Annotated in this window: 47 protein-coding genes (1 of these 47 running past the window's edge); 21 read left to right on the forward strand and 26 right to left on the reverse strand. The window is 40.7% G+C overall.

Annotated features, from left to right (window positions below):
* Window positions 1-447 carry the 3' portion of an excinuclease ABC subunit UvrA gene (gene uvrA / locus AAEY55_RS03015; RefSeq protein ID WP_011329352.1) on the forward strand. The gene continues 2,376 nt to the left of window position 1, outside the view, so only the last 447 of its 2,823 coding nucleotides appear in the window; its start codon lies off the left edge, out of view; its stop codon occupies window positions 445-447.
* 146 nt (window positions 448-593) lie between these two features.
* Here uvrA and trpS read toward each other — a convergent pair whose 3' ends face one another.
* Genes trpS through rpe form a run of 3 tightly spaced genes read right to left on the reverse strand, consistent with a single transcriptional unit; the run spans window position 594 to window position 2,979 of the window.
* Entirely contained in the window at window positions 594-1,598 is a 1,005-nt protein-coding gene (trpS, locus tag AAEY55_RS03020; protein ID WP_011329353.1) for a tryptophan--tRNA ligase, read from the reverse strand.
* Window positions 1,599-1,630: 32 nt separating this feature from the next.
* Window positions 1,631-2,296 carry a phosphoglycolate phosphatase gene (locus AAEY55_RS03025; RefSeq protein WP_089368798.1) on the reverse strand — a complete coding sequence of 222 codons (666 nt, stop codon included), beginning with the start codon at window positions 2,294-2,296 and terminating at the stop codon, window positions 1,631-1,633.
* Window positions 2,296-2,979, reverse strand: coding sequence for a ribulose-phosphate 3-epimerase (gene rpe / locus AAEY55_RS03030; protein ID WP_179808010.1), 684 nt, complete (start codon window positions 2,977-2,979; stop codon window positions 2,296-2,298). The genes AAEY55_RS03025 and rpe overlap by 1 nt, the downstream gene beginning before the upstream one ends.
* Before the next feature lie 215 nt (window positions 2,980-3,194).
* On the opposite strand from rpe, the gene AAEY55_RS03035 reads away from it, so the two are divergent.
* Entirely contained in the window at window positions 3,195-3,491 is a 297-nt protein-coding gene (locus AAEY55_RS03035) for a hypothetical protein (RefSeq protein WP_089368800.1), read from the forward strand.
* A gap of 2 nt (window positions 3,492-3,493) precedes the next feature.
* Window positions 3,494-3,679 carry a DUF2970 domain-containing protein gene (locus AAEY55_RS03040; protein WP_058374262.1) on the forward strand — a complete coding sequence of 62 codons (186 nt, stop codon included), beginning with the start codon at window positions 3,494-3,496 and terminating at the stop codon, window positions 3,677-3,679.
* Here the strand turns inward: AAEY55_RS03040 and AAEY55_RS03045 are convergent.
* The 9 genes from AAEY55_RS03045 to AAEY55_RS03085 all read right to left on the reverse strand — a co-directional run bounded on the left by AAEY55_RS03045 (window position 3,636) and on the right by AAEY55_RS03085 (window position 12,770).
* The gene (locus tag AAEY55_RS03045; RefSeq protein ID WP_011329357.1) at window positions 3,636-4,493 is read right to left on the reverse strand and encodes a Dam family site-specific DNA-(adenine-N6)-methyltransferase; all 858 of its coding nucleotides are present in this window, start codon (window positions 4,491-4,493) and stop codon (window positions 3,636-3,638) included. The two genes, AAEY55_RS03040 and AAEY55_RS03045, sit on opposite strands and share 44 nt — an antisense overlap.
* Window positions 4,494-4,546: 53 nt before the next feature.
* Window positions 4,547-5,866 carry an AAA family ATPase gene (locus AAEY55_RS03050; protein ID WP_350550007.1) on the reverse strand — a complete coding sequence of 440 codons (1,320 nt, stop codon included), beginning with the start codon at window positions 5,864-5,866 and terminating at the stop codon, window positions 4,547-4,549.
* Window positions 5,866-6,936 (reverse strand): 3-dehydroquinate synthase, encoded by a 1,071-nt coding sequence (gene aroB / locus AAEY55_RS03055; RefSeq protein ID WP_089368802.1) that lies wholly within the window; start codon window positions 6,934-6,936, stop codon window positions 5,866-5,868. The genes AAEY55_RS03050 and aroB overlap by 1 nt, the downstream gene beginning before the upstream one ends.
* Before the next feature lie 28 nt (window positions 6,937-6,964).
* Window positions 6,965-7,483: a shikimate kinase AroK gene (gene aroK / locus AAEY55_RS03060; RefSeq protein WP_008466255.1), complete on the reverse strand. Its 519-nt coding sequence runs from the start codon at window positions 7,481-7,483 to the stop codon at window positions 6,965-6,967.
* 442 nt (window positions 7,484-7,925) lie between these two features.
* The gene (locus AAEY55_RS03065) at window positions 7,926-10,016 is read right to left on the reverse strand and encodes a type IV pilus secretin PilQ (protein ID WP_089368803.1); all 2,091 of its coding nucleotides are present in this window, start codon (window positions 10,014-10,016) and stop codon (window positions 7,926-7,928) included.
* Window positions 10,003-10,539, reverse strand: coding sequence for a pilus assembly protein PilP (locus tag AAEY55_RS03070; RefSeq protein ID WP_179808009.1), 537 nt, complete (start codon window positions 10,537-10,539; stop codon window positions 10,003-10,005). The genes AAEY55_RS03065 and AAEY55_RS03070 overlap by 14 nt, the downstream gene beginning before the upstream one ends.
* The gene (locus tag AAEY55_RS03075) at window positions 10,539-11,141 is read right to left on the reverse strand and encodes a type 4a pilus biogenesis protein PilO (RefSeq protein WP_179808011.1); all 603 of its coding nucleotides are present in this window, start codon (window positions 11,139-11,141) and stop codon (window positions 10,539-10,541) included. Before AAEY55_RS03075 ends, AAEY55_RS03070 begins: the two co-directional genes overlap by 1 nt.
* Entirely contained in the window at window positions 11,131-11,703 is a 573-nt protein-coding gene (locus AAEY55_RS03080; protein ID WP_179808008.1) for a PilN domain-containing protein, read from the reverse strand. Before AAEY55_RS03080 ends, AAEY55_RS03075 begins: the two co-directional genes overlap by 11 nt.
* Complete coding sequence (locus AAEY55_RS03085) at window positions 11,691-12,770, reverse strand: pilus assembly protein PilM (RefSeq protein WP_011329364.1); 1,080 nt, start codon at window positions 12,768-12,770, stop codon at window positions 11,691-11,693. The genes AAEY55_RS03080 and AAEY55_RS03085 overlap by 13 nt, the downstream gene beginning before the upstream one ends.
* Window positions 12,771-12,901: 131 nt before the next feature.
* On the opposite strand from AAEY55_RS03085, the gene AAEY55_RS03090 reads away from it, so the two are divergent.
* A complete protein-coding gene (locus AAEY55_RS03090; RefSeq protein WP_350550011.1) occupies window positions 12,902-15,412 on the forward strand; it encodes a PBP1A family penicillin-binding protein in 2,511 nt (836 codons plus the stop codon).
* Window positions 15,413-15,502: 90 nt separating this feature from the next.
* On the opposite strand, the gene metL is transcribed toward AAEY55_RS03090, so the two are convergent.
* Together metL and metB are read right to left on the reverse strand one after the other, a co-directional pair.
* Window positions 15,503-17,848, reverse strand: a complete 2,346-nt coding sequence (gene metL / locus AAEY55_RS03095; protein ID WP_350550014.1) for a bifunctional aspartate kinase/homoserine dehydrogenase II — start codon at window positions 17,846-17,848, stop codon at window positions 15,503-15,505.
* A gap of 5 nt (window positions 17,849-17,853) precedes the next feature.
* Window positions 17,854-19,092, reverse strand: a complete 1,239-nt coding sequence (metB, locus tag AAEY55_RS03100; protein WP_011329367.1) for a cystathionine gamma-synthase — start codon at window positions 19,090-19,092, stop codon at window positions 17,854-17,856.
* Window positions 19,093-19,291: 199 nt separating this feature from the next.
* Between metB and metJ the strand changes: the two genes are divergently transcribed.
* Entirely contained in the window at window positions 19,292-19,612 is a 321-nt protein-coding gene (gene metJ / locus AAEY55_RS03105) for a met regulon transcriptional regulator MetJ (protein ID WP_006793094.1), read from the forward strand.
* 98 nt (window positions 19,613-19,710) lie between these two features.
* On the opposite strand, the gene AAEY55_RS03110 is transcribed toward metJ, so the two are convergent.
* Together AAEY55_RS03110 and rpmE are read right to left on the reverse strand one after the other, a co-directional pair.
* Window positions 19,711-20,952, reverse strand: a complete 1,242-nt coding sequence (locus AAEY55_RS03110) for a malic enzyme-like NAD(P)-binding protein (RefSeq protein WP_011329368.1) — start codon at window positions 20,950-20,952, stop codon at window positions 19,711-19,713.
* A gap of 544 nt (window positions 20,953-21,496) precedes the next feature.
* Window positions 21,497-21,712, reverse strand: a complete 216-nt coding sequence (gene rpmE, locus AAEY55_RS03115) for a 50S ribosomal protein L31 (RefSeq protein WP_011329369.1) — start codon at window positions 21,710-21,712, stop codon at window positions 21,497-21,499.
* 256 nt (window positions 21,713-21,968) lie between these two features.
* On the opposite strand from rpmE, the gene priA reads away from it, so the two are divergent.
* The 5 genes from priA (at window position 21,969) to AAEY55_RS03140 (ending at window position 27,083) form a co-directional block, all read left to right on the forward strand.
* Entirely contained in the window at window positions 21,969-24,155 is a 2,187-nt protein-coding gene (gene priA, locus AAEY55_RS03120; RefSeq protein WP_350550017.1) for a primosomal protein N', read from the forward strand.
* Between the two features lie 20 nt (window positions 24,156-24,175).
* Window positions 24,176-24,703, forward strand: a complete 528-nt coding sequence (locus AAEY55_RS03125) for an SPOR domain-containing protein (RefSeq protein WP_011329372.1) — start codon at window positions 24,176-24,178, stop codon at window positions 24,701-24,703.
* A 79-nt stretch (window positions 24,704-24,782) separates the two neighbouring features.
* Complete coding sequence (hslV, locus tag AAEY55_RS03130; RefSeq protein WP_011329373.1) at window positions 24,783-25,301, forward strand: ATP-dependent protease subunit HslV; 519 nt, start codon at window positions 24,783-24,785, stop codon at window positions 25,299-25,301.
* A gap of 11 nt (window positions 25,302-25,312) precedes the next feature.
* Window positions 25,313-26,641 carry an HslU--HslV peptidase ATPase subunit gene (gene hslU / locus AAEY55_RS03135; protein WP_011329374.1) on the forward strand — a complete coding sequence of 443 codons (1,329 nt, stop codon included), beginning with the start codon at window positions 25,313-25,315 and terminating at the stop codon, window positions 26,639-26,641.
* Between the two features lie 67 nt (window positions 26,642-26,708).
* Window positions 26,709-27,083 (forward strand): gamma-butyrobetaine hydroxylase-like domain-containing protein, encoded by a 375-nt coding sequence (locus AAEY55_RS03140; RefSeq protein ID WP_011329375.1) that lies wholly within the window; start codon window positions 26,709-26,711, stop codon window positions 27,081-27,083.
* Window positions 27,084-27,110: 27 nt separating this feature from the next.
* On the opposite strand, the gene AAEY55_RS03145 is transcribed toward AAEY55_RS03140, so the two are convergent.
* Complete coding sequence (locus AAEY55_RS03145; RefSeq protein WP_182677559.1) at window positions 27,111-28,991, reverse strand: methyl-accepting chemotaxis protein; 1,881 nt, start codon at window positions 28,989-28,991, stop codon at window positions 27,111-27,113.
* Window positions 28,992-29,325: 334 nt separating this feature from the next.
* On the opposite strand from AAEY55_RS03145, the gene rraA reads away from it, so the two are divergent.
* Window positions 29,326-29,823 carry a ribonuclease E activity regulator RraA gene (gene rraA / locus AAEY55_RS03150; RefSeq protein ID WP_011329377.1) on the forward strand — a complete coding sequence of 166 codons (498 nt, stop codon included), beginning with the start codon at window positions 29,326-29,328 and terminating at the stop codon, window positions 29,821-29,823.
* A gap of 1 nt (window position 29,824) precedes the next feature.
* A complete protein-coding gene (locus AAEY55_RS03155) occupies window positions 29,825-30,874 on the forward strand; it encodes a formimidoylglutamase (protein WP_179808229.1) in 1,050 nt (349 codons plus the stop codon).
* On the opposite strand, the gene AAEY55_RS03160 is transcribed toward AAEY55_RS03155, so the two are convergent.
* Entirely contained in the window at window positions 30,871-32,640 is a 1,770-nt protein-coding gene (locus AAEY55_RS03160) for a GGDEF domain-containing phosphodiesterase (RefSeq protein WP_080516820.1), read from the reverse strand. The genes AAEY55_RS03155 and AAEY55_RS03160 overlap by 4 nt on opposite strands.
* Before the next feature lie 41 nt (window positions 32,641-32,681).
* A complete protein-coding gene (gene hutI / locus AAEY55_RS03165; RefSeq protein WP_089368813.1) occupies window positions 32,682-33,929 on the reverse strand; it encodes an imidazolonepropionase in 1,248 nt (415 codons plus the stop codon).
* Between the two features lie 120 nt (window positions 33,930-34,049).
* Between hutI and hutC the strand changes: the two genes are divergently transcribed.
* The 3 genes from hutC to hutH are packed head-to-tail and all read left to right on the forward strand — an operon-like array spanning window position 34,050 to window position 37,992.
* A complete protein-coding gene (hutC, locus tag AAEY55_RS03170) occupies window positions 34,050-34,763 on the forward strand; it encodes a histidine utilization repressor (RefSeq protein WP_011329381.1) in 714 nt (237 codons plus the stop codon).
* A gap of 20 nt (window positions 34,764-34,783) precedes the next feature.
* Window positions 34,784-36,457 (forward strand): urocanate hydratase, encoded by a 1,674-nt coding sequence (hutU, locus tag AAEY55_RS03175; RefSeq protein WP_089368815.1) that lies wholly within the window; start codon window positions 34,784-34,786, stop codon window positions 36,455-36,457.
* A gap of 2 nt (window positions 36,458-36,459) precedes the next feature.
* Window positions 36,460-37,992 (forward strand): histidine ammonia-lyase, encoded by a 1,533-nt coding sequence (gene hutH / locus AAEY55_RS03180; RefSeq protein ID WP_086997263.1) that lies wholly within the window; start codon window positions 36,460-36,462, stop codon window positions 37,990-37,992.
* Here the strand turns inward: hutH and AAEY55_RS03185 are convergent.
* Window positions 37,989-38,759 carry an NAD-dependent epimerase/dehydratase family protein gene (locus AAEY55_RS03185; RefSeq protein ID WP_089368816.1) on the reverse strand — a complete coding sequence of 257 codons (771 nt, stop codon included), beginning with the start codon at window positions 38,757-38,759 and terminating at the stop codon, window positions 37,989-37,991. The two genes, hutH and AAEY55_RS03185, sit on opposite strands and share 4 nt — an antisense overlap.
* A 110-nt stretch (window positions 38,760-38,869) precedes the next feature.
* Between AAEY55_RS03185 and AAEY55_RS03190 the strand changes: the two genes are divergently transcribed.
* From AAEY55_RS03190 to mutT, 3 genes are all read left to right on the forward strand, one after another.
* On the forward strand, window positions 38,870-40,897 hold the full coding sequence (locus AAEY55_RS03190; RefSeq protein ID WP_089368817.1) for a methyl-accepting chemotaxis protein: 2,028 nt from the start codon (window positions 38,870-38,872) through the stop codon (window positions 40,895-40,897).
* A gap of 419 nt (window positions 40,898-41,316) precedes the next feature.
* Window positions 41,317-44,025, forward strand: coding sequence for a preprotein translocase subunit SecA (gene secA, locus AAEY55_RS03195; protein WP_089368818.1), 2,709 nt, complete (start codon window positions 41,317-41,319; stop codon window positions 44,023-44,025).
* Between the two features lie 72 nt (window positions 44,026-44,097).
* Window positions 44,098-44,496: an 8-oxo-dGTP diphosphatase MutT gene (gene mutT, locus AAEY55_RS03200; protein WP_011329387.1), complete on the forward strand. Its 399-nt coding sequence runs from the start codon at window positions 44,098-44,100 to the stop codon at window positions 44,494-44,496.
* 151 nt (window positions 44,497-44,647) lie between these two features.
* Here the strand turns inward: mutT and AAEY55_RS03205 are convergent, their stop codons facing one another.
* The 3 genes from AAEY55_RS03205 to pmbA all read right to left on the reverse strand — a co-directional run bounded on the left by AAEY55_RS03205 (window position 44,648) and on the right by pmbA (window position 48,897).
* Window positions 44,648-46,720, reverse strand: coding sequence for a M13 family metallopeptidase (locus AAEY55_RS03205; RefSeq protein WP_089368820.1), 2,073 nt, complete (start codon window positions 46,718-46,720; stop codon window positions 44,648-44,650).
* Window positions 46,721-46,987: 267 nt separating this feature from the next.
* Window positions 46,988-47,467 carry a DUF721 domain-containing protein gene (locus AAEY55_RS03210; RefSeq protein WP_011329389.1) on the reverse strand — a complete coding sequence of 160 codons (480 nt, stop codon included), beginning with the start codon at window positions 47,465-47,467 and terminating at the stop codon, window positions 46,988-46,990.
* A gap of 80 nt (window positions 47,468-47,547) precedes the next feature.
* Entirely contained in the window at window positions 47,548-48,897 is a 1,350-nt protein-coding gene (gene pmbA / locus AAEY55_RS03215; protein WP_350550025.1) for a metalloprotease PmbA, read from the reverse strand.
* 145 nt (window positions 48,898-49,042) lie between these two features.
* Between pmbA and yjgA the strand changes: the two genes are divergently transcribed.
* Both yjgA and hemN read left to right on the forward strand, forming a co-directional pair.
* The gene (gene yjgA / locus AAEY55_RS03220; RefSeq protein ID WP_011329391.1) at window positions 49,043-49,576 is read left to right on the forward strand and encodes a ribosome biogenesis factor YjgA; all 534 of its coding nucleotides are present in this window, start codon (window positions 49,043-49,045) and stop codon (window positions 49,574-49,576) included.
* A gap of 118 nt (window positions 49,577-49,694) precedes the next feature.
* Complete coding sequence (hemN, locus tag AAEY55_RS03225; RefSeq protein WP_011329392.1) at window positions 49,695-51,068, forward strand: oxygen-independent coproporphyrinogen III oxidase; 1,374 nt, start codon at window positions 49,695-49,697, stop codon at window positions 51,066-51,068.
* Between the two features lie 87 nt (window positions 51,069-51,155).
* Here the strand turns inward: hemN and AAEY55_RS03230 are convergent, their stop codons facing one another.
* The 3 genes from AAEY55_RS03230 to AAEY55_RS03240 form a co-directional block, all read right to left on the reverse strand.
* Window positions 51,156-51,671 carry a DUF2489 domain-containing protein gene (locus AAEY55_RS03230; RefSeq protein ID WP_011329393.1) on the reverse strand — a complete coding sequence of 172 codons (516 nt, stop codon included), beginning with the start codon at window positions 51,669-51,671 and terminating at the stop codon, window positions 51,156-51,158.
* Window positions 51,672-51,684: 13 nt separating this feature from the next.
* Window positions 51,685-52,269: a Der GTPase-activating protein YihI gene (gene yihI, locus AAEY55_RS03235; protein WP_011329394.1), complete on the reverse strand. Its 585-nt coding sequence runs from the start codon at window positions 52,267-52,269 to the stop codon at window positions 51,685-51,687.
* Window positions 52,270-53,023: 754 nt separating this feature from the next.
* Entirely contained in the window at window positions 53,024-53,656 is a 633-nt protein-coding gene (locus AAEY55_RS03240; RefSeq protein WP_011329395.1) for a cytochrome c, read from the reverse strand.
* Between the two features lie 267 nt (window positions 53,657-53,923).
* On the opposite strand from AAEY55_RS03240, the gene yihA reads away from it, so the two are divergent.
* Window positions 53,924-54,592 (forward strand): ribosome biogenesis GTP-binding protein YihA/YsxC, encoded by a 669-nt coding sequence (yihA, locus tag AAEY55_RS03245; RefSeq protein WP_058374289.1) that lies wholly within the window; start codon window positions 53,924-53,926, stop codon window positions 54,590-54,592.
* Window positions 54,593-55,161: the final 569 nt, after the last annotated feature.

The raw sequence follows: 55,161 nt of genomic DNA on the forward strand, positions 1-55,161 counted from the left end.
GAAGATGCCCACGACTACTTTGATAAAATACCGGCCATTGCACGCAAACTTAAAACCCTGATGGACGTAGGTTTATCGTACATTCGTTTAGGCCAAGCAGCTACAACGCTTTCGGGCGGTGAAGCACAGCGAGTTAAATTAGCCCGCGAGCTGTCAAAACGCGATACCGGTAAAACGCTATACATACTTGATGAACCAACAACAGGCTTACACTTTGCCGATATTGAACAGCTGCTTGTTGTACTTCATCGCTTGCGCGATCACGGTAATACTATTGTTGTTATTGAGCATAACCTCGATGTTATTAAAACCGCAGATTGGGTTATCGATTTAGGCCCTGAAGGCGGAGCTGGCGGTGGTGAAATACTCATTGCAGGTACACCTGAGCAAGTAGCCGAGTGTGAGCGCTCGCATACTGGCCGTTATTTAAAAGAACTGCTTAAATAACGAGTGCAGCTTAGCTGGGTAGCTATTCATTTTTTTGTGTATTTGGTGGTTAACTTCTTTTATTAACCGCCAAATATACTAATAAAACAAAAATGCCGCTTTATAAATAAAGCGGCATTTTTATTGATCATTTTAACTAGCAAGGTTTAGCCGCGAGGAATAAAACCGAGTGCATCGTACACAGCTTTTAACGTACCTTCGGCTTGGCTGCTGGCTTTTTCTGCGCCACGCTTCATGATGTTATTAAGGAGTGTTTGATCTTCTCTGATCTCTTTAAAACGCGCTTGAATTGGCTCAATCATTGCCACCACCGCATCTGCTGTGTCTTTTTTCAGATGGCCGTACATTTTGTCTTCGTACTCTGGCACTAAATCTTCAATTGAACGTTTAGTTGCCACACTTAACAAGGTAAGTAAGTTTGACACTCCAGGCTTTTCAGCTCGGTCAAAGTAAATACGCGCTTGTTCGTCTGAATCGGTAACTGCTTTTTTCAGTTTTTTCTCAATCTTTTTTGGCTCATCTAACATCATAATAAAACCATTTAGATTTTCATCAGACTTAGACATTTTTTTCAGCGGATCTTGCAAGCTCATTACTCGCGCACCAAACTCTGGAATATACGCTTGAGGTATTTTAAATACCTCGCCATACAGGTTGTTAAAACGTGTTGCGATATCGCGGGTTAGTTCAAGGTGTTGCTTTTGATCTTCCCCTACCGGCACTTGCTCTGCTTGGTATAATAAAATATCGGCCGCTTGTAATACTGGGTAAGCAAATAAGCCCACGTTAATATTGTGCGCGTGCGTTGCCGACTTATCTTTAAACTGGGTCATACGATTAAGTTCGCCCATTTGTGCATAACAGTTTAATACCCAAGCAAGTTGTGCATGCTCTGGTACTTGCGATTGCACAAATAACGCGGCTTTTTCTGGGTTAATACCACAAGCAGTATAAAGCGCTACACCATCTAAAACTCGCGAGCGAAGTAATTCAGGGTCTTGACGCACAGTTACTGCGTGAAGATCTGCAAGCATAAAGTAGCTATCATAGTCTTCCTGTAACTTTAGCCACTGGTTAATAGCGCCAACATAGTTGCCTATTGTCATACCACCGGTTGGCTGCACGCCACTTAAAACTACTGGTTTACTCATGATTTTCCTTTATTTTGCTTAATTAACAGCACTTAGCGCTGTGTAAGAACAGGTATTATATCTAAGAAGTTATCGCATAGGTACTGTGGATTATAGTCCTTAAGGTTTTCACCTTGATTATAACCATAGCTCAGTGCAATAACGTCAATTTTAGCTGCATTGGCAGCTAGTATATCGCTTTTAGAGTCGCCAATCATAATCGCTTTACTGGGCTCAACATTTAGTTTATTACAGGCAAATAACAACGGCTCTGCTGATGGCTTTTTAGCCATGTCATCACCACAAATTATTAGCTCAAAATGACTCGTTAAGGCTAACTTATCCAGTAATTTTTCGGTAAATAAACGATCTTTATTAGTGATCAATGCCTTGGGCATACCACGTAGGGCAGCAAGCCCAGTTTCAACATGTTGGTAAAGTACGCTATATTCACCTACTTGCTGTTCATAATGTTGGTAAAATAATGTAAATGCTTTATCGCTAAGTACTTTATCTAAATGCTCACTTATTTGCATTTCGCCACTCAGTGCGCGTTTTACTAATACTTCTATACCATTACCAACCCAGCTTTCTACTAAGCGCTGGCTAACAATCGGAAATGCTAAGTCGCTCAAAGTAAGATTAAGTGCTATGTATAAATCGTATACACTATCTACTAAGGTGCCATCTAAATCAAACAGGGCTAGGTCGTACTTCATTATTTAACACTTCCTAATTGCTCACGCATTTGATCGATAACTTCTTGGTAATTTGGCTGGTTAAAAATGGCTGATCCCGCTACAAACATATCAGCTCCTGCCTCTGCAGCAGCGGCAATGTTATCGACTTTTATTCCGCCATCAACTTCTAAGCGTATATTGCGACCCGATTCTACAATACGTTGTTTTGCTTGGCGTAGTTTTTCTAAAGTATGCGGAATAAAGCTTTGCCCACCAAACCCTGGATTAACCGACATAATTAAAATAACATCAATTTTATCCATCACATGATCAAGAAAGCTCAAGCTAGTACCTGGATTAAACACTAAACCAGCTTGGCAGCCATGATCTTTTATTAATTGTAATGTGCGGTCAATATGCTCACTGGCTTCTGGATGAAAGGTAATAATTGAAGCACCGGCCTCGGCAAACTGAGGAATAAGGCTATCAACCGGTTTAACCATTAAATGCACATCAATAGGCGCTTTAATGCCGTAATTTCTGAGCGCTTTACACACCATAGGGCCAATAGTTAAGTTAGGCACATAGTGATTATCCATCACGTCAAAGTGAACCACATCGGCACCCGCAGCAAGTACACTATCAACATCTTCACCTAGTTTAGCGAAATCGGCAGATAAAATAGAAGGGGCTATTAAGTATTTTTTTTCTGGGTTCAACATAGTTAATCCGGCAATGAATAATATATTGCGTTAATGTAACTTAATTAATGATGTTACCCAAGTAATCGCGACAAATATAATGGCTTAATAAAAATAAAGATTATTGATAAGCCTTTATTTTCATTCGACTTTAGAAGCTAATGATAAAATTTAAGTTTGTTATTTAAGCAATTTTTGTTATGCTTAAAAAAGGATCAAATTATTAGGTTTAAATCATGCGTGCTTTTAAAACGGGGATATTAATGGCGTCAGCACTTTTGTTTGTTGGAGCGTTAAATTTTATCTCAAGTTCTGAGCAAGATTTAACAGCAATTAACAATTGCCAGCAAAAACAAACAACCACTACAGATACAGCTGTAAGTGCTTGCCTTAAAGTAACAGATGAGTCGTCTTGGTCTTCATGGATAACAGGCGACAGCCGCAGTGCACAGTTTCATTATTTAGATTTATTAGAGTTGCTTACAAGCTCTGGTGATTCTAAAAAGCTTCCCTCTTTAAAACCATCATTTTAAATATGCGACAGTTTTTTAGCGCCTTACAAAGTGTACTTGCTGCATTTTTTGGGGTGCAATCTAACCATAAACGCCACGCAGACTTTAAACACCACTCGCCAGTTAGCATTATCATAATAGCTATTTTGCTTTTTATTGTTTTTATTATTTCGATTTACGCGATTGTTGTTTCGGTGCTAAGTACATAGCCATTAGCTCGCTCACTTTATTACGCGATCCGCCTTTTGGGCTAATAGTACGCTTTACCTGAATTTGATCTAATGTGGCTTGGCTATAAATTTTACGCGTCCATACCGTATCATGGTTAGAGATAAGCACTGGAGTATCGTTTTCAAACGCCGCTTGCTCGGCTAAATTTGCTAGATTTGCTTGATCATCTAAATTAAAACCGCCCTTCGCATACGAGGTAAACGAGGCTGTTTTACTTAAAGGCACATACGGTGGATCACAATAAATAACTGCATTTTTAGGTACTAGTTTAAAAATATCATCGTAATCAAGGCAGGTAAACGTAGCCTGTTGCGCTTTTTTAGCAAAAAAGTACATTTCTTTTTCGGGAAAATAAGGCTTTTTGTATTTACCAAAAGGTACATTAAAAATACCCTTTAAGTTATACCTACAAAGCCCGTTATAACCGTGTCTATTCATATATAAAAACAGCATTGCGCGTTCGTATATATCGCTACTTTGATTAAATTGCACGCGGTATTCGTAGTAAGCATCGGGATGATTATTTAAATCCACAAACAGCTTTTTAGCATCACTTATAAACTCATCGGGCGAGTTTTTAAGTTCTTTGTATAAATTAATTAAATCGGCATTAATATCATTAAGAATGTAGTGTTTAAAATCGCTATTTAAAAACACTGAGCCGGCACCAACAAAAGGTTCAACCAAAGTATCAGCCTGCTGGCTAGCTTGCTTTAGTCGCGCGTTAATATCTTCAACTAGACTGTATTTTCCGCCAGCCCATTTAAGGAAGGCTCTACTCTTTTGCTGCATTGGCTCTTTACTTCAATCTGGTGTTGCGCGATTTTACACTAAAGTTGCTTAGTTTACTGATCAACTAATACAATTTCTTGTTTTATTTTGCTTATTTTTTTATAGAAAGGCTTATTTATTTTAGCCTCTGCAGGCAAAGCGCTCATAGCTAACTTTGCAGCATCCATATTAGTAAAACTACCTACAGTTACCACCCACCAAGTTTTATTATTTCTTTTAGTTTGATAGGTATGCGCTACTTTTTGTAGTTTATGCTGGCTAATAAATTCAGCACTGACTTGTTGCTGAGTAATCGCTAATAATTGAATAACTGTATTTGTGTCGGGCTGTTGTAAGTACCATGCATTACCTGTGAGTATTTTGCTCTCAACCTGAGCTGAAATATTACTGTGTGGCTGCGTTGCTAATATCTTTGGCTCTACCGATGGTGTATTTTTAGAGCTGGGAGTTGTTTGCTTCGCAGTCAGACTTTGCATAATTGCAGGCACATTATTATGCGGTGTTTGTAGCTCAACTGTGCTTGCAGGTAAGTTAGGTGACGCTGCAATAGCGCTATTGTCGCTAGCTATCGCTAATGGCTGCTGTATTTGCTTAACCGAAATTGCCGTTGTGAGCACTTCAGGCTCAGCTTGCTGATAATATTGTTGCCACCATTGGGTCATGTCTGATTTATATAACAAGCCAATTATTAAAAACAGAATAATTAACATCAAAATTAATAAATGCAAACGCCAAGATACTTTATCTTTTACAACAACATCCGCTATGTGTTCTGTTGCTTGCCAGCTCAGTAATAAATTGGGATTACCCTGTGCCGCGGCTATAAAAGCTTGGTAAACTGGGTCTTCATCATAAGGCAGGTCGCTAAAATACCAACGCATTAACTGCTTACTTTCACTTTGGTTTAATGGCTCTAAGTGAATGTTTATTGCCGCTGCAAAGGCCAGTTTTGACTGCGCAGCAAGCATAATATAAAGCGTACTGGGGGAGTTTTTAGCCAGTAGTTCTAACTCTACCTGTAATTCTTCTGATAAGTGCCTGGCGTTATCTAGCACCCATAAACAAGGGCCACAAGCTTGCTGTTGTAATAATTGATAAAAGTTTTCGGATAGGCTCAAGCTATGATCAATTAAAGGTGCATTAAAGCTTTGCTCTAATAGCTCGCTCATTAATTGAATGTCTGTCATTTGCGCTGTTACTTGCACAAATGCTTTATTAAAATCGTTATATTTATCAGTAATAAAAGTTTCGAGTAGGTAGCTTTTACCTAGGCCAGAGGTGCCTAGTAAAACAATCAGGTTTTGTCCGTACTCAAATTGCAGTGCGATTCTATCCACCAATGCCGCACGGCTTGGTAAAATTTGTGGCTGCATTATTGCTCGATTAACGCTCGAACTTGGTCATCTGAAACATCATCCACTAATGCACATTGTCCAAATTGGGTGGGCAGAATAAAGCGGATAGTACCCTTTTTATTCTTTTTGTCTTTACGCATATGCTGCAAAAAATGCTCGCTGGTCATTACCGGCGGGATCTGCGTGGGTAAGCTATATTGCGCAATTAAACCAGAGATACGAGTAACGTCCTCAGCGGTTAAATCTTGGCGTGTATATGCTAGTTTTGCAGCAAGTACCATACCTGTTGCTACTGCTTCGCCATGTAGCCAAACACCGTACCCCATTTGCGCTTCAATTGCGTGCGCAAAGGTATGACCTAAGTTTAATAGTGCTCTTAGGCCTTGCTCTTTTTCGTCTTGAGCTACAATTAGCGCTTTAATTTCACAGCACCTATAAATTATATGCTGTAAACAGGCTTCATCTAATTGCTGTAAACGCTCAACATTTTGCTCTAAGTAAGCAAATAGCTCAGTATCGTAAATCAAACCGTATTTAATCACTTCAGCCATACCGGCTGCAAACTCGCGCGCAGGTAAAGTATGTAATGATTGTGTGTCGATAAAAACAGCTTGTGGCTGATAAAATGCCCCAATCATATTTTTACCTAGTGGATGATTTACCGCTGTTTTTCCACCTACCGACGAATCAACTTGTGATAATAGTGTCGTTGGCATTTGAATAAAGGGAATGCCACGCTGATAACATGCAGCAACAAAACCAGTTAAATCACCAACAACGCCGCCACCTAATGCAATTAAGCAGGTGTCACGACCACAGTTATTTTCGAGTAAGAATGCCGATATTTTTTCAAACCAGGTAAGCGATTTATATTGCTCGCCATCAGGAATAATAAAGTGCAGTGGATTCAATGTTGCTAACTGCGCTAATAAGCCCTGTAAATACAAAGGCGCAATAGTGTCGTTAGTAATGATGATAGGCCGACAATCACCAATGTGATGAACTAGGCGGCCATTATCTTGAAGTGTAGATTGACCAATATAAATAGGGTAACTTCGCTCGTCTAAATTAACAGATAATTCAAGCATGCTTAGCTATTTCCTTTAATATTAGTAATTAAAAATCCAATTTCTCGATGATTTGGTTAGCAACAACTTTAGCGCTTTGCTCATCAGTGCGTACAACAAAATCAGCCACTTCTTTATATAACGGTTCGCGTTCTTCTGCTAAACGTTCTAATACATCACGAGGTGCTTCTTCTGTTTGCAGTAATGGGCGACGCTTGTCGCGTTGTGTGCGTGCAACTTGTTTTTCAATCGGTGTCTCTAGGTATACTACAATACCGCGAGCCGAAAGCTTGTTTCTAACTTCTTTACTCATTACTGAACCACCACCGGTTGCAAGTACAATACCCTGCATTTCGGTTAGATCGCCAATAACAGATTCTTCACGAAGTCTAAAGCCTTCTTCACCTTCAAGATCAAACACCCAGGCAATATCTGCACCGGTACGGCGTTCGATTTCTTGATCAGAATCAACAAATTCAAGGTGTAATTGGTCAGCGATGTGACGACCAATCGTACTTTTGCCAGCCCCCATGGGGCCAACTAGAAATATATTACGTTTCTCAGCCATATCTTTTAGTACAAACGAACTCTAAAATTTGAAATAAAACCCCGCCTAACGACCTGGCCCCAAAATTAAGGAGAGGATTATCTCAGTAATCGGTTGGGTATTTCAAGTCAATTAGCATAAAAAGCCATATAACGAGCAATTAATCTAAATAATCATCCATTAGTTAACAAAACATTAGCTTATTTTAGGGAGTATTTATTTTTCATGGTTAAAATTTGTGCAACCCAAAGTTATATTTATCAAATTACTGATAACTTTACTACGTAATGTTATGTAAAACTCACACAGTAAAGCGCAAAATAACACTAGAGTGCACCCGAAGGGCAGCGCATGTTGGTTTTATGCTGCTATCGCATATTTTGGGAAGTAACCACACTGCATATTCTCTACTTAGTAAACTAAGTAGAGTGCTGCAAAATCAATATTCAAATATAATCACGCCCTAATCAACTTGTATCTTAGGAGTGACGAAAATCAGTAGTTCACGCTTTTCGTTAAACTCACTGGTACTTTTAAACAGTCTTCCAATGTATGGAATGTCGCCCAATAAAGGAACTTTTTTGGTCGAATTAATAATTTGCTGTTGAAAAATACCACCCAAAACAACTGTTTGGCCATTTTCTACCAGTACCTGCGTTTCAATTTGTTGCGTATCAATTGCAACCGCAGGGCCTGTTCCGGTCTGTACTGTATCACCTCGGGTATCTTGAGTGATAATTAAATTCAAAATAACTTTGTTATCAGGTGTTATATGCGGTGTTACTTCTAAGCTAAGTACTGCTTTTTTAAAGCTTACTGTTGTCGCACCACTAGAGGCTGATTCAACATAAGGTATTTCGGTACCTTGTTCAATCCTCGCCTTTTGCTGGTTAGCCGCAGTAATTCGCGGACTAGCAATAATTTCACCTTTATTTTCTTCTTCAAGCGCAGTTAGCTCTAAATCAATTAACGTACCATTAGCTAGTTTAGCAATATGCATACCTATGCTAGCTGAAGGATTGGCAACCGGCAGGTTTACATTTAATCTATCAGACAAGCTTGGAATATTACCATTAGAGATGTTTTCAGCCCCCTCTAGGGTGCCTGAAATACCATCGGTTCCCTGCTGATCACTAAAGCCCCAACGTACCCCTAAATCTTCTGTAACGTTGTCGCGTACGGTTACCATGCGCGCTTCAATTACAACCTGCTTTACGGGTATATCTAGCGTTTCGACCATGCGGCGTACGCTTTCGATACTTTTTGCCGTATCTTTCATTAATAATGTATTGGTACGCTGATCAACCGACACACTCCCTCTTGGGGTTATAATGCTGTTAGTGTCCGTTTTTAGTAAATCTGCAAAATCTTCGGCCTTTGCATAATTTAAGCGAATGTACTCGCTGTACAAAGGCTCTAAATCTTCTACTTGTTGCTTTGCTTTTAAGTCTTTTGCTTCACGTGCTGCAAGCTCTTCTGATGGGGCTACCATTAAAATAGAGCCATCCATACGCTTATCAAGACCTTTTATTCTGAGTACCACATCAAGCGCTTGATCCCATGGCACGCCATCTAAACGTAGCGTTATATTGCCCGTTACAGAATCACTGGTTACTAAGTTAAAGTCGTTGTATCCGGCTATAATTTGCAAGACTGCACGTACCGAAATGTCTTGAAAGTTCAGGGTCATTGGTCGACCTTGATATTCTTTACCACCATCAAGGTAAGCATTTTGGGTTTCGTCTTTCTCAACATTTAAGGTAAAAATATTATCTATTTGCTGATAAGTAAACGTAAATGCTGCGTTTGGCTCAATAACAATTCGGCTCAGGTTATCTTCTTTAAAGGTTTCTATATTGCTTACGATAGTACCAAAATCAAGTACATCTAATTCGTATAATAAATCATCTAAAATATCAGTGTGATGAAACTCTGCAATAATTTTACCGCCACTTTCATGTACTTCTATTGCGGCTTGAGTATCTTGCAAAAATACCAATACTTTAGCTTCGCCCTTTTCACCACGGCGAAAATCAATAGATTGAATACGATTAATGTAACTACCGCCAATGCTATCTGCAGCATCATCAGTCGTTAGCGCTTGCTCGGTTAATGGATTATCAGAGATACGCAGCGAGACCAGATTATTATTAACCTGGGTTTCATAAATTTTCAAACGCTCAAGATGTACCGTTACTTTTAAACCGTTACTTGTCATTACGCTGGTTACATTATTTATTCCAGCCAAATTAACAGCAACATCGGCTAACCCTTGATCTAACTGTGCATTGGTAAACAGCATTTCTATACGCGCTGGGCTATTGAACACTTGAATACTTGGTTGCTGGGTTAATTCTTCATCAAATACCAGCTGTAGTTCGGTTTCGCCTTTTAATAATGGATTATAGCGCACGTCATAAAGTAGCGGCTCAGCTACCGCAGTTTTAGCTATTAATAGTGCAAAAATCACTAATAAAGCTGACAATACACGATGAAGCGAACCTACATCCTTATACATATTTGTATGACCTTTTTTGTTATTAATTTGCGCCATCAATTGTCGCCTCTAACATTTCTAATTTAGTCTGACGCTCTTTCCAACAGCCAGATCCATCAGGGATTAATTCTATTAACTCAATATAGTCACTACTCACTTTTTTTACTTTTCCGTCGTAAGTGCCCAAGTAACTCCCTACGGTTACTCTATGCAGCGTTGCATCAGCAGCAGTAATAAGTGCCCATGTTTGGCTATTAGAACCTAGCGTGCCTTTCATCGCTAGGTTATCTAGCGGATATTTTTCTAATGGCTCACGAACTCTATCTGGATCTGGGTGCAAACAATTTTTAATTTGCGTTAACTTATTTTGTATAATTTCAGGTTGTGGAGCTACAAATGGGCTGCGCAATTGACCTGCATTGTATTCAAAATACTCAAACTGAATGAGCTCTGGTATTTTCTCCACTCTGGGGGTTGTACTTGCTTTTACCTGATCAATAAATTCTTTTTGTTCAGAAGTGTCACTATTACAGCCACTCAATAACGTTGTAAAAATAGCCACTAAAGGGAGTTTATTCATTATTTAGCCCCCTCTTCGTAGCGATAAGTTTTTGCAATCACACTAAATGTTAACTGCTTTTCTCCAGATGATAAAATAGAAAAGTCATGTAAACTAACAATTCGCGGTAATTGAGCCACTTTACCTACAAACTGACCAAATTCATGGTAGGTCCCTACCACTTCTATTTTTATTGGCAGTTCGGTATAAAATTCTTTTTCAACTTCAGGCAACCAACCAATTTTTAAAAAGGTTAAGCCACTGGTAGTACCCACATAAGATAAGTCATCTAATAAGCCTGGGGTTTCATTAGAGGTTGGTAGGCGTTTTAATAGCTGAGAAAACTTATCTTCCATTTCAATCATTTGCAGTCGATAAATATCTAGTTTACTGGCTACCGCATATTTGGTGCGATAAGTAGTGCGCAGCTCCACCTCTGTGGCTACCGCGTTGTGATAACTGTCTATTTCATCTGAAACTAATAAGCTATAGCTAAAAAACAACACTAAACCCGCAATAAAAGCACCGCAAATAACCCTAACAACAACCGGCCATTCACCTATATTATCAAGTTCTATTTCATTCCAATCTATATCTTTAAATGCTTTAAAATCAAGGTTCATCATGTACCTCGCCAATTTTATCGAATGGTTTTACATAAAACTCCATATTAAAATCACTCAACAAACGCGACGATTTATCGCCAGCAACAATACCTTGCATTACTGGGCGCTCTAATAAATAAGAACTTTGCACTTCGCGTAGCAAGGTTGAAAGGCGATTATTTGATTCGCTTTTTCCAAGTACATGAATTTGATTACCGCGTCGCTCTAGCTTAGTTAAATAAACCCCTGCAGGAACTATTTTTGCGACTTCATCCATAATTTGCGTGCCTAAATTACGACTCCTTTGCAGGTTTTCAATTAAGCGCATACGCTGCTGCAGGTTTTCTTTTTTCTTATCTAGCTCTCTAATGTCTCTTATTTCTTTATCTAGCATACTTATTTCTGCACTAAGGTAATTGTTTTTTAGATTTTGACCCTCTTTTAAAGCGCCATAAAATGAGCTCAATAAATACATACTCAAAAAACACAAAACAACAACTGCAATTAATGAAGTAATAAACTTCTTTTTTGAGTCTTCACGCTGTTGTTCACGCCAAGGCAGTAAATTTATATGTGGCATGATGAAAAGCTCCTCAAAGCGAGTCCTGTTGCAATAGCAAATTGCGTGCGATGACGCTGTAATACATTACGGTCAACTCTAGGAGATATTTCCATATTTACAAATGGCTCGGCTACAATTGTGTGTATACCTAACTCTTCGACTAATAAGCGCTCAAAACCGCTAATCATAGCTGTACCACCGGTTAATACAATATAATCTAGCTGATCTTTGCCCGTGGTGGTTAAAAACATTTGCACCGCGCGGCGCACTTGTTGTAGCAAGGCTGTTTGAAAAGGTGCAAGTACTTCAAAGGTATAATTTGGCGGTAAGTCGCCGGTTGCTTTACCAATTTCAGCTTCATCAAAGCCTTTATTATAATAAGTAACAATACTATTAGTGTATTGATCGCCACCAAACACTTGGTCGCGGGTATAAATTGTATCACCCGCTTGCACTACACTTACGAGTGTTAATACCGCGCCAATATCGACAATTGCAACGCACTTATTAAATGCATCACTTGGTAACTGTTGATAGTACACATCCATTGCTCGGCTTAATGCGTAGCTTTCTACGTCAACCACTTTAGCAACTAAGTTAGCCGCTTCTAACGCGCCAACACGTGCTTCAACGCTTTCAGTACGCGCAGCCGAAAGCAATACATTCATTTTACTAGGATCGGCGGCATTGGTTGATAGCTTTTCAAAATCAAGATTAACTTCATCTAATGGATAAGGAATTAAGCTGTCTGCTTCAATTTCAATTTGCGATTCTAATTCAGCGTCACTTAAGGTGACATCCATGAAAATCACCTTGGTGATCACGGTCTGGCCTGAAACAGCCACCGCAGCTTCTTTTAGTGATTTAGGTAATTTTCGTTTTAATTTAGTTATTACATTACCAATTGCTTCAATATCTTGAATAGTACGCTCACTCATGGCGCCTTTTGGCATAGGTTCAATTGCAAGTGCTTCTAATCGAAGCCCAGTGTCTGTTTCACTTAACAGTACAGCTTTGATAGAGTGCGATCCTATATCAATGCCTACCATCATCGGCGATGGCTTTTTAAATAGTTGACTTAGCATGTTTGCAACTTTGCCTTTGTTTTAATAATAAACAAGTTATAATTCTTATCTGAAAAAATACTATTCATTTTTTAATCAATATATACTAGCAGCCTCAACTTGTAATTGGGAGTCCATTTAGGGAAATATCAGTGATTTTATTAAAAAGAACTTTACAATTTTTTATCATTTGCACATTATTTGGACTGATCACTTTGTTCAGCCTTTATTATTACGTTAAACCTGATATCCCAAGTGTGCAAGTTTTAAAAGACGTGCAATTACAAACTCCTATGCAAGTATTCACTAAAGATGGTCTGTTGATCAATCAATTTGGTGAAAAACGACGAATTCCGGTCACAATAGACCAAATACCACAACCCCTCATTAATGCATTTTTAGCCACCGAAGACAGCCGCTTTTATGATCACCTTGGTATTGACCCAATAGGTATAGTGCGCTCTGCGCTTGTACTTATATCTACCGGAGAGAAAAAACAAGGCGCTAGTACTATTACTATGCAGCTAGCACGTAATTTTTTCTTAACCCGCGAAAAAGCCTACATTCGTAAAGTAAAAGAAATTTTTATCGCGATGCATATTGAAAACTTATTAAGCAAAAACGAAATTCTTGAGCTGTATTTAAATAAAATTGAATTAGGTAATAGGGCGTTTGGTATTGGTGCAGCAGCGCAAGTTTATTACGGTAAAGAACTAAAAGACTTAACCCTTGCGCAAATGGCAATGATTGCCGGCCTACCAAAAGCACCTTCAGCGCTTAATCCTATTCGCAATCCAGTGCGTGCTAAAGCGCGTCGTAATGTCGTACTTGGTAGAATGTTGTCTGAACGTTATATAACCCAAAGCGAATATGAAGAGACTATTAATCAACCTATAACGGCTGTTTTTCATGGCGCTGAAATAGATTTATACGCACCTTATATATCTGAAATGGTGCGTGCAGAAATGGTTGCTAAATACGGTATTGATAAAGCGTACAACTCTGGCTTTAAAATATTTACCTCGGTAGAGTCCCACGTTCAACAAGCTGCGCAAACGGCTTTAGTAAATAACTTACATAGTTACGATATGCGCCACGGTTTTAGAGGTCCAGAGCGTTTATTATGGGATGCGCAAACACAACCAGCATTAAGCCAAGCGCAAATTCTTAACCAGCTAAAAGACGTAAAACAGCTCGGCGACTTACAAGCAGCAGTGGTATTGGCGGTTAACGAAAAAACAGCCGACGTTTTACTAAAAAATGGTGAGCTGGCAACACTTACATGGGATAACTTAAAGTGGGCACGTAAATATATTACGCGTTACCGCCAAAGTTTTGCTCCTAAAGCTGCAACTGAAATATTAGTACCAGGTGCACAAATATGGCTACGTAAAAACGACGATAATAATTATTTATTGAGTCAAATTCCTGAAGCCTCTAGTGCCATTGTGTCTTTAGACCCTCAAGATGGCCGTATTAAAGCAATTGTTGGTGGTTATAGTTTTGAGCAAAGCCAGTACAACCGTGCAGTGCAAGCTAAACGCCAAGTCGGCTCAAACATTAAACCCTTTATTTACTCTGCAGCTCTGGAAAAAGGCTACACTTTAGCATCCATTTTAAACGACGCTCCAATTAATCAATGGGATAAAAGCCAAGGTATTGCATGGCGCCCAAAAAACAGCCCTGCAGTTTATAATGGCCCAATTCGTATTCGCCGCGCATTGGCGCAATCTAAAAACGTTATTTCGGTTCGTCTTCTACGTGGTGTAGGCTTGCAACGTACTGCCGATCATTTACTCAAATTTGGTTTTGATAATAAAGACATTAACCGCAGTGAATCTTTAGCGCTTGGTAGTGCTTCCATTTCTCCATTAGAACTTGCTCGTGGTATGAGCGCGTTTGCTAATGGCGGGCATTTAATAGAACCGTATTTTATATCTGAAATTCAAGATGCCTTTGGTACAGTGTTATTTAAAGCAAACCCAGCCCTAGCCTGCGATGAGAACACGCAGCCCCTCGCTATCGAAAATAACAGCAGCCTAACGATAGAAAATACTGAGCAAGGTGAAAAAGCGCAGCAAACAGTGCAATGTGCCCCACGTATTATTTCTAAACAAAATGCTTTTTTAATTGCAGACGCTATGAACAGCGCAATTTGGGGCGGCGGAAGCTGGAGCAATAAAACAGGCTGGACGGGGACTGCATGGCGAGCACAGCGTTTAGGGCGTCGTGATTTATCGGGTAAAACAGGTACCACAAACGATTCTGTTGACACTTGGTTTAGTGGTTTTAACCGCAATGTACTCACCTCAGTATGGGTTGGCTTTGACAACCCTGGCAATACTCTAGGTCGTTCTGCTTATAACAACAACCTTGATAGTGGTCAAATAACAGGGGCTGAATCGGGCGCTAAAACAGCTCAACCGGCATGGAATGAATTTATGAGGGCAGCTCTTGATGGGCAACCAGAAGCGCCAATTGAACCACCTGAAGGATTAGTTTCTATTCGTATTGATTTAGCGACTGGCTTATTAAGCCACAAAAATGATTACACTAGCCGCTTTGAATACTTTGAAAAAGGCACTACACCAACTAGTTATGTGCTTTCGCAGCCAAGCGATATTTTTGAAGAAAACACCAAAACAGAAGAAGAGCTATTTTAACCATAAGCACATCTCTCATTAGCTAAATGGTTAATTACGCTAAAAGAACGGCAACCTTCTTAGGTTGCCGTTTTTTGTTTTATTTAATTATTACTTTAAGTTTTTTATCAGCCAATATAAGTCAGAATGAACGCCTGCTGCAGTCACTTCCTTACCAGCACCTGGGCCTTGTATAATCAAGGCATTATTGCTGTACCACTGGCTGTTAATAACAAAAATATTATCACCCGGGGTTAAGTTTGCTAATGCGTCATTGGGCGTAACATACGCTAACCCTACTTTGGCCGTTACGCTATCGTGCCCAATACTCAGTAAACCTGTATAACGAAGTACCGCGTTTTGTAATTTTGCATTGCGTGCATGCTCTTCAATAAAAGTGTCGAGCTTATGTTTATTAGCTAAAAAGTCATCCCAGCTACCTAGTGCTAGCTCATCGGGCATTAACGGCGCTAAGGCAATGTCGTTAAGGTCTAATTCAACCCCTAACTCTCGCGCTAAAATAAGTAGCTTACGCTGCATATCTCGCCCCGATAAATCTTCGCGCGGATCGGGTTCAGTAAAACCCATTTGTTGCGCTTCAAGTAATAACTCAGAAAATGCAGTTGCGCCATTATACATACTACATAACCACGATAACGTACCCGAATAAACACCTTCTATACGTGTTATTTTATCGCCACTGTTTTGTAAATCTGCAAGGGCAAAATTAATTGGTAAACCGGCACCCACACTAGCGTTATAGCGCCAATATAAATTGCGCTGCGCAATATTGTGCTGCAACGCTTTATACCAAGGAGTTGGCGCGGTACCAGCATACTTATTAGCACTAATTAAATGACAATCAAGCGCAACAAAATCTGGGTATAACTGACTAAATTGCTCGCTGGCGGTTATATCTATAACCACTTTATGCTCGTAATCAAGCTGGCCAATAGCGGTTAATAAATCTTGGCTGCTATAGTCAACAGCCTCTAACTGCCATTGGTTCTTCCAGTGCTGTACATTTATGCCGCTGGGATTAAATAGCAGTTTTTGCGAACGTGCTAATCCCACTAACTTAATATTAAAGTCGGTTGATAAGCGTGCTAGCTGCGCCGATAGTTGGCTAACAAATACATCCCCTACATTACCAAGCCCTGCCACTATTAAGGCAATTTCTTGGCCTTTAGTGATCAGTTTATCGTGCAGCACATTAAGCACATCACTATCAATAAGCTGATCCGTCAGTAGCAATACATAACCACTATCTTGATGCACAAAGCGAGGTTCAATATTATGCAAATTGAGCAACTCGCGTGCCTGAGTACTCAATGAGTTTATATCTTGCTCAGGAGCAACTAGCGCGCAACCATGTAGGTTAGACTCGCTAATATTGGCTCTTCCTGCAAAGTAACTAACTACTTGATGGGTCGCTACTGCCGGTACTATTAGGTAAGTTTCACCCGCGCTACTAAAATGATGCAAACTATGTTGAATAAGCTGGCTAACCTGAGTTACCTCACCCTCAACTAGCCCTTCAACACTAAGTAAATCTATATTTTCTAATGTAGTAATAAAGCGTTTTTGTTTTACACAGCCCTCTTTCACTACATTTGTTGAGCTTGCTTGCACGTCAAAACTACTGCGCACCGCAAGCTTTATATCGGTATTTTTAAGTGGCGATAATGTTTTAGCGTGTAAAACGGGGTTACCTAATCTTGCCAATAAGTTAGCTTGCGCTCTACATACCTTAGCGTATTTAATGGCCTTGTTAACTTTACGTGGGTCGGTACTAAATATCCCTTGTGTATCGGTCCAAATATATACTTGTTTAGCATTGCAATAACTTGCCAATAAGGTTGCACTGTAATCACTACCATTGCGACCAAGAGTGACCGTATCGCCTTGGGTATTAGCCGCAATAAACCCTGTTACCACGTTAATTTTGTGCTGGCTAATAAGCTCACTACACTGCTGTGTATTTTGGCTATGCAATAATTGTCCATCACTTAGCGTAAACAAGCCTCTTGCGTCTTGCATGCATGCAGCAACATTAAGTTGCTGTAAATACGCAGCGAGCAAACGAGCTGACCACAACTCACCATGGGCGAGTAGCGCCGCTTCTTGCAACTGCTCAGTACTCGCTAATTTAGCAACTAAACTTAGCTCTTTATTTAGAGTGGTTAAAGCGCTGCGCTTTAAATCGCCCTGCAGTAGCTGCGTTATTAAATCACTTTGATGATTGTTTAATTGCAATACAATATCAGCGAGCGCTTGAGTATCGTGCTGCTGATAACTTTGCCACAGTTTTACTAATGTATCTGTGGTTTTTCCTGCAGCCGATACCACTACACAATCACCGGGCTGAGCTTGCCCTATAATTATTTTTGCAACGCTTTTATAGCGCTCGGCTGAGCTTAAACTCGAACCACCAAACTTATGAATATTATTAGTCATATTAATTACCACAACGCCGGGTGAGCAGCGCTCAATTTAACATTACTACTTGCGCTAGCACCTGCTTTACCTGCGTTATTGTGCTGACCTGGTTGCACTAAATTAAATACCCGATCAAAGTCTGCTAATAAATCTGCTACATCTTCAATACCTACCGACACACGAATAAGCGTATCGCCAACGCCAGCGGCTAAACGAGCCTCGGCTTCCATTCCTGCATGCGTCATTGTTGCTGGGTGGCATATTAAGCTCTCTACGCCACCTAAAGATTCAGCTAAGCTAAATGTTTTAAGGTTTGTTAAAAATGCAGCTGCGTCATTTACATCACCTTTAATGTCAAAACTAACCATGCCACCAAAACCAAGTTGCTGTGCTTTAGCCAATTCATGTTGTGGATGCGACTCTAGCCCCGGGTAATATACTTGGCTAACAAATTTTGAGCTTTCAAGGTACTTAGCAATAGCTAAGGCATTTTCTTGATGCTGCCGTAAGCGTACATTTAAAGTACGCAAGCCACGCAAAGTTAAGTAACTATCAAACGGTGCCCCCGTTATACCAATATTATTTGCCCACCAAGCCAGTTCTTCACCTAGTTCGTCAGTTGCAGCAATAACCGCACCGCCAACCACGTCTGAGTGGCCATTTATGTACTTAGTGGTTGAGTGCACCACAATATCAACGCCAAATTTAATCGGGTTTTGTAATGCAGGCGATAAAAAAGTGTTATCTGCGGCTACCAAAGCACCGCATTGTTTCGCAATATCGGTTACTGCTTTAATATCAGTTAAACGTAAAATAGGGTTACTAGGGGTTTCTATCCAAATTAACTTAGGTTTGATTACTAAAATTTGCTGCAAACTTTCTGGTTTAGTTAAATCTAACACTTCGAGTTTTAATAGGCCGCGCTTTTGTAATGAGGTAAATAAGCGATAGCTGCCGCCATAACAATCATGGGGGATCACTAACGTATCGTCACTATTAAGCAGCTGAGTGGCTAAATGTACGGCAGCCATTCCTGTTGCAGTAATAATGCCGCGAGCACCACCTTCGAGTTCGCTGAGTGCTTGGGCTAAAGTATCACGATTTGGATTACCACTGCGGCCATAGTCATATTGACGTTTTGTATCAAAGTCGGCAAACGAATAAGTGGTTGATAAATACAGCGGAGGCACAACCGCGCCATGGTGCTTATCAGCATCGACACCACTGCGAACTGCAATTGTCGCTTTATTTTTTTCACTCATATTTATTACCTGCTTTATTTAGATGTTTAGACGTCTAAAACAGTAATTCATTCAACTTAAGAAGTCAAAACATTTAAACACCTAGCCATCTGTGCAACAAGTATTTGACTAATTTGTTTAAATCGATAGAATTTCACGCATATTCGCGCTATTTTTTAGTAGGGTGAGCAATTAATAATCTGAGGCAACGATACATCTTATGGCAAAATGGAATGGCGAGTATATTCACCCATACGCAGAACACGGGAAAAAATCAGAGCAAGTTAAAAAGATCACCGTTTCGATCCCGCTAAATGTATTAAAAGTACTAACCGATGAACGCACCCGTAGGCAAATTAATAACTTACGCCATGCAACTAATAGCGAGCTATTATGTGAAGCATTTTTGCATGCGTTTACTGGGCAACCGTTACCTAACGATGATGATTTACGTAAAGATAACGCCGAAAAAGTGCCTGAAGAAGTGAAAAAAATAATGCAAGAAATGGGCTTAGAAGTTCCTGTTTTAAACGAAGACTAAACAGCGGCTTTTAAACAAAAAAACCTCAGCCATGCTGAGGTTTTTTTATGGCTATAAATTACACTGAAGTAACTTAATACCGAGCAACATAATGCTGCTTATTCCATATAGTTTGCTGGCAGCTCTATTTGCGCTACGCCTGAAGCAATGGCTGCTAATGCAACTGCTTTAGCAATACGCGGCAATAAACGCGGATCCATAGGCTTAGGAATAATATACTCTGCACCAAACGCTAGCTTATCTACACCGGCAGCTTTTAGTACTTCTGGTGGAACCGGCTCTTTGGCAATACTACGAATAGCTTCAACTGCTGCAATTTTCATTTCATCGTTAATTTCACTAGCACGCACATCAAGTGCACCACGGAAAATAAACGGAAAACACAACACGTTATTAACTTGGTTAGGGTAATCTGAGCGCCCTGTTGCCATAATTAAATCGCTTCGTGCGCCGTGTGCCAGTGCCGGATCAATCTCAGGGTCTGGGTTCGAACAAGCAAATACGACTGGCTTTGCCGCCATTAATTTTAAATCATCGGCCGATAATAAGTTAGGGCCCGATACACCAACAAATACGTCAGCATCTTCAATTACATCTTGTAATGTACGCTTATCGGTATTGTTAGCAAATAACTGTTTGTACTCGTTTAAATCATCACGGCGAGTGTGAATAACACCTTTACGATCAAGCATATAAATATGTTCACGCAGTGCACCACACTTAATTAATAACTCCATACAAGCAATCGCTGCAGCGCCGGCACCTAAACATACAATAACTGCATCTTCAATATCTTTGCCTTGCACTTCCAGTGCATTTATCATGCCTGCAGCCGTTACAATAGCCGTGCCGTGCTGATCATCATGAAAAACAGGAATACTACAGCGTTCAATAAGCGCCTTTTCAATTTCAAAACACTCTGGTGCTTTAATATCTTCAAGGTTAATACCGCCAAAAGTATCAGCAATATTAGCCACAGTATTTATAAAGTCTTCGGTAGTGCGGTGTTTTACTTCAATATCAATTGAGTCAATGCCTGCAAAACGCTTAAACAACAACGCCTTGCCTTCCATTACCGGTTTTGACGCTAAAGGCCCTAAATTTCCTAAACCTAAAATAGCAGTACCATTGGTGATCACTGCAACCAAATTACCTTTACCTGTGTACTTATAGGCATTTACAGGGTCAGCAGCAATTTCACGCACCGGCTCAGCTACACCGGGGCTATAAGCTAAAGCGAGATCATGAGCCGTTTCTGCAGGCTTGGTTAGCTCAATGCTGATTTTACCTGGAACGGGGTGAGAGTGATAATGTAGTGCTTGTTCACGAAAGTCCGACATAACGCGATTATATCCTGCAATTTAAGTTAAAGTGAGAGGGAGTAAAGCGACACTTAACATGCCTTAAAGTACGATACCCTTATTATTTTTAAATTCCAAGCAATATCAGGTCTATCCTGTTATATGCTAGATCTGTTAATTTTAAGCGAATTTTCAGCAACTTCGATAAAAACATCGCTACTTTTCATAAATATAAATTGTGCTAAAAGGCACTTTTCAAGCTTATTTTAGTTAAAAGTATTATTCACAAAACAGCGTTTTTAAAATGTGAATAAAATCAGCTAAAAGCGATTATTTATTCTGCTTTAACAACACATAGCTTCATGTTGGCCACTTTTAGAAACCGAGTTTAAAATTAAGCTATTAAAAATATAGAGAATATTAGGTCATTTGTCTGCAAAGGTTTATGCATACCGAGAATAAGAACAGGAAATAGTTATGCAAAAGCAATAAACTTAAAACTAGCGAGGTTAGGGGGAAGTTAGAGTATTTTTAGGCATAAAAAAAGCATCCTAAGATGCTTTTTTTAACTAAATAGCAATAATTACTTTTTGCTACCAAGTGCACCGAAACGCTTGTTGAAACGATCAACACGTCCGCCAGTGTCTAAAATCTTTTGCTTACCAGTGTAAAACGGGTGACACGCAGAACAAACGTCTAGGTGAATATTTTTACACAGAGTAGAGCTAGTTTCGAATTCGTTTCCACATGAACAAGTTGCAGAAATTACTTCGTACTTAGGGTGAATACCTTCTTTCATAGAAACCTCTAGTTAAGGCCGCATCGCTCTCCAAACCCGGAGTCTGGCACCATACGTCGTTAAAACAAATTTATTGGTGGCGGATTTTATCCAACAACCATCAAGCACACAAGCATTAATTAGTATTTTTGCTAAAAAAATAACCATTTTGAGTAAACAAGGTTATTTGGTAGTAGGTTTTTAGCTGTATTTTTAGTACATTAGGGCCAAGTATTAGCACGCCCTCCCCCATTATTTTTTTAACAGTTGAGTTACTATGTATTTTGTTGAAGTTGCTATAAAAGTTCCACTACCGCGCACCTTTGATTATAAAGTAGATAGCCAGCTTGGTGAAGCTTCTGCGCCATTAAAACCCGGAATGCGGGTGTTAGTACCCTTTGGTAATCAACGTAAAGTAGCCGTGGTTTTAGCGCTTAAAACAACAACCGAAGTGCCTGAAAACAAAATAAAGGCAATTTTTGAAATTATCGACGATACGCCAATTTTATCTGAAGAGCACATAGAGTTACTGCGCTTTACTGCCCGTTATTATTGCTACCCGCTGGGTGAAACCATTCATATTGCATTGCCAAGCGCACTACGCCAAGGCGAATCGCCTGATAAAACCAGCATTAATATGGTAGCCCTAACGGAAAAAGGCGCGCTGCTGCCGTCATTAAAAGCTAAGACTCAACTTAATTTACTAAAGCAGCTATCGCAATCAGGCAAGTCGTCATTAACCGAGTTAAAAGCTTTGGGCTTTAGTAAAAAAACCATTGATAGCTTAATAGATAAAGCACTCATAACGCAGTCAATTGAGCATGATAACCACTGGCAAAGTGTAGCCCCAACAGTGGGTAGCAAACCAACACTTAACAAAGAGCAAGCGGTTGCCTGCACCACAATTAATCAAAGCAGCGGTTTTAGCAGCTTTTTATTAGAAGGTGTAACCGGTAGCGGCAAAACAGAAGTGTACTTACAATGTTTAGAAGAAGTACTAAAGCGCGGCGAACAAGCACTAGTATTAGTGCCCGAAATAGGCTTAACCCCGCAAACCGTTAACCGCTTTCGCCGCCGCTTTCCCGACACCCCCATTATGCTTTGGCATTCAGCTTTAACCGATAATGAACGCTTACAAACCTGGCGTTTTTGCGAAAAAGCCAGCTGCGCCATAGTAATAGGCACACGTTCGAGTATTTTTCTGCCATTTTTAAAGCTCGGCATGATAGTGGTTGATGAAGAACATGACTCGTCTTTTAAACAGCAAGACACGCTGCGCTACCATGCCCGTGATTTAGCTGCGTATCGTGCATATCAGCATAAAATTCCGCTTATATTAGGCAGTGCAACACCGGCACTCGAAACCCTGCACAAAGCAATTAATAATAAATACCAACTACTGAGCCTTACTGAGCGCGCGCAAACCGCTACCGATAACCAATTTAAATTACTCGATATGAAAGGTCAGCCCGACCAAGCAGGCATTGCCCATGCCAGCCTTGCTACCATGCGCCAACATTTAAAACGTGGCAAACAAGTGATGGTGTTTTTAAATCGTCGTGGATTTTCGCCCACGTTAATTTGCCATGAATGTGGCTGGTTAAGCGAATGCAAGCGTTGCAGCACCAGTGCCACTTTTCATAAAGCTATTGGGCAAATGATTTGCCATCACTGTGGCGATCAATATCATGTTCCACACCAATGCCCCGACTGCGGTAGCACGCAAATTTTTCCTAATGGTAAAGGCACTGAGCAAATAGAAGAGTTTTTATCGAGTGAATTTCCACAAACCCCTGTTACACGTATCGACCGCGACTCTACTCGTCGTAAAGGCAGCCTTGAAAAAGCACTGGATGAAATAAACCTAGGCGGCGCGCGCATTTTAGTGGGCACGCAAATGTTGGCTAAAGGGCATCACTTTGCCGATGTAAGTTTAGTGGTTATTTTAGACGTAGACAGCGGCTTATACTCCTGTGATTTTAGAGCAACTGAGCATTTAGCCCAACTTGTTACGCAAGTGGCCGGGCGTGCTGGGCGCTCAGGTGAGGCAGGCCAAGTGTTATTGCAAACACACTTTCCTGAGCACCCACTATTACAAGATTTGGTTAATAATGGTTATCAGGATTTTGCTCGCTTTGCACTGCGTGAACGTGAAGATGCAGACCTACCACCAATCACAAATATGGCCATTGTTCGCGCCCAAGGACACAATATAAAACAAGTCGTCGATTTTTTGACAGATTTGGTTCCAGTAAGCGGGGTAACTGGTATACAATTGCTTGGTCCAATACCTGCTCCTCTTGAAAAAGTAGCAGGTATGTATCGTTTTCAATTACACATTCAAGCGCAAGATCGCCGCGTATTGCACCAATATCTTGCGCAAATGGTTGATTATCTAAGCACTAGCAAACTTGCACAAAAAGTACGCTGGAGCCTAGACGTAGACCCTATAGACATGATTTAGGTTAAGGCCAAAATAAAGCTATGGCACAGCACGATTACATTAACAAAAAACCAGCAAACCGCAAAAAAGCGAAATCAGCGCCCGCTAAAAAACCCTTTCCAATACTGTTAGTTTTAATTGTTACTTTATTGGTGGCAGGTTTTGCTTATGGCTTATGGTTTATTAAAAATAACGCCGATCCTGAGCTAGTCGAAAAACAAGCTAACCCTGTACCTACAACTCCTGTAGAAGTTGTTGTACCACGTACGCCTGCGTTTATTAAAGAAATTAGAAACCACGAAATTCAGGTTGAAGTAAAAGAACTTGAACAAAAAGGCCCTTACGTTATGCAATGCGGTTCGTTTAGAACCTACCCGCAGGCTGAATCGCTAAAAGCTAAAATAGCCTTTGCAGGGCTTATTTCTGAAATAAAAGAGACCACAGGCAGCAGTGGCATTTGGTATAAAGTACGCTTAGGCCCCTATAAAACCAAGCGCCAAGCTGAGAGCGATAAAAATAAACTTAAACGTGTAAAAATAGTCGGCTGCGGAATTTGGGGCTGGACTTGAAAATAAACCATTCACCCATATAACCTCTTCATAATCGTTTTTTACGAGTTGCCCCTGCAGCTCGATGATGAGGAATAATATGACTACTATCGTAAGTGTACGCCGCGGCAACAATGTTGTAATTGGCGGCGACGGCCAAGTTTCGCTTGGTAACACAGTAATGAAGGGCAATGCCCGTAAAGTTCGACGCCTCTATAATGGCAAAGTAATTGCTGGCTTTGCCGGCGGTACTGCTGATGCCTTCACCCTTTTCGAACGCTTTGAAAGCAAACTAGAAATGCACCAAGGTAACCTCACTAAAGCCGCGGTTGAAATGGCCAAAGACTGGCGCAGCGATCGCGCTTTGCGCAAGCTCGAAGCACTGCTTGCTGTAGCCGACGAAACAGCCTCTTTAATCATTACCGGTAATGGTGATGTAGTACAGCCAGAAAATGACTTAATTGCCATTGGCAGTGGCGGTAACTTTGCCCAATCGGCAGCAACTGCCTTACTGGAAAACACCGATTTAAGTGCTCGCGAAATAGTAGAAAAAAGCCTAACCATTGCAGGCAATATCTGCGTATTCACTAACGACTTTCAAACTATCGAAGAATTGTAACAGGAACCGCTATGTCTGCTATGACCCCAAGAGAAATTGTTCACGAGCTAGATCAGCACATTATTGGTCAAGCAAAAGCTAAAAAAGCCGTTGCTATTGCACTGCGTAACCGCTGGCGCCGGATGCAGCTAAGTGATGATTTACGTAATGAAGTAACACCTAAAAATATTTTAATGATTGGCCCAACGGGTGTTGGTAAAACCGAAATTGCGCGCCGTTTAGCTAAGCTTGCTAACGCGCCATTTATTAAAGTAGAAGCAACTAAATTCACCGAAATTGGCTATGTTGGTAAGGAAGTTGAAACCATCATCCGCGATTTAGTCGATGTTGCGATTAAAATGACGCGTGAGCAACAAACTAAAAAGTTTAAGCATCGCGCTGAAGAAGCAGCCGAAGAGCGTATTTTAGATGCGCTTTTACCACCAGCTAAAGATCAATATGGCGAAAGCCAACGCGATGACAGCTCTTCAACTCGTCAAACGTTTCGTAAAAAGCTACGTGAAGGCCAATTAGATGACAAAGAAATCGAAATTGATTTAGCTCAAGCACAACCAAACGTAGAAATTATGGCCCCCCCTGGTATGGAAGATATGACCAACCAGTTGCAAAGCATGTTTCAAAACATGGGTGGCGATAAGCGCACTAAGCGTAAGTTAAAAATTAAAGAAGCCTTTAAATTATTAAGTGAAGAAGAAGCCGCTAAGCTAGTTAATCCTGAAGAACTAAAAGAGCAGGCTATTTTTGCAGTTGAACAAAATGGTATTGTATTTATTGATGAAATAGACAAAATTTGTAAACGCGGTGACTCATCAGGTCCAGACGTTAGTCGTGAAGGCGTACAGCGCGACTTACTACCATTAATTGAAGGTTGTACGGTTAGCACTAAGCACGGCATGGTTAAAACTGACCATATGCTATTTATTGCTTCGGGCGCATTTCAAATGGCTAAGCCATCAGACATGATCCCTGAGCTACAAGGTCGCCTTCCTATTCGTGTAGAGCTTGAAGCACTTACTGCTGATGACTTTAAACGTATTTTAACAGAGCCGCATGCATCGCTTACCGAGCAGCAGCGTGAACTGCTTAAAACTGAGCAAGTTACTATTGAATTTAGTGATGATGCAATTGAGCGCATTGCTAAAGCCGCTTGGCAAGTTAACGAAAAAACCGAAAACATCGGTGCTCGTCGCTTACATACGGTAATGGAAAAACTAATGGAAGAAATTTCATATGACGCTTCAGAGCAAGCCGGAACATCACTGGTAGTTGACGCCGCTTATGTTGAAAAACACTTAGGTGCGCTGGTTGAAGATGAAGATTTAAGCCGCTACATTCTTTAATTAAAATTAGCTGCATAAACAGTTATACTAAAAGCCTCCGCACTGGGGGCTTTTTAATGAGATAAAAATGAAACACGTAACAAAAGTACATTACCACAGCGTTAGCAAAAATTTAGATGTTTACTTTGATGATGACAGCCAAGCCGTATTTAGTTGTGAATTTTTACGTGTGCACTCTCCTTCTGCAGAAGTGCAAGGACATGGCTCAGGGCCAATGAAATTAGTATTCAATAAACAATCCGTTGGTATTAAAAACATTGCTCATGTTGGTCATTACGCACTGCGTTTAGATTTTGACGATGGCCACAATAGCGGGTTATTTAGCTGGCAATATTTTGCAAAACTACAGGCGCAGCAAGCAACTCTATGGGATGAGTATTTAAAGCGGGTTAGTGAACACAATAACTCTAAAGACAGCGTACCCATAAAGTTTATTCCTTAAACTATACGGGTACTTTATTGCTAAGTTTTAAACCTTAAATTTGTCAATTGCAGCAAAAAGCACTCGTGCTTGCGCTGATACTTCTTCGCTTGTTTGCGCATTGTTAGCAGCGTGCCCTGAGGTGTTTCTGGCAATATCACGAATACTCACCACATTTTTATTTACTTCAGATGCTACTTGGCTTTGTTGATCAATTGCCACAGCAATTTGGGTGCTCATTTCCATAATCGTTTGCACATCTTCGGTTATTGCCCCGAGTAACTCACCAGCTCTATTTGCTTGCGATGCACTTTCATCACCTTGTGAGCGGCACTGATGCATAATACTCACCACTTCTTGAGTGCGCTGTTGTAGAGTATTTATTATACCTTCTATTTCACTTGTAGATTCTTGTGTTCGTTGAGCCAATGAGCGCACTTCATCTGCAACCACAGCAAACCCTCTGCCTTGCTCACCCGCTCTAGCGGCTTCAATAGCAGCGTTTAACGCTAACAAGTTAGTTTGATCGGCAATCGCACGAATAACATCAAGCACAGAGCCTATTGTTTCACCGTCTTTTTCTAATAAAGAAACGACACTTGACGCATGCTCTAAAGAGTCAGACAACCCTCTAATATGCGCGACGGTTGACTCAACCTCACTACGACCTTGTTGCGCACTTAAATTAGTTGATTCTGCTTTTTTAGCAGCAGCTTCGGTATTATGTGAAATATCTTGAATGGTCGCCTGCATTTCGGTCGCCGCAGTGGCCACCATATCGGCTTCATGTAATTGATCTTGCATACCCGAGCTGGTTGCGGCGGTACTTTCTGATAAATTTTCAGTCGCGATATTTAACGCATTTAAAGCCCCACTCACCTCATTTATAAGGTTATTAAAGTCACCAATTAAACTATTAAAATCTTTCGACATAATCGTAATTTCGTCATTGCCAATTTGCTCAATGGTTACTGTTAAATCATTATTGCGTCGAATCTTGTTTATAGATTGGTAAATACGCTCTACAGGTACAATGATAGAGCGACTGGTTAAGTAAACCAGGGTTAAAACTATAATACCCGATATAATAAACACCATAATAGCGACCGACTGTGCTTTAGCTATACTGGCTTCAACTTGCAATTTAGTATCTGCTACTAGCTGCATTACCAACTGATCACTTTGCTCTACACTTTGTTGCATGCGCCCAAGTGCGCCAGAGTCTAGATCAACACCTAATTCAAGCTGCGTTTTTACCAATGTTTGAAAAGCACTTTGATAATTAGACAGTAGGTTTTTTAAATTACTTTTAATGTTTTGACTTAGTGATGAGCTCGTTATTTTTTGCTGTAACGTATCAACATGATCTTGAAAACTTGCTAAATATTTTTCATCCAAACGTAACATAAAGTCTTTTTCGGCACGTCTTAGCTGTAGCATTAGGGTCAATAGCTGGTATTCATCTTGTTGATTGAGCAAACTTTCTACTTCATGTACAGCACTTCGCAGTTGCCCATAAAGCCCATCGTCTTGATGTAAGCCAATACTTTTTTGCAGTCGCACAACCTCATTAAAATCACTATAAAAGCTTTTTATTAAACGCATATAGAGGGTTATCTGCTGTGTATCAATCTCTGAATCTTGCATTTGCGATTGTAATTGAATTATTTGTTTATTTAATTGTGCGTATTCTTGTTCAAATAATGAGAGTGCTTGTGGCTGTTTATAAAACAAAAAGGTTTTTTCATGTGCACTTAACTGCAACTGATGAATGTTTAACTGCTCGGCCTGTTGCGTGATGTTAGTTAACTTTAACGTGGTTTGTGAACCTGTGATAATTACATATAAAAAAGCCAGCATGGCCAAAGCAACAGTTAAAGCATTTAGCTGTAAACGCCGCTTAATGGTCAAGTTTTGCAAAACAATCATTGTTACACCTTTAAAAATTTAATGAGCAACTCTGTTACTTACACTTAAATAACTTAAGCTTTTAACAAAGAAAGAAATACCGAAAAACACTAAAACACCTGCACTGCTGAGCACTTTTTAAAGTGACGTTATTTAGCTTAATTAACCGCGCAATTATTTAGTTGCGGATTATATGCCAGCAATAACTTAAGGCCTATACATTGTATAGGCCAATGATTACAAATTATTTATTAGCCGCCTATTTTGCCTAAATTTACTGCGATTAAGTCGTTGTTATTGCATATAAGGAGGGTATACTGAAGCATAAACTAATGTATCTTTTGAGGATAAAATAATGGATTACAGCACTTCTGACTTATGTGACCACTTTGCCGATGTGGTTGACGTGCTTGAACCTATGTTCATCAACTTTGGTGGCCGACACAGCTTTGGTGGCCGCATTAAAACGGTTAAATGTTTTGAAAATAATGAACTTATCCGTGAATTACTTTCTCAAGATGGTACAGACCTAGTGCTACTTATTGACGGTGGTGGCTCTACTCGTCGTGCGCTTATCGATATTGAACTGGCCGAACTTGCACTTGAAAACAACTGGCAAGGTATTATTGTTTACGGGGCTGTACGCCACGTAGACGAAATTGAAGAGCTTGATTTAGGCATTCAAGCTATTGCCTCTATTCCGGTTGCAGCAGATAGCCAAGGCGCAGGCGAAGACGGCATTGGGGTTAACTTTGCTGGCGTATCGTTTTTTGATGATGACTTTATTTATGCCGACAGCACCGGCATTGTATTATCTGCAGAAGAGCTAGAACTGGAAATCGTAGAAATATAACGTGGCGCACTATTTAAACGTTTACGATGAAAGCGCGGTTAAGTCGTTTTGCACTAGTCGCGCTAACGAAACCAAAGTATGGCAGTCAATGTCATTACTCGATACCGACGTAAATATACAACAAGCGCTTAGCGATGCCGCACAATTTGGCATGCGCTACGTGTTACTGGGTATTTGTGAAGATATTGGCCCAAAAGCAAACTTAGGAGCCGGGGGTGCAGAGCAAGCATGGCCGGCTTTTTTACAACGTTTTTTAAACCAGCCTTATAATCAATTTATTGCCACGCAAAAAGTACTGTTACTTGGCGAAGTGCACACAGCTGATTTAATGGCGCAAAGCGCTCTACTCGACAACCAAAAACCTGCCCATTTAACACAGTTGCGTGAGTTATGTGAGCAACTTGATCAACGCGTAGAAGCTATATTAAGTTTAATATTTAAAGCGGGGCTTGAACCCATTGTTATTGGTGGTGGCCATAATAATTGCTTAGGTATTATAAAAGCGTTAGCTAAGTATAAAAACACCGCTATTAACGCTATAAATTTTGATCCCCACGCCGACTTTCGAGAATGCGAAGGCCGCCACAGTGGTAATGGCTTTAGCTATGCGTACAGCGCGCAGTGTTTAAAAAGTTACCATGTTATTGGCTTGCACGAGCTAAAAAACAATCAAGCTATTATAGATGCGTTAGCCGCTGCTAATTTTACTTTTAATAGCTATCAGTCAATCGCCGTTAAACGTGAAATTAATCTAACTCAAGCAGTGAGCAATGCGCTGAAGAGTTTTGATGCAGCGCCTCTAGGTGTTGAGGTTGATTTAGATAGCATTGCATTTATGCCTGTAAGTGCTTATACCTGTAGTGGTTTTAGCGTAAGTGACGCTGAGCACTTTGTGCATTTAGCTGCAAGCAACCGCCACTCTCACTACTTACACTTATGCGAAGCAGCTCCCATTCAACATCCCAGCGGGATTAAAGCCGGTAAAGTGCATTGCGGACAAGTTATTAGCGCACTAGTGAATAGTTACCTGCAAGCCAAAGAGTGTGCTTAATTACTTTGCTGCTGCGCTAATTGCCACTGCTTTAACCAGCTCATTAAACCAACACTGCTTAATGGGTGGCCAAAATAATAGCCTTGTGCAGCATAGCCTTTTAGGCTTTTTACAAATTTAAGCTGATCTAGGGTTTCAACCCCTTCAAAAATAACCTTAGTACTTTGTTGATTATGCATTTGTACCATACCAACAACTAGGCTGCGAATATTGTTTTGATTACTAAAATCAGCAGTTAATGCTGGCGCGACTTTAATGTATTCTACCGCTAAACTAGGTAACTTAGAGAGCGAAACGGGGTTATCGCCCAAACCATCAACACACACTTTTAAGCCTATATTATTAAGCCGCGCAATCATGGCTCGCCCTTTGTCATCTAGGTTAGTAAAAATATGTAGCGGGCACTCAACAATTAAATCGCCAGGCCTTAAGTTATGCTCTTTCATAGCACTCGTTACAAATTCTACAAACTCTTCATTGAGCATTTCAGGGCCAAATACATTAATGCTCAATGGCACTGCAAAGCCCTCCATACGCAATGCCATTGCAAGTTCAGCAGCGCGCTCTATAACAAATATAGCCAGTGGGTAAGCAAGCCCTGCAATTCTAATATCATCAATAAAACGACTCGCTGAAAGTATGCCTTGCTTAGGATGCTGCCAACGCAGTAATAGTTCTAAAAATTCAATTTGGCCATTATCATTTACAATAACCGGCTGAAAATACAGCTCGAACTCATTGGTGAAATCAATTTCTGCAAGCTCTTTTAATCGTGCTTGCTGCTCTAACTGCTCGATCATCATTTGTTGATGATAAGCAACCACCTGTTGTTTTGGCTGGCTATCAAGTGCTAAATAAGCCGACTTAATTAAATTATCAAAGTCTTCATCTTGCTCATTACAATGCACATAGCTTGCTCTTGCGGTCACTTCTATAGTGCAGTTAGCCACATTAAAAGGTTTAAGTGTAGCGCCAAATATTTCGGTAATTATTTTTTCATGCAAGTGTTTATGGCTGGCTAAGTTACAAATAAAGGCAAAATTAAGCCCTCCTAAATGGGCTAGTTTTTCATCGTCCTCTAACGATACAATGCCATCATTATTGAGTAATTCTTTTATTCTATTCGCCGACTGAGCAAGCAGTAAATCACCAAAATCACGCCCAATATGCTGATTAACTTGCTCAAAACCTTCTAAACGAAGAATTACCAACGCCCCTAGTGACGGTGCTTTATTACGCCACGTATTATAACCTTGACGTAATTTTTGTTTATCGGCAAAAGAGGCCAGCGGAGAGCTTTCGATGTAATGTTCAGGTGCTGCTTGCTGCTGCTTCAAGGGCGCTTGATTAAGTGTCTCATTATTAGTAATAAACCCAGTTAATGATAATAACAACACCGCACTAACAATCCAAAACAGTGCAATGCCAAACGCTGCAATGGCTATAAGTAATGCTATAAACAACACCGCAGCAAGTGCACTTAATATAATTAACAGCTTGTTTTTATGTACAATTGCATGCCACAAATTAAAGCCAAAACCTAATGCGAGTAAAGCGCTAAGCCATGCAGCACCACTGCTTAAAATAGCCAACCCTATTAACCCTGTGCATAAGTAGCTTAATCTAGATGCTGTATTTTTTACGCTCAGCAAGGTAGCGATCATCGCCATAAGTAAGGCGCCACTAAAAAAAACCGGCAAGCCACTGTCGCTAATCAAGCTCAAATTAGCACTACTGGTACTGGCTAAAAAATTAAATAAAAGCATAAATATTAAGGCCTACTTATCGGTCTGGGGTAAAGGTGTGACTAAATAAGTTTACCCATAATCCATAAGTTTAACAGTTTATTTACCCCAAACTGGTAACTTAATTGTGCTGGATGGCTTATTTGCCAATGTGCAATGTCGGCCCTCGCACCTACTTTTAAAACTCCGCGGTCTGTTAATCCTAAAGCTTTAGCAGCATTACGAGTTACTCCAGCAAGTGACTGCTCGGGTGTTAATCTAAATAATGTGCATGCCATATTCATCATTAATTGTAGCGAACACAGCGGTGAGGTGCCCGGATTAAAGTCGCTAGCAATCGCTATAGGCACTTTATATTGATTAAGCAAAGCTATTGGCGGAAGTTGTGTTTCTCTTAAAAAGTAAAATGCGCCAGGCAACAATACTGCTACTGTGCCGGCCTGTGCCATCGCTTTTACGCCATCTTCATCTAGGTATTCAATATGATCAGCCGATAGCCCGTTAAATTGCGCCACCAGCTCAGCACCGTGTTGATTAGAGAGCTGCTCGGCATGGCATTTTACTGGCAAGTTATGTTTTTTTGCCGCCTCGAACACCCGCTTAGTTTGGGTATAGCTAAAGCCTACATTCTCACAAAAAACATCAACCGCATCAGCAAGGTTATTAGCCACTACCTGATCAAGCATATCGTTACATACTAAATCAATATAGTCATCGCTACGCCCTTTGTACTCTGGTGGTAGCGCATGCGCCCCTAAAAAGGTGGTTTTAATATTAATAGGGTGATGCTCATCAAGTAAGCGCGCCACTTCTAATATTTTTACTTCGTTGGCAGTATCGAGTCCATAACCCGACTTTATTTCAACAGTTGTCACGCCCTCTGCCAGTAACGTATTTAACCTATCTTTGGCGGCTACAAATAACTGCTCATGATCGGCAGCGCGGGTGGCTTTAACTGTACTAGTTATACCGCCACCTTGGGCAGCAATTTGCTCATAACTCACCCCTTGTAAGCGCTGCTCAAACTCCTCTGCTCTAGAGCCTGCAAACACTAAATGCGTGTGGCAATCTATTAACCCTGGGGTTAACCATTGCCCTTTTATACTCAAGGTCGGCGTTGCAAACACATCAAAACTAGGTAAGTTTTTTTGCTCACCTAGCCACATAATTTTTCCATTTTTGATTGCTAAGGCTGCATTTTCTATCGCGCCATAAGGCGCCTCTACAGCAGTATCCATAGTGGCAATGTTGGCATCGGTAAGCAGTAAATCAATATCTTCTAATTCATAACCTGGTGTTGCACTTTGCATATTGCGCGCCCTTGTGTTTTTTATAATGACTAAAATATAGTCTAACAACCCGTCTTGTATATACAAGGCAATTATGCCATCTTAATCTTATAGTTTATTTTTAATACAATTAAATACACCATGACAACGCCTAAATTTGCACAAATAAAACAGTTTATAGTTGATAAAATTAGCAGTGCTACATGGCAAGAAAACCAGCGTGTGCCTTCTGAAAACGAGCTAAGCAATCAATTTTCTGTAAGCCGTATGACCGCTCGACGCGCATTAAGCGAGCTAACCGAGGCGGGAATTTTAACTCGCAGCCAAGGGTTAGGCACCTTTGTTGCTAGCTTTAAATCGCAGTCGTCATTGCTTGAAATTAAAAATATTGCCGATGAAGTAAAAGAACGCAATGGTAATTATAGCTGTACGGTATTGGCCCTTGAGTCGCTACCCGCAATCACTAGTATTGCCATTGCACTGGGTATTAAAGTTAACAGCACTGTGTATCGCAGTGTATTGCTGCATAACGAAAATACTAAACCACTGCAAATAGAGGAGCGCTTTGTAAATCCCACTTTTGCCACGCAGTACTTACAACAAAATTTTACGCTACTTACTCCACATGAGTACTTATCGAATGTAGCCCCGCTTACCCAAGCAACGCATACGGTGGAAGCCATTATGCCCAATAAACAAATGTGCCAGTGGCTTAACTTATCGAGTCAAGAACCTTGCCTGCAACTCATTCGCCGTACTTGGTCAAGCAACGGCATTGTGAGTTATGCCCGACTTGTTTCACCAGGGAGTAAGTATCGTTTAGGTGGTCACTTAACTTTTAAAAATAATAATTAAAAACTACAACAGGAGTAAATATGAACAATCGACTCGACAACAACCGCACAATACGCGCCCCCCACGGCGATAAAATTAGCGCTAAAAGTTGGCAAACCGAAGCCGCTAAACGCATGTTAATGAATAACTTAGACCCTGACGTTGCAGAGCATCCCCATGCATTAGTTGTTTATGGCGGCATTGGTCGCGCTGCACGTGACTGGCCCAGTTACGACAAAATTATAGCAACTCTCGATAGACTCGAAGATGACGAAACGCTACTCGTACAATCGGGTAAACCTGTAGGGGTATTTAAAACCCACAGTAATGCGCCGCGAGTACTCATAGCTAATTCTAACTTAGTACCGCACTGGGCTAATTGGGAGCACTTTAACGAGCTCGATAAAAAGGGCTTGATGATGTACGGGCAAATGACCGCGGGATCTTGGATTTACATTGGCTCACAAGGCATAGTGCAAGGCACTTACGAAACTTTTGTGGCCATGGCTAAACAACATTTTGCTGGCAGTGCTAAAGGTAAATGGGTATTAACTGGCGGGCTTGGTGGCATGGGCGGCGCACAACCTCTTGCTGCAACTATGGCAGGCTTTTGTGCATTAGTGGTGGAATGCGATGAAACCCGTATCGATTTTAGAATAAAAACCGGTTACGTAGATATTAAAGCCAACAACCTTGAACACGCGCTACAACTTATAACTAATGCGTGCGTAAAAGGTGACGCCCTTTCGGTCGGGTTACTTGGTAATGCTGCCGATGTGTTTAGCACTTTAGTTAAAAGTGGCGTTACTCCCGATGTGGTCACCGATCAAACCTCAGCACACGATCCGCTAAATGGCTATTTACCGCAAGGCTGGAGCATGGAACATGCAGCTAAAATGCGCGAACAAGACCCAAAAGCGGTTGTAACAGCAGCTAAGCAATCAATGGCGGTGCAAGTAAGAGCTATGCTCGCGCTGCAACAAGCGGGCGCTGCTACCACTGATTATGGCAACAATATTCGGCAAATGGCATTTGATGAAGGAGTAAGTAACGCATTTGATTTTCCGGGGTTTGTCCCTGCGTATATTCGTCCTTTATTTTGCGAAGGCATTGGCCCATTTAGATGGGTGGCACTGTCGGGCGACCCCGAAGATATTTATAAAACCGATGCCAAAGTTAAAGAGTTAATCCCCGATGACGCACACTTACATAACTGGCTTGATATGGCGCGTGAACGTATTCAGTTTCAAGGCTTACCGGCGCGCATTTGCTGGGTAGGATTAAAAGACAGAGCCCGTCTTGCGCTCGCTTTTAACAACATGGTTAAAAATGGCGAGCTTAAAGCCCCGGTTGTTATTGGTCGCGACCACCTCGACTCTGGCTCGGTTGCTAGCCCTAACCGCGAAACCGAAGCTATGCTAGATGGCTCTGATGCGGTATCTGATTGGCCATTACTCAATGCACTTCTTAACACAGCCAGTGGTGCAACTTGGGTATCGCTACACCATGGCGGTGGCGTAGGTATGGGCTTTAGCCAACATGCAGGCGTAGTTATTGTGGCTGATGGCAGCGACGAAGCAAAACAGCGTATTGCCCGCGTACTGTGGAACGACCCTGCAACTGGAGTTATGCGCCACGCGGATGCAGGCTACGATATAGCAAAAAATTGTGCAAAAGAGCAAAACCTAGACTTACCAATGTTAAACGAGGAATGATCATGCTTGAACTAACTCTCACCCCCGGCTCGCTTGATTTAAACACACTAAGAAAAATTAATAATTCACCGGTAAAATTGAGCCTTATAAAGCATGCCGAGTCGCAAATAGCTGCCAGCGCACAAACAGTGCAAAACGTAATTAACGAGCACCGCACTGTATATGGTATTAATACCGGTTTTGGCTTATTAGCTAACACCAAAATTGCCGATAACGAACTAGAGCTATTACAACGCTCTATTGTACTTTCGCATGCGGCAGGTATTGGCGAGTATATGGATGACAGTACCGTACGCTTAATGATCATCTTAAAAATTAATTCACTGTCGCGTGGTTATTCTGGTATTCGTTTGCAGGTCATTGAATTTTTTATCCAGTTGCTTAATAGCCAAGTATACCCTTGCGTGCCTAAAAAAGGCTCGGTGGGTGCATCGGGCGATTTAGCACCGCTTGCTCATATGTGCTTGCCGTTACTAGCCGAAGGCCACATGCGCCACCAAGGGCAAATAATCAGTGCCGAGCAAGGGCTTAAAATTGCGGGGCTAAAACCACTTACCTTAGCCGCTAAAGAAGGCTTAGCCCTTTTAAACGGCACCCAAGCCTCGACTGCTTTTGCATTACAAGGGCTATTTAGAGCAGAAGATTTATACGCACAAAGCTGCGTAATTGGCGCTATGAGTATTGAAGCGGCCATGGGCAGCCGAGCACCATTTGATGCGCGTATTCATGAAATTCGAGGCCAACAAGGGCAAATAGATACTGCAGCTATATTTAGAGCCTTGTTAGGTCCACAATCACAAATTAGTGAATCACACGTAAATTGCGAAAAAGTACAAGACCCCTACTCTTTACGCTGTCAGCCACAAGTGCTTGGTGCTTGCTTAACCCAAATTCGCCAGGCGGCAGAAGTTTTATTATGTGAGTCTAACGGCGTAACCGACAACCCGCTGGTATTTGCTGATGTGGGTGATATTATTTCTGGCGGTAATTTTCATGCAGAGCCGGTGGCAATGGCCGCCGATAACTTAGCAATTGCCATTGCTGAAATTGGCGCACTTGCCGAGCGCCGAATTGCTTTACTAATTGACTCTAGCCTATCTAAATTGCCGCCTTTTTTAGTTGAAAATGGCGGCGTAAACTCAGGCTTTATGATCGCCCAAGTAACTGCCGCAGCCCTGGCATCTGAAAACAAATCACTTGCCCACCCAGCTTCTGTAGATAGTTTGCCAACCTCGGCGAATCAAGAAGATCATGTGTCTATGGCCACTTTTGCGGCAAGGCGCTTGAAGGAAATGGCCGATAACACCCAAGGCGTACTTGCTGTTGAATGGTTAGCGGCCGCGCAGGGGTTAGAGTTTAGAAAGCCGCTTACAGCTGCTGCTAAAGTAGAGCGTGCTAAAAGCTTACTGCGCGAGCATGTAAGCTACTACGATAAAGACCGTTACTTTGCCCCCGATATTGAAGCTGCAAATGCGTTATTAAACGCAGGCAAGTTATGCAACTTTATTGAGGGTGACTGCTTAGTATCTTATTAAATTGCGTATTGGTAACTAAACCCTAACGCCTCAATGGCTGAGCCAAGCACTTTGCGCTCAGCCGTATCTGTTCCCGTAAAGCGTGGCATTTCGCCGCCATGTTGTTGGCACTTTTGCGCATAGTAATCGCGCTTACAAGGATGCGACGGATTAACCACATTATAAATACTCTGCCCTTGATGCCAATGCTCAAGCACCGCAAAAATAGCGTTAATCACATCTTGCTGATGCACCATATTAACGACTTGCTCGGCAGAGGTATTTAGCTCTTTACCTGCAATAAAACGCCCCGGCTCTCTGTTGGGTCCAACTAAACCGGCTAAGCGCAGCACTTTACCGTTTTGCTCTAGTACTTGCTCTTCAGCTTCATATAGCTTTATTTGTCGCTCGTTTGTACACGAAATATCGCTGCTTTCGCTATATACTCCTGGTTCTTGGTCGTACACTCCCGTTGATGAGCAAAGTAAAAAACCCTTAGCATTCAGTTTTTTTGCCAGTGTAAGTGATGCCGTTAATGTTTGCGCATAATTGTTTTCACTATGGCGACTACGTGGAGGAATAGCGCACACCCAGTAGGCATTTTGTAAATCAATTTGATGCGTTAACTGGCCATTTTCTAGCAAAAACTGACGTTCAAAATCATGCTCATGCACTGCTGAGCGGTGTGTACCCTGCACTTGCCAACCTGCTTGCTGCGCATTAACGCATAAAGCACTGCCTAGCCAGCCCGCGCCTAGTACCACTAAGTTGTTACTCTGATGATTCAATTTATATGACCCCGTTTATTTAAATGTATAATTCTTAACTCATTTCATAGAGTTCTAAAATTAAATATGCTTAGATATCTGTTACAAAAACAATAACAACATGTGCACTTATGCTAAATAACTTATCATTAAGAAAAAAAATATTATTATTGATTGGCGGAACAATTACTATTTTACTGCTCATCGCCTCTACTTTTTTTGTTAACCATATTGCCAAACTATCCAGAGTTAATATAGAGCGTGAGGCTCAAAGCTACTTACAAAGCGAGCAATTATCAATGCAAAGTTACTTTGCTACATACGGTAAAGTAGTTGCCACCTTTATTAATAATCCGCATTTGGTGAATTTTTTTACCGCGTGGGATAAGCGCGATCAAGCCCTAGAAAATGCCAACGGCTACTTGGCTATAAATCAAGACTTTGTACGCATAAGTGCAAATGATGAAAATATTTTATCTGCTTTTTTTGCCTCAGCCACTACCGGCGAGTACTTTAAAGAAAACGAACGTACTGCATATTATAATGGCGAACCTTACTACGCGTACAAACGAGGTTGGTGGCAAGAAGCAATGCAAATTAATAAGCTTTACGTAGGCCCTATTTCGGTAGACTTAACCACCGGCGATGCCTCAGCAGTTGTACAACAACCTGTTTATAACCCACAAGGCAAATTAATTGGTGTGGGCGGCGTTGACTTACAACTTAATAAAATTAACGACATGGTCGAAAACATTCGCTTTAACGGCCAAGGCTATGGCTTTTTATTAGATGATCAACAAAAAGTTGTGCACTTTTCAAAAGCATCTGGGCATAAACTCTCTGTCACCGACGAAGGCCCTAACGGTAAAGACGGACTCGATGCGCTTGAACAACAATTTAATAATACCTCAGGGTTTAAAACACTTAACAGTGCAATGCAAAATAACCTCGCGGGTAGCCAAACTGTTATGCTTAAAGGCGAGCAATTTTATGTGGTTTATAACCGCCTACAATTAGAGCAGCCTCATTTAGATTGGTATGTGGGTTTATTAATTCCAACCAGTATGATTGAAGCCCCGGTAAATGCTGCGGTTACAACCACTACAACCGCCGTTATCATTATTTTAGTGATTATTTTAGCAATGATTTTATGGGCCACCCATATGATTTCAAAACCAATCACTACACTCACGCATATTATGCGCGACATTGCTTCTGGCGAGGGTGATTTAACCCAAAAAATTAATATTGATAGCCAAGACGAAGTAGGCCAACTGGCTAATCATATGAATACCTTTATTGATAAGTTGCGAGCGATGATGCTAGACACCGCAGCACAAGCTGAGCAATTAAGTGCCGCTGCCGATCAGCTTAAAACGGTATCGCAACAAACGAATTCAGAAATTCAGCAAGAAAAACAACAAGTAGATAGTGTTAGTGCCGCAGTGACAGAAATGGCCACTACCGTGCAAGAAATATCACGTAACGCACAGCAAACAAATACCGCGGCAGAAGAAGTACAAGCAATTACTGCCGATGGTGCAAGCCGCTCAAGCCAAGCACAAAGTGTAATGAGTGCGCTGGCTGAACATATTGGCGAAGCCTCTAAGGTGGTTGCCGGGCTTGAGCAAGAAAGTAATAACATAGGCGCATTGGTTGATGTAATTAACTCAATTGCCGATCAAACCAACTTACTCGCGCTTAATGCAGCCATAGAAGCGGCCCGCGCCGGAGAACATGGCCGCGGCTTTGCCGTTGTTGCCGATGAAGTTCGCTCGTTGGCGAGTCGTACACAAGAGTCAACCGACGATATTCGCAATATGATTACCCGTTTACAGCAAATTGCTCAGCAAGCCTCTAGTATGATGCTACAAGGGCAAAAACAAACCGAGGACTCTGTGTTGCAAACAAAAGAAGTACTTAGCTCACTACAAAGCATTGCCCTGTCGGTAACTAAAGTACAAGATCAAAGTCATCAAATTGCCACCTCTACCGAGCAACAAACGGTAGTAGCAGAAGATATTAATACCAGCCTTAGTGCTATTAATAGTTTAGTTAATAGTACCGCAGAGCATGCACACACACTTGCCAATGAAGCACATGATTTAAGTGACCTTGCAGGGGCATTAAATAAAACGGTAAACCAGTTTAAACTATAAACGCCGGCTACTTATATTTAAGCGCTTGAGGATAAACTTTAAGCGCTTATTCCCCCCCTTGTTTTTAATTTATTCAGCACCATATCTTTGAGTGACTGTTGATATTTCAAAGTGGAAACTTACTTAATATCACTAGCTTTGCTAGCAGTTTTCACCTCGTATAAAAATATATAGCAATTTTATGTACTAGATTAAGTTTTTCTGTTTTTAATCCATATCTTTTTAGTGAGATGGTTTGTTGTTTAGCAGAGTCTGGTATAGTAGCACACGTAATAAACAGTGCTTTTTGAACGGTTTAATACAAAATTGCTAATTAATGTGTCCTCGGTGTTACTTTAAAGAATACATTAATTATCAATTGTTAAAAATGGGTTAGCCGATGTACGGCTGGCAAAAAAATACATTGTAACGGTTTTATCATGATATCTAATTTATTTACCAAGATTTTTGGTAGTCGCAATGACCGCACTATTAAAAACCTAAGAAAGACGGTCGCACTGATCAATGCACTTGAAACGCAATTAGAAGCGCTTTCTGATGACGACTTAAAAGCGAAAACAGCAGAGTTTAGAGAACGTTACGATAACGGACAAAGCCTTGACGACTTACTGCCTGAAGCATTTGCTGTGGTACGTGAAGCATCTAAACGTGTAAATGGCATGCGTCACTTTGACGTACAGCTACTCGGTGGCATGGTACTGCACCAAGGCCGTATTGCAGAAATGCGTACCGGTGAAGGTAAAACTCTCACAGCTACATTACCTGCTTACTTAAATGGTTTAACTGGTAAGGGCGTACACGTAATTACCGTGAACGACTACCTAGCTAAACGCGATGCGGAAACTAACCGTCCGTTATTTGAGTTTTTAGGTTTAACAGTAGGCTGTAACGTACCGGGTATGATGCCACAGCAGAAAAAACAAGCTTATGTTGCCGATATTACGTACGGTACTAATAATGAGTTTGGTTTTGACTACCTGCGTGACAACATGGCATTTAGCATAGATGAGCGTGTACAACGTCCATTATTTTATGCTGTTGTCGATGAAGTGGATTCTATCTTAATTGATGAAGCCCGTACGCCCCTTATTATTTCAGGCCCTGCTGAGGACAGCTCAGAGCTATACACTGAAATTAATACCATGGTGCCTTTACTTGAACTACAAGAAAAAGAAGACGAAGAAGGTATTGAAGGCGATGGCGATTTCACTATTGATGAAAAGTCTAAGCAAGTTCATTTAACTGAACGTGGCCAAATTAAAGTTGAAGAGCTACTTACTGAGCGCGGCTTAATTGCAGAAGGCGATTCGCTTTATTCTGCAGCTAGCATTACGCTACTAAGCCATGTTTATGCAGCGCTTCGTGCTCATAAGCTTTATCAAAGAGATGTTGATTACGTTGTAAAAGAAAACGAAGTTATCATTATTGATGAGCACACTGGTCGTTCAATGGAAGGTCGTCGTTGGTCAGAAGGTTTACACCAAGCTGTTGAAGCTAAAGAAGGCGTAAATATTCAAAACGAAAACCAAACGCTTGCATCTATTACCTTTCAAAACTATTTCCGCTTATACGAAACACTTGCGGGCATGACAGGTACAGCCGATACGGAAGCATTTGAGTTCCAGTCTATTTACGGCCTAGACACTGTTGTTATGCCAACTAATAAGCCGATGGTTCGTGATGATCGCGCCGACTTAGTGTACCTAACGCAAGAAGAAAAATACGAAGCTATTTTAGTTGATATTAAAGACTGCCAAGAACGCGGACAACCTGTACTTGTAGGTACTATTTCAATTGAAAGCTCTGAGTATTTATCGCAATTTTTACGCAAAGAAAAAATTAAGCACAACGTACTTAATGCTAAATTTCATGCGCAAGAGGCTGATATCGTATCAGACGCTGGCCTACCAGGCACAGTAACGATTGCCACTAACATGGCTGGCCGTGGTACCGATATTGTACTTGGTGGTAACTGGCACAGCGAAGTTGAAAAGCTTGAAAACCCAACTGATGAACAAATTGCTGAAATTAAAGCTGCATGGAAAATACGCCATGACGCAGTAATTGATGCAGGTGGTTTACACATTATTGGTACTGAACGCCATGAATCTCGTCGTATAGATAACCAATTACGTGGTCGTTCTGGTCGTCAAGGTGATGCCGGTTCAAGCCGTTTTTACTTATCGATGGACGATGCGTTAATGCGTATTTTTGCTGGCGAGCGCATGACTAACATGATGCGTAAACTAGGTATGCAACGCGGTGAAGCTATTGAACATCCATGGGTTAACCGTGCGATTGAAAATGCACAGCGTAAAGTAGAAGCACGTAACTTTGATGTGCGTAAGCAATTACTTGAGTACGATGACGTAGCAAACGATCAACGCCGTGTGGTTTACTCACAGCGTAACGAACTACTTGAAGAAGGCGATATTTCAGAAACTATCACGGTTATTCGTGGTGATGTGCTGAGTAATATTATTGATCAGTACATTGCACCGCAAAGCTTGGCTGAAATGTGGGATGTACCTGGCCTTGAAGAGCGCTTAAAACAAGACTTCTTAATTGAATTGCCAATTACTCAGTGGCTAGCTGATGACAATAAACTCTATGAAGAAAAACTTCGTGAGCGCATTGAAGAGTCGGTTGGGCAAGCATATAAGCAAAAAGAAGAGATGGTAGGCGATTCAGTACTACGTCAATTCGAAAAAGCGATTATGTTACAAAGCCTAGATCAGCATTGGAAAGATCACCTGGCAGCAATGGATCATTTACGCCAAGGTATTCATTTACGTGGTTATGCGCAAAAAAATCCAAAGCAAGAGTACAAGCGTGAATCGTTTGAGCTATTCGCTGAAATGCTAGAAAACTTAAAAATAGATGTAGTAAGTATTTTAAGCAAAGTACAAGTACGCGCCGAAGAGGATGTTGAAAAAGTAGAAGAGCAACACCGTAAAAGTGAAAACGCTCCTCGCGAATATCAGCATGAAGAAGTTGAGCATGTAGGCGGAGAAGCACCACAAAGCGCAACTGTAATGGCACGTAGCGAGCCAAAAGTAGGCCGTAACGATCCTTGTCCTTGTGGCTCAGGTCAAAAATTTAAGCAATGTTGTGGTAAATTAAAATAATCCAATAGTGTAATAAATTTCGTAAAAAGCGGCGCTTGCGTCGCTTTTTTTATGGTGTTTAAGGGAGATAAAATGACTAGTATAATTGTAAATGTGGCTGTTGGCGTAATTAAAAAAAATAACGCTCTGTTTATTTGCAAGCGGGCAAATGATCAACATCAAGGAGGTTTGTGGGAGTTTCCTGGTGGTAAAATTGAAGCCGGTGAAAGTGTATTTAGAGCACTTAAGCGTGAACTTCAAGAAGAGATTGGCATCACTATTTTTAGTTCCAGTGAGTTGCTAACAATAAAACACGATTACGATGATAAAACGGTAAAGCTGAACGTACATGTGGTGAGTAACTTTAGTGGTGAAGCACATGGCGCAGAAGGGCAAGATAATGCTTGGGTAAGTATTGACGAGCTAGATAACTACGAGTTTCCAGCAGCTAACGTCGATATTATTAGCGCTATAAAAGCGAAATATATTTAACGCTTAATATTTGGCTATACTCTTTTAGTAAAATAATAATAACAATAAACCGCCATTATTAGGCAGCTACAAAAAGGCCAGCAAGTTAACACTTGCTGGCCTTTTTAGTTAGATACTTTCTAGTTAGGTACTTTCTAGTTAGGTAATTAAATTACCAAATTTTTACGCGGTCCTCTGGTTTAATATACATTTTGTCGCCTTCTTTAACGTCAAATGCTTTATAAAACTCAGGCATATTCGATAAAATACCAATTACGCGGTAATGACTAGGCGAATGCGGGTCGGTCATTAAGCGGTTACGCAGCGCTTCATCACGATACTTACGACGCCAAATTTGTGACCAGCCCATAAAGAAGCGCTGATCGCCAGTGTAGCCATCAATCACTGGAGCCTTAGAGTTACCTAAAGATAGCATATACGCTTTATGTGCAACCGTAAGGCCGCCTAAATCGCCAATATTTTCGCCTAACGTCAATTCACCATTTACGCCAGCATCAGTAAAAGGTTTGTATTCATTATACTGAGCAACTAAAGCCGCGGTTCGCTGTTCAAACTGTTTAAGGTCTGACTCGCTCCACCAGTTACGTAAATTACCGTCGCCGTCGTATTTAGCACCTTGGTCGTCAAAACCATGGCCTAACTCATGACCAATTACCGCGCCAATAGCACCGTAATTTACTGCATCATCTGCTTCTAAGTTAAAAAATGGCGGCTGTAAAATAGCTGCTGGAAACACAATTTCGTTATTTACTGGGTTGTAGTATGCATTCACAGTTTGTGGTGTCATGTGCCACTCTGAGCGGTCTACTGGTTTACCCAATTTGGCAATCATATCGCTGTAAGCCCATTCGCTATAACGAATGTAGTTACCGACTAATTCATCAGGGTTAATCTCTAGTGCTGAGTAGTCTTTCCACTTATCTGGGTAGCCAATTTTAGGTGTAAACTTGTCTAGCTTTTGTTGAGCGGCAATTTTAGTTTCCGGGCTCATCCACTCTAAATTTTCAATCGCAACACCGTAGCCTTTAATTACGTTATCAACCAACTCTTCCATACGCGCTTTCGCTTCTGGTGGAAAGTTCTCTTTAACGTACACTTTACCTAAAATCTCACCTAGCACACTGTTTGAAGCATCAACCGCTTGCTTCCAAAGTGGCGCTTGTTCTTCTACACCACGTAAAGTTGTACTGTAAAAGTTAAACTTAAGGTCCACTAACTCTTTATCGAGTAACTGCGCGTAGTTACTTACAAAGTGAAACTTAAGGTAATTTTGCCATGTTACTAAATCGGTGTTTTTATAAATAGTCGCAAATTTTTCAAAGTAGCTCGGCTGGCTAATAATTAACTCTTCGGTGTTTATGCCTATCGCTTTAAAGTAACTAGCAAGATCAAAGTCACCCATCAGTTTATTTGCTTGTGCAAGGCTCATTTTATTATAAGACTTGGTTGCATCACGGCTCTCTACTCGACTCCACTGCACCTCAGCAAGATTTTTTTCCAGCGCTAATACATTTTTAGCCACAGCCTCTGTATTTTCAACCCCTGACTTGGCTAATATTTTAGCAATGTAAGCTTGATAAGAAGCACGAATTTTAGTGAACTTTTCATCATCTTTTAAATAATAATCACGATCGGGTAAACCTAACCCAGCTTGATACGCATACAATGCATTTTCGCTGGAGTTTTTAGCGTCATTATTTACATACCAACCAAATGGCAAGTCGCCGCCTTTAATCTGTAATTGCGCCATTAAAGTAACTAAATCTTTTTTACCTTTAACGGCGTCAATGCTTGCCAATGATGGCTCAAGTGGCTGGATGCCAAGTTCTTCGCGCGCTTCTTCTGCCATGTAGCTATTATAAAATGCCGCCAACTTTGCTTCATCACTGCCTTTTTCAACATTGCTATTTGCTGCCGCACTTTCAAGTACTGTTTTCATCGCCTTTTGCGACTCGTCATATAATTGCGAAAACGAACCATAGTTAGATTTATCGCCAGGAATTTCGGTTTTAGCTAGCCATTGACCATTTACATGGTAATAAAAGTCATCTTGAGCGCGTACCGATTTATCCATATTTTCCAGCTCAATACCCAAGGTAAAAGGAGCTGGAACTGGAGCGCTAACCGCGGGAGTTTCGTTTACTTTAATTTCTTGTTGTTCACCACAACCAACCAACCCAAGTGCCAGCGCAATACCTGCGGCGGTCATTGTTATTTTAATCATAAGGATTCCGTTTGTTAGTTAAAATAAATACCTATTTCATTAATATTCAAATACCAGCAGCATAAAGCTGCGTAATGACATTTTATGTACTTTTACTTAATGAAATAAGCATTAACTGCAACCTAGTTAATAGGCGTATTAAGTAGCTATCATAAACCCCATTGGGGTAACAATAAAATTGAATATGTAACAAAGTATTTTAATGCGATGAGTGACCCACATAGTGCTATCAATAACTATGTGAGCTTATAAACGAGTTATTAGCAGCTAGGTTTTACGCTTTGCGTGCAGCGCTAAACGCTCTAACTTTTCTTTTAGCGAAGGGGGGGCTGAGGCGGCTATGGCATTTAAATAATCGGCTGTTTGTTCGCTCATTTTACGAGAATTAGTTATTGGGGTATTAATGGTTTTACTTACTGCGCCCAAGCGTTGTGTTGCTTGTGGATTAGCGGTAATTTTTATTTGCCCAAGCTCAGCCATGCCCGCGGCTCTAAAATGCGAGAGCATATCCATTTTTAAGTAATTTAGTCTAAGCGCAATAGGCGCAGATACCGCTTCGATCATTAAAGTACCATCGCGGTAGTTACTCACGCGGCATTTATCACCCAGTTTGGGGCCTAAAAAGTCTTTAAGTAAGGTTTGCTGGGTATCGAGTGCTTGGCTTTTACCTGCATAAGCCGACAAGCGGTTATTCAGTCCTGCCATAATGTCAGTTAATGGTTTTGGCGCATACCTGTCTTTAGCCATTTAACACCTCGTAAAAACTCAATAATGCGGTTACTCAAATCGAAATAACCCTCGACTTGAGTATACACTGAGCGCAGTGACTAAGCGCCCGCTATTTGCATTTGTTCAATTAACACAGAGCCAGTTTGAATGCCACCACGGCGCTCTATGTCGCCACCAATAGCTGATATTCCTTTAAACATATCTTTTAAGTTACCGGCAATGGTAATTTCGCTTACTGGATATTGGATTTCGCCATTTTCTACCCAAAAACCAGCCGCACCACGCGAGTAATCACCAGTTACTGTATTTACGCCCTGCCCCATTAGCTCTGTTACTAATAAGCCTGTACCCATGGTTTTAAGTAGCGCGGTTAAATCGCTATGTGTTTGCTCAACTAACCAGTTATGTATACCGCCAGCGTGCCCTGTTGGTGTCATATTCATTTTACGCGCAGCATAGCTTGCAAGTAGGTAAGTTTGTAACTCGCCACCTTGAATGATTTCTCTATCAAAGGTTTTAACACCTTCGCTGTCAAACGGCGACGATGCGAGCCCTTTGAGTATATGCGGACGCTCGGCAATATTTACGCAATTGCTAAATACTTGTGTACCTAGGCTATCGAGTAAAAAACTCGATTTACGATACAGCGCACCACCACCAATGGCCGACACTAAATGGCCAAATAATGAATTAGCAATGTCAGCTCTAAATATTACCGGTACTTTCATGGTGCCTAATTTTTGGCTATTTAATTTAGCTAAAGTTTCGGCTGCAGCTTCAAGCCCCACTGCTGCGGCATCATTTAAACCAGCTTGATCGCGTGCTACGGTGTAAGCAGAGTCGCGTTGCATTTGCTCGCCATCTTTACCAATTACCATAGTACTTATGCTGTGGCGAGTACGCGGAAAACCAGCAATTAAACCATGGCTATTGCCATAAACACGCAAACCTTGGTGCGATGAAAAACTTGCGCCGTCTGAGTTAACAATGCGCTCATCCGCATTTAACGCTGCTTGCTCTGCAGCATGACAAAACTCAATACCTTGCTCTGGGCTTACATCCCATGGATGGTATAAATCGAGATCTTTGGGTGAAAACTCAAGTAGCTCTTTATCTGCAACACCGTTAAAAGGGTCGTCTGAGGTGAATTTTGCAATATCAATGGCTTTTTCAACCACAGTGCGTAGCGTTTTAGGGCTTAAATCTGCGGTAGACGCAGAGCCTTTATTATTACCTACATACACACTAATGCCTAAACCGCCATCTTGGTTAAACTCAATGATTTCTACTTCGCCCATGCGAGTGCTAACCGACAGCCCTGAAGTGCTAGACATAGCCGCTTCTGCCGCTGTGGCACCGAGTTTTTTCGCATGCTCGAGCACTGCTGCTACCGCATCTTTTACTTGAGATATTTGAGAATAAATTGGATCGTGTTGTTGGCTTTTCATAAATTAAGTCCTGAGCCTTGAAGGCAATGTTGCACACATTTTTTATATTTAAATGCTAACACACTCAATGCATCACATCAGCTAATATTCCTCTGTATGATAATCATGTATAATGGCAGAAGTTATTTTTATTTAAGAGCACCCCATGGCGAAGAAAAAAAGCAAGCCTGCTGATATTGAAGAAGAAATTGAATATGTCTCAAAAACCGAACTGAAGCGTGAAGCACAAGAATTTCATCAGTTAGGGACTGAAATTGCCAAAATGGGTAAAAAGCAGCGTGAGCGCTTGCCATTAAATGATGATTTAAAAGCCGCAATGGTTGTTGCCGATAAAATTAGCAATAAAAGCGATGCTTATCGTCGTCATTTAAACTACATAGCTAAAACACTGCGCACCGTAGAGAACATCGATGCTATAAGATCAATTATCGATGTTATGCTTAATAAAAATAACCAAGCTGAAGTGTTGGTCAAAAAAATTGAGCAATTACGTGCAGACCTAATTGAACAAGGTGATGACCTAATCAATGAGACTATAGAGCAGTTCCCATCGCTTGATCGTCAACAAATGCGCCAGCTAGTTCGTAATGCAGCTAAAGAAGCGAAAGATGAAAAACCTGGTAGAGGTTACAAAGAGCTATTTCAATATTTGAAAGATGCCCATCAAGTTACTTACTAACAGATTAAAAAATATACTTTAAAAAGGTGCTACGGCACCTTTTTTTGTTGTAGATCAACCCGCCCTGCTAAACATTTTTTTATAATCAGCACCTAAATAATATACCAAGGTGCGCGTGATGATTAAACTTCCAAAATGGGATCAAACCCTAATAAATAAATATAATGTGTCTGGCCCACGTTATACATCGTACCCCACGGCACTGTCGCTAACTGAGGGCTATCAACAGCAAGACTTACTCAGTGCGATTGAGTCATCAAACAGCCGTGCATTGTCTTTATATATACATATTCCGTTTTGTAGTCAGCTTTGTTATTACTGTGGCTGCAATAAAATTATTACTCGCCATCAGTCAAAAGCCGACACCTACCTTGATTTTTTAGCCATAGAAATTGCAGCCCAAGCGCCTCTATTTAAAGACTACACCCTAGAGCAACTACATTTAGGCGGTGGTACACCTACCTTTTTAACTACGCAGCAAATGAGCCGTTTAGTTAAACTTTTGGAGCTGCACTTTAATTTTACCGACGCCACTGAGCGTGGTATTGAAATTGACCCTCGATCGCTTGCCGATAACATGTTGGTTGATTTAAGTAACTTAGGTTTTAACCGCGTATCATTTGGTATTCAAGACTTTAATGATGAAGTGCAGCTAGCAGTAAACCGTCCGCAAAATGCCGATACAGTAAAGCAGTTAATCACCCAAGCCCGTGAATTAGGGTTTAAATCGATTAATGCCGACATGATTTACGGCCTCCCATTGCAAACGCCACAAAGCTTTAAACAAACCATAGAGCAGTTGCTTGAGCTTAGCCCTGATCGTGTTTCGGTATTTAATTACGCTCACCTTCCAGAGCGTTTTGCAGCACAACGTAAAATTAAAGATGCCGACTTACCCAGTGCACACAACAAGCTAACTATGTTTAAAAACACCTTAGAGCAAATGACTCAAGCCGGTTATCAATTTATTGGTATGGACCATTTTGCTAAAGTTAATAACGAACTCGCTGTGGCACAAAATGCGGGGCAATTACACCGTAACTTTCAAGGGTATACTACCCACGGAAACTGCGATTTATTAGGTTTAGGGGTTTCATCTATATCACAAATTGGCACTGCCATTTTACAAAATCAAAAAGAGTTAAAGCATTATTATCATAGTGTAGAAACGCAAAGCGGCTGTGCCATCACCAAAGGCATGCACTTAAGTGCCGATGATGTAATACGCGCTGATGCAATTAAACAGCTTATATGCCAGTTTGAGTTAGATATGGAGGCATTTAGTGCCAAACATGCACTTAACTTTAACCACTACTTTGCTGATGCACTAACGGCAATTGAGCCTTTAATTGCTGATGGGATGGTCACTATTGAAAATAATATGATTAGTGTCACTGCTAGAGGTAATTTATTTATTCGTATTATTTGTATGTGCTTTGACGCTCACTTACAAAAACAGCTAAATGCAACGCGTTTTTCTCGGGTTATTTAACCCTCAGCCCGAGTAGTAAATTTAAAACGAAAAAGCAGACCTGAGGTCTGCTTTTGTATTTTGTGCTTTAAATTATTTAAACGCTGATTAATTAAATACCACGTTTTCGCTGCCAGGGGCGGCTTTAAACTCAATAATAATTTTAGCACAGTCAGCTATAATCTCATCTTTATGTGTCTCTTCGGCACGCCAGCGAGCTGTATCTAACTTAAATATTTCTTTTTTGGTATATTTTTTACGCGCATCATGAGTCGGCATTTCTTTAACTACTTGGTACATTTTATAAATGCCCGAGTATTTTGTCGTTAAATCTTGCTCGTCTTCAAAACCATATTGCGACATAAGTACCCAAATACGTAAACAGCCTTCTGAAAACTCACACTGCTGTTCATGCATTGCACGCGCGATTAAATGAATGCTGTCGGCTAATTTGGCGTTACGCTTTAAACGCGACTGCTTAAGCTTTTGCTGTTGCTCAGCCTGCTTTTTAACAATCAGTTTTTTTTGCGCGCTTAACTTATAAAGCAACTGACCCGCATAAAATGCTAAGCCCACTATAATAGCAGCACCTACAAATAAGGCTAAGATCACCGCTGTACTCATTTAATAACCCTTATTACTTGTCTTCTTCGTCTAACCATTCGTTAGCAAGATCGTTCGATAAATACTGATCGAAGTCTGAATTACTTTCTTCGCTAAAGTCATCTTCAAACTCTTCTTCATCTTCATCCTCGATACCAAGCAATTTACACAATGCTTGATGACGAGCAATACGACTATTAAAGTACTTAGCATCTTTACCCGTTAGCATTTCGCCATTTTCATGACGCTCTACTAATTTAAGTAAGCGCTCATCATTTTCAAGTGCTTCTAGCTCTTGCTCAGGCGTAAACTCTGGCTCTGCTGACTTTTTAAGCTCAACAGTTGGCTTTAAGTTACGTTTTATTTCTACTTTAGGTGCAGCTGCAACAGCTATTAATGGCACAGGTTTTTTACTGCCAATGCGTTTATCTTTAGTTCCCGTGTTACTTTTTTGGCTATCATCATTTAATAGCTCAGGGGTATTACGAGATCCAGGCTTAGCACCTTTGGTTTTTTTAACACGTTGCTCTTTTAATGCACGCATTTCTTTAAGCTTATCTTGGCTTAAACGTACTGGTCCATTTGCTGGGCTTTTGCGTGACTTTTTAGTTCTACTCATATCTTGATCATCTCACTTAAGAGGTTTTGGGCGAGGCGCAAATCAATGGGCATCGCAATGCTGGCCTAGCCAGAAGAATTCAGTTTGCGCTTTAGAGGCTGGGTTTCTCTATTTAGCGCTTAAAACAGCTTACTGCTCGTTTTTAAACGGTGGCTATTGTAACAGGACAAATAAAAAGGCGGTAGAGAAAACATCTCTACCGCCTACTAATCTGAGCGCCATTATCTGGACACTTCTCCCTTCGACTTTTTAGTCTTTATTATTGTTATTATTTTTACCTATCCCTATTATTATTATTTTTACCTTCCGTGTAGCATTCCATTTTGTTTTTATTATTAAACTTCCATGAGTTTTTATTATTTTCGGTCTTCCTAACGCTTTTTTGTTATTTCCTTTGCTAGCACCAATTTGTGCTATGTAGTCGTGTCGCGCTACTGTCCTTATAGCTTATTCCATTTTGTTATTGTTTTTTGCGACAGGGGTTAATGTACCTGTTAATAATTTTGTTACAACTAATTTATATATCTTTTATTAAAAGGATTATAACAAAAAACACAAAAACCATTACATTACATCAAGTTAACAATTTAATGGTTTTTAAAATAAGACTTATCTCACAGCTATGCATGGTCAATGTCTTACATGAATAAAGACTATAAAAGTAATTTTAAGCACAAAAAAAGCAGCCTAAGCTGCTTTTTTGTACATATTGTAGTTTATTACATTAATAATAATTAAATAAATAAATACAACTTTAGTGTAAGCCACCTAAGTACTGCGAAAGTACTTCAATGTCTTTATCTGTTAATTTCTTTGCAATATCTTGCATCACACCATTTAAATCATTTTGGCGTGTGCCATCACGAAATTTTTCAAGTTGCGCTTTAACGTAACCTGGATGCTGAAAAGAAACTTTTGGAAATTTTGCAAGTGACGAGCCATTACCACGAGGGCCATGACATGCAGCACATCCTGGAATACCACGATCTGCATCACCTGCTTTGTAAAGTATTTTACCGGTTTCAACTACGTCTTTAGGCGTAGCTTCTTCGCTCATGTTTAGTGATGCAAAATAAGCCGACAAATCTTTCATATCCTGTTCGCTTAATGGCATAGCCATTGCGCTCATAACCGGATCCATACGACCTTTTTTGCCACCTGAGGTCATACCTAGTTTTAAGTCTTGAAGTTGCTTATAAATATAATCGGCATGTTGACCCGCAAGCTTAGGATAGATATTAATCGGTGCATTACCGTCTGGGCCGTGACAAGCCGCACACGTTACTGATTTTTCTTTACCTGCGTTTACATCGCCTTCAAATGCTGTTGCGTTGCTTGCTGACAACGCACCAAGCAATATAGTTAAAGATAGTGCTATTTTTTTCATGGTGAATTCTCTGTTTCCGACCCTGTATCATCTACAATATGGATGTTGTGATTTTTATATTCTACACGATAATAAATTCTCTGGCACGTTTTCTACTCATATTAAACTTATAATTTATAGGGTTTTGCCTTAGGTTAAGCTTTAACTTGGTTTAAATGTGCTGTATATGGTGGTTTAACAGCTTTTTAATAACTCCTTTATAGTATAAAATACGCCCCATGAGCGAATTTAGCTCAATGTGATCATTTTTAAGTTTTAGGAGAGCCCGTGCTCAAATCTCGTATCAAATATAATACCGCGTCTTTCGTTACAAGCGCTCCAGACATTACTAAATTACCTGCTGATACGGGAATTGAAGTTGCGTTTGCCGGTCGCTCCAATGCAGGTAAATCAAGTGCTCTTAATGCACTTACCGACCAAAAATTAGCGCGTACCAGTAAAACTCCTGGACGTACTCAGCTAATAAATACCTTTGAACTTGCTGATGTTGATGACATGCGCCTTATCGATTTACCAGGCTATGGCTTTGCTAAAGTGCCAATTGAAATGAAAAAGAAATGGCAGAAGTCGCTAGGCGAATATTTACAAAAGCGTCAGAGTTTAAAAGGTATTGTAATTTTAATGGATATTCGTCATCCATTAAAAGATTTAGACCGTGATTTAATTAATTGGGCTATTAGCAGTGAAATTCCTGTTTTAGCGCTATTAACTAAAGCAGACAAATTTAAACAAGGTCCGCGTCAATCACAAGTACTTAAAGTTCGCCGTGAATTAAGCGCCCTTGATGGTGATATTACGGTACATGCATTTTCATCACTAAAAGGTACTGGCTTGCCAGACGTTGCCAAAAAACTTGATGAATGGTTTTTAGGCCCTGTTGTAGCGGTACCACCTGCTGAAAAAATACTTAACGATGACACTAACCCAGCAAGCTAATTTATTCTGCAAGGCTTAAAAGCTTACACATTCGATAAATAGCCGAGCTTATCTGTCTCGGCTATTTCAGCCTATTGCATTAATAGCATACACTTCTTGCCACGCGCACATTGCAAACCTTAAGCCGTTATTATCCGCTATTACCCGAGTTTAGGATAAATAAAACGACTCCCCGGCAGACGTTATAAAATAACCCTGTTTATCAGTATTGGCTATTTTAGCCCATTGCATTAATAGCATACACTTCTTGCCACGCACGCATTACAAACCTAAGCCATTATTATCCGCTATTACTCGAGTTTAGGATAAATAAAACGGCTCCCCGGCAGATGTTATAAAATAACCCTGCTTATCTGTCTCGGCTATTTCAGCCTATTGCATTAATAGCATACACTTCTTGCCACGCGCACATTGCAAACCCTAAGCCGTTATTATCCGCGATTACCCGAGTTTAGGATAAATAAAACGGCTCCCCGGCAGATGTTATAAAACAACCCTGTTTATCAGTATTGGCTATTTTAGCCCATTGCATTAATAGCATACACTTCTTGCCACGCACGCATTACAAA

It is taken from the genome of Pseudoalteromonas sp. 120-MNA-CIBAN-0494 (assembly GCF_040308885.1).
Lineage (GTDB): Bacteria > Pseudomonadota > Gammaproteobacteria > Enterobacterales > Alteromonadaceae > Pseudoalteromonas > Pseudoalteromonas nigrifaciens.

Coding starts and splice junctions, on each gene's coding strand:
- trpS (WP_011329353.1), bottom strand. CDS start 1,598: ATGAGTAAACCAGTAGTTTTAAGTGGCGTGCAGCCAACCGGTGGTATG.
- AAEY55_RS03025 (WP_089368798.1), bottom strand. CDS start 2,296: ATGAAGTACGACCTAGCCCTGTTTGATTTAGATGGCACCTTAGTAGAT.
- rpe (WP_179808010.1), bottom strand. CDS start 2,979: ATGTTGAACCCAGAAAAAAAATACTTAATAGCCCCTTCTATTTTATCT.
- AAEY55_RS03035 (WP_089368800.1), top strand. CDS start 3,195: ATGCGTGCTTTTAAAACGGGGATATTAATGGCGTCAGCACTTTTGTTT.
- AAEY55_RS03040 (WP_058374262.1), top strand. CDS start 3,494: ATGCGACAGTTTTTTAGCGCCTTACAAAGTGTACTTGCTGCATTTTTT.
- AAEY55_RS03045 (WP_011329357.1), bottom strand. CDS start 4,493: ATGCAGCAAAAGAGTAGAGCCTTCCTTAAATGGGCTGGCGGAAAATAC.
- AAEY55_RS03050 (WP_350550007.1), bottom strand. CDS start 5,866: ATGCAGCCACAAATTTTACCAAGCCGTGCGGCATTGGTGGATAGAATC.
- aroB (WP_089368802.1), bottom strand. CDS start 6,936: ATGCTTGAATTATCTGTTAATTTAGACGAGCGAAGTTACCCTATTTAT.
- aroK (WP_008466255.1), bottom strand. CDS start 7,483: ATGGCTGAGAAACGTAATATATTTCTAGTTGGCCCCATGGGGGCTGGC.
- AAEY55_RS03065 (WP_089368803.1), bottom strand. CDS start 10,016: ATGGCGCAAATTAATAACAAAAAAGGTCATACAAATATGTATAAGGAT.
- AAEY55_RS03070 (WP_179808009.1), bottom strand. CDS start 10,539: ATGAATAAACTCCCTTTAGTGGCTATTTTTACAACGTTATTGAGTGGC.
- AAEY55_RS03075 (WP_179808011.1), bottom strand. CDS start 11,141: ATGAACCTTGATTTTAAAGCATTTAAAGATATAGATTGGAATGAAATA.
- AAEY55_RS03080 (WP_179808008.1), bottom strand. CDS start 11,703: ATGCCACATATAAATTTACTGCCTTGGCGTGAACAACAGCGTGAAGAC.
- AAEY55_RS03085 (WP_011329364.1), bottom strand. CDS start 12,770: ATGCTAAGTCAACTATTTAAAAAGCCATCGCCGATGATGGTAGGCATT.
- metL (WP_350550014.1), bottom strand. CDS start 17,848: ATGACTAATAATATTCATAAGTTTGGTGGTTCGAGTTTAAGCTCAGCC.
- metB (WP_011329367.1), bottom strand. CDS start 19,092: ATGAGTGAAAAAAATAAAGCGACAATTGCAGTTCGCAGTGGTGTCGAT.
- metJ (WP_006793094.1), top strand. CDS start 19,292: ATGGCAAAATGGAATGGCGAGTATATTCACCCATACGCAGAACACGGG.
- AAEY55_RS03110 (WP_011329368.1), bottom strand. CDS start 20,952: ATGTCGGACTTTCGTGAACAAGCACTACATTATCACTCTCACCCCGTT.
- rpmE (WP_011329369.1), bottom strand. CDS start 21,712: ATGAAAGAAGGTATTCACCCTAAGTACGAAGTAATTTCTGCAACTTGT.
- priA (WP_350550017.1), top strand. CDS start 21,969: ATGTATTTTGTTGAAGTTGCTATAAAAGTTCCACTACCGCGCACCTTT.
- AAEY55_RS03125 (WP_011329372.1), top strand. CDS start 24,176: ATGGCACAGCACGATTACATTAACAAAAAACCAGCAAACCGCAAAAAA.
- hslV (WP_011329373.1), top strand. CDS start 24,783: ATGACTACTATCGTAAGTGTACGCCGCGGCAACAATGTTGTAATTGGC.
- hslU (WP_011329374.1), top strand. CDS start 25,313: ATGTCTGCTATGACCCCAAGAGAAATTGTTCACGAGCTAGATCAGCAC.
- AAEY55_RS03140 (WP_011329375.1), top strand. CDS start 26,709: ATGAAACACGTAACAAAAGTACATTACCACAGCGTTAGCAAAAATTTA.
- AAEY55_RS03145 (WP_182677559.1), bottom strand. CDS start 28,991: ATGATTGTTTTGCAAAACTTGACCATTAAGCGGCGTTTACAGCTAAAT.
- rraA (WP_011329377.1), top strand. CDS start 29,326: ATGGATTACAGCACTTCTGACTTATGTGACCACTTTGCCGATGTGGTT.
- AAEY55_RS03160 (WP_080516820.1), bottom strand. CDS start 32,640: ATGCTTTTATTTAATTTTTTAGCCAGTACCAGTAGTGCTAATTTGAGC.
- hutI (WP_089368813.1), bottom strand. CDS start 33,929: ATGCAAAGTGCAACACCAGGTTATGAATTAGAAGATATTGATTTACTG.
- hutC (WP_011329381.1), top strand. CDS start 34,050: ATGACAACGCCTAAATTTGCACAAATAAAACAGTTTATAGTTGATAAA.
- hutU (WP_089368815.1), top strand. CDS start 34,784: ATGAACAATCGACTCGACAACAACCGCACAATACGCGCCCCCCACGGC.
- hutH (WP_086997263.1), top strand. CDS start 36,460: ATGCTTGAACTAACTCTCACCCCCGGCTCGCTTGATTTAAACACACTA.
- AAEY55_RS03190 (WP_089368817.1), top strand. CDS start 38,870: ATGCTAAATAACTTATCATTAAGAAAAAAAATATTATTATTGATTGGC.
- secA (WP_089368818.1), top strand. CDS start 41,317: ATGATATCTAATTTATTTACCAAGATTTTTGGTAGTCGCAATGACCGC.
- mutT (WP_011329387.1), top strand. CDS start 44,098: ATGACTAGTATAATTGTAAATGTGGCTGTTGGCGTAATTAAAAAAAAT.
- AAEY55_RS03205 (WP_089368820.1), bottom strand. CDS start 46,720: ATGATTAAAATAACAATGACCGCCGCAGGTATTGCGCTGGCACTTGGG.
- AAEY55_RS03210 (WP_011329389.1), bottom strand. CDS start 47,467: ATGGCTAAAGACAGGTATGCGCCAAAACCATTAACTGACATTATGGCA.
- pmbA (WP_350550025.1), bottom strand. CDS start 48,897: ATGAAAAGCCAACAACACGATCCAATTTATTCTCAAATATCTCAAGTA.
- yjgA (WP_011329391.1), top strand. CDS start 49,043: ATGGCGAAGAAAAAAAGCAAGCCTGCTGATATTGAAGAAGAAATTGAA.
- hemN (WP_011329392.1), top strand. CDS start 49,695: ATGATTAAACTTCCAAAATGGGATCAAACCCTAATAAATAAATATAAT.
- AAEY55_RS03230 (WP_011329393.1), bottom strand. CDS start 51,671: ATGAGTACAGCGGTGATCTTAGCCTTATTTGTAGGTGCTGCTATTATA.
- yihI (WP_011329394.1), bottom strand. CDS start 52,269: ATGAGTAGAACTAAAAAGTCACGCAAAAGCCCAGCAAATGGACCAGTA.
- AAEY55_RS03240 (WP_011329395.1), bottom strand. CDS start 53,656: ATGAAAAAAATAGCACTATCTTTAACTATATTGCTTGGTGCGTTGTCA.